At 66.9% G+C, this 56848-nt stretch carries 49 protein-coding genes (2 of these 49 only partly in view); 33 read left to right on the plus strand and 16 right to left on the minus strand.

The genetic code is table 11. The annotated features are described in order from the left end of the window. The 14 genes from hisC to cueR all read left to right on the plus strand — a co-directional run. Positions 1 to 309, plus strand: the final stretch of a protein-coding gene (gene hisC, locus AC5P5R_RS11450) for a histidinol-phosphate transaminase (RefSeq protein ID WP_005409427.1). 786 nt of this gene lie to the left of the window's left edge; only the last 309 of its 1095 coding nucleotides appear in the window; its start codon lies beyond the left edge, outside the window; it ends in the stop codon at positions 307 to 309. Then, positions 306 to 1379 carry a bifunctional histidinol-phosphatase/imidazoleglycerol-phosphate dehydratase HisB gene (gene hisB / locus AC5P5R_RS11455; RefSeq protein WP_099524025.1) on the plus strand — a complete coding sequence of 358 codons (1074 nt, stop codon included), beginning with the start codon at positions 306 to 308 and terminating at the stop codon, positions 1377 to 1379. The genes hisC and hisB overlap by 4 nt, the downstream gene beginning before the upstream one ends. Then, positions 1376 to 1978, plus strand: a complete 603-nt coding sequence (gene hisH, locus AC5P5R_RS11460; RefSeq protein WP_024956882.1) for an imidazole glycerol phosphate synthase subunit HisH — start codon at positions 1376 to 1378, stop codon at positions 1976 to 1978. Before hisB ends, hisH begins: the two co-directional genes overlap by 4 nt. Then, complete coding sequence (gene hisA, locus AC5P5R_RS11465; RefSeq protein WP_065183922.1) at positions 1975 to 2709, plus strand: 1-(5-phosphoribosyl)-5-[(5-phosphoribosylamino)methylideneamino]imidazole-4-carboxamide isomerase; 735 nt, start codon at positions 1975 to 1977, stop codon at positions 2707 to 2709. Before hisH ends, hisA begins: the two co-directional genes overlap by 4 nt. Next, positions 2703 to 3479 carry an imidazole glycerol phosphate synthase subunit HisF gene (hisF, locus tag AC5P5R_RS11470; RefSeq protein WP_005409431.1) on the plus strand — a complete coding sequence of 259 codons (777 nt, stop codon included), beginning with the start codon at positions 2703 to 2705 and terminating at the stop codon, positions 3477 to 3479. The genes hisA and hisF overlap by 7 nt, the downstream gene beginning before the upstream one ends. Beyond that, a complete protein-coding gene (gene hisIE, locus AC5P5R_RS11475) occupies positions 3469 to 4089 on the plus strand; it encodes a bifunctional phosphoribosyl-AMP cyclohydrolase/phosphoribosyl-ATP diphosphatase HisIE (protein WP_099485076.1) in 621 nt (206 codons plus the stop codon). Before hisF ends, hisIE begins: the two co-directional genes overlap by 11 nt. A 154-nt stretch (positions 4090 to 4243) precedes the next feature. Further along, complete coding sequence (locus AC5P5R_RS11480; protein WP_049461190.1) at positions 4244 to 5833, plus strand: calcineurin-like phosphoesterase C-terminal domain-containing protein; 1590 nt, start codon at positions 4244 to 4246, stop codon at positions 5831 to 5833. Between the two features lie 35 nt (positions 5834 to 5868). Then, the gene (locus AC5P5R_RS11485) at positions 5869 to 6153 is read left to right on the plus strand and encodes a hypothetical protein (RefSeq protein WP_012480039.1); all 285 of its coding nucleotides are present in this window, start codon (positions 5869 to 5871) and stop codon (positions 6151 to 6153) included. 84 nt (positions 6154 to 6237) lie between these two features. Beyond that, on the plus strand, positions 6238 to 7260 hold the full coding sequence (locus AC5P5R_RS11490; protein WP_024956876.1) for a glucokinase family protein: 1023 nt from the start codon (positions 6238 to 6240) through the stop codon (positions 7258 to 7260). Positions 7261 to 7311: 51 nt separating this feature from the next. Continuing rightward, on the plus strand, positions 7312 to 8310 hold the full coding sequence (locus AC5P5R_RS11495) for a glycosylasparaginase (protein ID WP_049461188.1): 999 nt from the start codon (positions 7312 to 7314) through the stop codon (positions 8308 to 8310). Beyond that, positions 8307 to 9038: a copper homeostasis protein CutC gene (locus AC5P5R_RS11500; protein ID WP_100438478.1), complete on the plus strand. Its 732-nt coding sequence runs from the start codon at positions 8307 to 8309 to the stop codon at positions 9036 to 9038. Before AC5P5R_RS11495 ends, AC5P5R_RS11500 begins: the two co-directional genes overlap by 4 nt. 401 nt (positions 9039 to 9439) lie before the next feature. Further along, entirely contained in the window at positions 9440 to 12397 is a 2958-nt protein-coding gene (locus tag AC5P5R_RS11505; RefSeq protein ID WP_049459273.1) for a TonB-dependent receptor plug domain-containing protein, read from the plus strand. A gap of 174 nt (positions 12398 to 12571) precedes the next feature. Then, a complete protein-coding gene (locus AC5P5R_RS11510) occupies positions 12572 to 15073 on the plus strand; it encodes a heavy metal translocating P-type ATPase (protein WP_111722977.1) in 2502 nt (833 codons plus the stop codon). 11 nt (positions 15074 to 15084) lie between these two features. Beyond that, a complete protein-coding gene (gene cueR / locus AC5P5R_RS11515; RefSeq protein WP_005409440.1) occupies positions 15085 to 15540 on the plus strand; it encodes a Cu(I)-responsive transcriptional regulator in 456 nt (151 codons plus the stop codon). Between the two features lie 79 nt (positions 15541 to 15619). Here cueR and AC5P5R_RS11520 read toward each other — a convergent pair whose 3' ends face one another. Together AC5P5R_RS11520 and AC5P5R_RS11525 are read right to left on the minus strand one after the other, a co-directional pair. Then, positions 15620 to 15814: a heavy-metal-associated domain-containing protein gene (locus tag AC5P5R_RS11520; protein WP_005409441.1), complete on the minus strand. Its 195-nt coding sequence runs from the start codon at positions 15812 to 15814 to the stop codon at positions 15620 to 15622. A gap of 203 nt (positions 15815 to 16017) precedes the next feature. Further along, positions 16018 to 19095: a TonB-dependent receptor gene (locus tag AC5P5R_RS11525; RefSeq protein ID WP_111722978.1), complete on the minus strand. Its 3078-nt coding sequence runs from the start codon at positions 19093 to 19095 to the stop codon at positions 16018 to 16020. A gap of 1036 nt (positions 19096 to 20131) precedes the next feature. Between AC5P5R_RS11525 and AC5P5R_RS11530 the strand changes: the two genes are divergently transcribed. The 6 genes from AC5P5R_RS11530 (at position 20132) to AC5P5R_RS11555 (ending at position 30052) form a co-directional block, all read left to right on the plus strand. Further along, positions 20132 to 22597, plus strand: a complete 2466-nt coding sequence (locus AC5P5R_RS11530) for a GH92 family glycosyl hydrolase (RefSeq protein WP_049459806.1) — start codon at positions 20132 to 20134, stop codon at positions 22595 to 22597. A gap of 96 nt (positions 22598 to 22693) precedes the next feature. Further along, positions 22694 to 23743: a LacI family DNA-binding transcriptional regulator gene (locus AC5P5R_RS11535; RefSeq protein ID WP_005413180.1), complete on the plus strand. Its 1050-nt coding sequence runs from the start codon at positions 22694 to 22696 to the stop codon at positions 23741 to 23743. Positions 23744 to 23803: 60 nt separating this feature from the next. After that, positions 23804 to 25117 carry an L-fucose:H+ symporter permease gene (gene fucP / locus AC5P5R_RS11540; RefSeq protein WP_005409446.1) on the plus strand — a complete coding sequence of 438 codons (1314 nt, stop codon included), beginning with the start codon at positions 23804 to 23806 and terminating at the stop codon, positions 25115 to 25117. A gap of 7 nt (positions 25118 to 25124) precedes the next feature. After that, a complete protein-coding gene (locus AC5P5R_RS11545) occupies positions 25125 to 26120 on the plus strand; it encodes a carbohydrate kinase family protein (protein ID WP_005409447.1) in 996 nt (331 codons plus the stop codon). Next, the gene (locus AC5P5R_RS11550; protein WP_099561859.1) at positions 26117 to 27343 is read left to right on the plus strand and encodes an AGE family epimerase/isomerase; all 1227 of its coding nucleotides are present in this window, start codon (positions 26117 to 26119) and stop codon (positions 27341 to 27343) included. The genes AC5P5R_RS11545 and AC5P5R_RS11550 overlap by 4 nt, the downstream gene beginning before the upstream one ends. Positions 27344 to 27433: 90 nt before the next feature. After that, complete coding sequence (locus AC5P5R_RS11555; RefSeq protein WP_100438481.1) at positions 27434 to 30052, plus strand: beta-mannosidase; 2619 nt, start codon at positions 27434 to 27436, stop codon at positions 30050 to 30052. A gap of 652 nt (positions 30053 to 30704) precedes the next feature. On the opposite strand, the gene mtnC is transcribed toward AC5P5R_RS11555, so the two are convergent. The 3 genes from mtnC to AC5P5R_RS11570 form a co-directional block, all read right to left on the minus strand. Next, a complete protein-coding gene (gene mtnC / locus AC5P5R_RS11560; protein ID WP_033833463.1) occupies positions 30705 to 31400 on the minus strand; it encodes an acireductone synthase in 696 nt (231 codons plus the stop codon). Positions 31401 to 31403: 3 nt separating this feature from the next. Further along, the gene (locus AC5P5R_RS11565) at positions 31404 to 31961 is read right to left on the minus strand and encodes a 1,2-dihydroxy-3-keto-5-methylthiopentene dioxygenase (RefSeq protein ID WP_005409451.1); all 558 of its coding nucleotides are present in this window, start codon (positions 31959 to 31961) and stop codon (positions 31404 to 31406) included. A gap of 92 nt (positions 31962 to 32053) precedes the next feature. Next, positions 32054 to 32695, minus strand: coding sequence for a methylthioribulose 1-phosphate dehydratase (locus AC5P5R_RS11570; protein WP_032967162.1), 642 nt, complete (start codon positions 32693 to 32695; stop codon positions 32054 to 32056). Between the two features lie 252 nt (positions 32696 to 32947). Here AC5P5R_RS11570 and AC5P5R_RS11575 point away from each other — a divergent pair, with 252 nt between their 5' ends. Together AC5P5R_RS11575 and AC5P5R_RS11580 are read left to right on the plus strand one after the other, a co-directional pair. Continuing rightward, positions 32948 to 33322, plus strand: a complete 375-nt coding sequence (locus AC5P5R_RS11575) for a hypothetical protein (RefSeq protein ID WP_032957971.1) — start codon at positions 32948 to 32950, stop codon at positions 33320 to 33322. A gap of 220 nt (positions 33323 to 33542) precedes the next feature. Next, entirely contained in the window at positions 33543 to 33902 is a 360-nt protein-coding gene (locus AC5P5R_RS11580; protein ID WP_099497671.1) for a hypothetical protein, read from the plus strand. A 269-nt stretch (positions 33903 to 34171) separates the two neighbouring features. Here the strand turns inward: AC5P5R_RS11580 and AC5P5R_RS11585 are convergent, their stop codons facing one another. Both AC5P5R_RS11585 and AC5P5R_RS11590 read right to left on the minus strand, forming a co-directional pair. After that, on the minus strand, positions 34172 to 35599 hold the full coding sequence (locus AC5P5R_RS11585) for an amino acid permease (protein ID WP_049407148.1): 1428 nt from the start codon (positions 35597 to 35599) through the stop codon (positions 34172 to 34174). Positions 35600 to 35681: 82 nt separating this feature from the next. Then, positions 35682 to 37157 (minus strand): amino acid permease, encoded by a 1476-nt coding sequence (locus tag AC5P5R_RS11590; protein WP_005409456.1) that lies wholly within the window; start codon positions 37155 to 37157, stop codon positions 35682 to 35684. A 133-nt stretch (positions 37158 to 37290) separates the two neighbouring features. On the opposite strand from AC5P5R_RS11590, the gene AC5P5R_RS11595 reads away from it, so the two are divergent. Continuing rightward, a complete protein-coding gene (locus AC5P5R_RS11595) occupies positions 37291 to 37905 on the plus strand; it encodes an NUDIX hydrolase (RefSeq protein WP_012480055.1) in 615 nt (204 codons plus the stop codon). A 79-nt stretch (positions 37906 to 37984) separates the two neighbouring features. On the opposite strand, the gene serA is transcribed toward AC5P5R_RS11595, so the two are convergent. Beyond that, positions 37985 to 39226 carry a phosphoglycerate dehydrogenase gene (gene serA / locus AC5P5R_RS11600; protein WP_033833465.1) on the minus strand — a complete coding sequence of 414 codons (1242 nt, stop codon included), beginning with the start codon at positions 39224 to 39226 and terminating at the stop codon, positions 37985 to 37987. 169 nt (positions 39227 to 39395) lie between these two features. Here serA and AC5P5R_RS11605 point away from each other — a divergent pair, with 169 nt between their 5' ends. The 3 genes from AC5P5R_RS11605 (at position 39396) to AC5P5R_RS11615 (ending at position 42977) form a co-directional block, all read left to right on the plus strand. Further along, complete coding sequence (locus tag AC5P5R_RS11605) at positions 39396 to 40784, plus strand: FAD-binding oxidoreductase (RefSeq protein WP_024958330.1); 1389 nt, start codon at positions 39396 to 39398, stop codon at positions 40782 to 40784. 62 nt (positions 40785 to 40846) lie between these two features. Next, positions 40847 to 41146, plus strand: a complete 300-nt coding sequence (locus AC5P5R_RS11610; protein ID WP_005409460.1) for a DUF2388 domain-containing protein — start codon at positions 40847 to 40849, stop codon at positions 41144 to 41146. A 34-nt stretch (positions 41147 to 41180) separates the two neighbouring features. Next, a complete protein-coding gene (locus tag AC5P5R_RS11615) occupies positions 41181 to 42977 on the plus strand; it encodes an Lnb N-terminal periplasmic domain-containing protein (RefSeq protein ID WP_062605893.1) in 1797 nt (598 codons plus the stop codon). On the opposite strand, the gene AC5P5R_RS11620 is transcribed toward AC5P5R_RS11615, so the two are convergent. Both AC5P5R_RS11620 and AC5P5R_RS11625 read right to left on the minus strand, forming a co-directional pair. Further along, positions 42955 to 44031: an ATP-binding protein gene (locus AC5P5R_RS11620; protein WP_005409462.1), complete on the minus strand. Its 1077-nt coding sequence runs from the start codon at positions 44029 to 44031 to the stop codon at positions 42955 to 42957. The genes AC5P5R_RS11615 and AC5P5R_RS11620 overlap by 23 nt on opposite strands. After that, on the minus strand, positions 44031 to 44747 hold the full coding sequence (locus AC5P5R_RS11625; RefSeq protein ID WP_005413196.1) for a response regulator: 717 nt from the start codon (positions 44745 to 44747) through the stop codon (positions 44031 to 44033). The genes AC5P5R_RS11620 and AC5P5R_RS11625 overlap by 1 nt, the downstream gene beginning before the upstream one ends. A gap of 129 nt (positions 44748 to 44876) precedes the next feature. On the opposite strand from AC5P5R_RS11625, the gene AC5P5R_RS11630 reads away from it, so the two are divergent. The 4 genes from AC5P5R_RS11630 to AC5P5R_RS11645 all read left to right on the plus strand — a co-directional run bounded on the left by AC5P5R_RS11630 (position 44877) and on the right by AC5P5R_RS11645 (position 50357). Beyond that, positions 44877 to 46022, plus strand: coding sequence for an efflux RND transporter periplasmic adaptor subunit (locus tag AC5P5R_RS11630; protein WP_099523812.1), 1146 nt, complete (start codon positions 44877 to 44879; stop codon positions 46020 to 46022). A gap of 36 nt (positions 46023 to 46058) precedes the next feature. Beyond that, positions 46059 to 49208: a multidrug efflux RND transporter permease subunit gene (locus AC5P5R_RS11635; protein WP_012480062.1), complete on the plus strand. Its 3150-nt coding sequence runs from the start codon at positions 46059 to 46061 to the stop codon at positions 49206 to 49208. Then, positions 49189 to 49581 (plus strand): nuclear transport factor 2 family protein, encoded by a 393-nt coding sequence (locus tag AC5P5R_RS11640; RefSeq protein WP_005413199.1) that lies wholly within the window; start codon positions 49189 to 49191, stop codon positions 49579 to 49581. Before AC5P5R_RS11635 ends, AC5P5R_RS11640 begins: the two co-directional genes overlap by 20 nt. Before the next feature lie 83 nt (positions 49582 to 49664). Continuing rightward, positions 49665 to 50357 carry a COG3650 family protein gene (locus AC5P5R_RS11645; RefSeq protein WP_024958335.1) on the plus strand — a complete coding sequence of 231 codons (693 nt, stop codon included), beginning with the start codon at positions 49665 to 49667 and terminating at the stop codon, positions 50355 to 50357. A gap of 154 nt (positions 50358 to 50511) precedes the next feature. Here the strand turns inward: AC5P5R_RS11645 and yeiP are convergent, their stop codons facing one another. From yeiP to AC5P5R_RS11670, 5 genes are all read right to left on the minus strand, one after another. Then, positions 50512 to 51078 carry an elongation factor P-like protein YeiP gene (yeiP, locus tag AC5P5R_RS11650; protein ID WP_005409468.1) on the minus strand — a complete coding sequence of 189 codons (567 nt, stop codon included), beginning with the start codon at positions 51076 to 51078 and terminating at the stop codon, positions 50512 to 50514. A gap of 50 nt (positions 51079 to 51128) precedes the next feature. Next, complete coding sequence (locus AC5P5R_RS11655; protein ID WP_005409469.1) at positions 51129 to 51899, minus strand: SDR family oxidoreductase; 771 nt, start codon at positions 51897 to 51899, stop codon at positions 51129 to 51131. A gap of 100 nt (positions 51900 to 51999) precedes the next feature. Beyond that, the gene (locus AC5P5R_RS11660) at positions 52000 to 52896 is read right to left on the minus strand and encodes a hydroxymethylglutaryl-CoA lyase (protein WP_099484312.1); all 897 of its coding nucleotides are present in this window, start codon (positions 52894 to 52896) and stop codon (positions 52000 to 52002) included. Then, positions 52893 to 53294: a VOC family protein gene (locus tag AC5P5R_RS11665; RefSeq protein WP_005409471.1), complete on the minus strand. Its 402-nt coding sequence runs from the start codon at positions 53292 to 53294 to the stop codon at positions 52893 to 52895. The genes AC5P5R_RS11660 and AC5P5R_RS11665 overlap by 4 nt, the downstream gene beginning before the upstream one ends. Before the next feature lie 2 nt (positions 53295 to 53296). Then, on the minus strand, positions 53297 to 54085 hold the full coding sequence (locus AC5P5R_RS11670; protein WP_005409472.1) for an enoyl-CoA hydratase/isomerase family protein: 789 nt from the start codon (positions 54083 to 54085) through the stop codon (positions 53297 to 53299). Between the two features lie 119 nt (positions 54086 to 54204). Between AC5P5R_RS11670 and AC5P5R_RS11675 the strand changes: the two genes are divergently transcribed. From AC5P5R_RS11675 to AC5P5R_RS11685, 3 genes are read left to right on the plus strand one after another with little or no spacing between them, the layout of a single operon-like run. Further along, the gene (locus AC5P5R_RS11675; RefSeq protein WP_005409473.1) at positions 54205 to 54459 is read left to right on the plus strand and encodes a FeoA family protein; all 255 of its coding nucleotides are present in this window, start codon (positions 54205 to 54207) and stop codon (positions 54457 to 54459) included. Then, positions 54456 to 56321 (plus strand): ferrous iron transport protein B, encoded by a 1866-nt coding sequence (feoB, locus tag AC5P5R_RS11680; protein ID WP_005409474.1) that lies wholly within the window; start codon positions 54456 to 54458, stop codon positions 56319 to 56321. The genes AC5P5R_RS11675 and feoB overlap by 4 nt, the downstream gene beginning before the upstream one ends. Next, positions 56321 to 56575 carry a DUF6587 family protein gene (locus tag AC5P5R_RS11685; protein ID WP_005409475.1) on the plus strand — a complete coding sequence of 85 codons (255 nt, stop codon included), beginning with the start codon at positions 56321 to 56323 and terminating at the stop codon, positions 56573 to 56575. Before feoB ends, AC5P5R_RS11685 begins: the two co-directional genes overlap by 1 nt. 54 nt (positions 56576 to 56629) lie before the next feature. On the opposite strand, the gene AC5P5R_RS11690 is transcribed toward AC5P5R_RS11685, so the two are convergent. After that, a protein-coding gene (locus tag AC5P5R_RS11690; RefSeq protein ID WP_012480065.1) for a DUF4304 domain-containing protein crosses the window boundary here: on the minus strand, positions 56630 to 56848 show its 3' portion. The gene runs 243 nt beyond the window's last position; 219 of the gene's 462 nt are visible here — the last part of the coding sequence; the start codon falls outside the window, past its right edge; its stop codon occupies positions 56630 to 56632.

The following is a 56848-nucleotide window of genomic DNA, read 5'->3' on the forward strand; positions in this document are numbered from 1 at the left end:
CTGCAGCCGGCCGCGCTGGCACGCACCGCCGAGCGCGTGGCCACGGTCATCGCCGAGCGCGAACGCCTGCGAACGGCACTGGCCAGCCTGCCCGGTGTACGCCGGGTGTACGCCTCGTCCGGCAACTACCTGCTGGTCCGCTTCGCCGATGCGCAGGCGGCGTTCGATACGCTGCTTGCTGCAGGGGTGGTGGTGCGCGACCAGCGCGCCGCGCCGCAGCTGGGCGATGCGCTTCGCATCAGCATCGGCAGCCCGGAAGAGAATGACCGCGTGCTCGCGGCCCTGTCGGCGCGGAGGGCCGCAGCATGACCCCGATCCTGTTCATCGACCGCGACGGCACCCTCATCGAGGAGCCGTCCGATTTCCAGATCGACGCCTACGAGAAGCTGCGCTTCGTGCCGCAGGTGATCCCGGCGCTGCTGAAGCTGCGGGATGCCGGCTACCAGTTCGTGATCGTCACCAACCAGGATGGCCTGGGCAGCGACAGCTACCCGCGTGCCAGCTTCGATGGCCCCAACGAGCTGATGCTGCAGATCTTCGAAAGCCAGGGCGTCACTTTCCGTGACGTGCTGATCGACTGCAGCTGGCCGCACGACAATGCGCCGACCCGCAAGCCGGGCATCGGACTGATGACGGCTTATCTGCAGGACCGCAGCATCGACTGGGCGCGTTCGGGCATGGTCGGCGATCGCATCACCGACCTGCAGTTTGCCGACAACCTCAACATCCGCGGTTTCCAGCTGCGCACCGCGCAGTTTGGTGGCGAGTGGGATTGGCCGGGCATTGCCCATGCGCTGGCCGATGCGCCGCGCACCGCCGTGGTCCAGCGCAACACGAAAGAAACGAAGATCCGCGTCGAACTGGACCTGGATTGCGCGGGTGATGCACGCATCTCCACCGGCCTGCCGTTCTTCGACCACATGCTGGAACAGATCGGCAAGCACGGTGGCTTCGCGCTGGACATCCAGGCCGAGGGTGACCTGCACATCGACGAACACCACACCATCGAGGATACGGGGCTGGCCCTGGGCCAGGCGCTGCGCGAGGCGCTGGGCGACAAGCGCGGCATCGGCCGCTACGGTTTCACCCTGCCGATGGACGAGACGCTGGCCAGCGCTGCGCTGGACTTCAGTGGCCGCCCGTACTTCGTGTTCGAGGGCGAGTTCAAGCGCGAACGCGTGGGCGACATGCCGACCGAGCTGGTGCCGCATTTCTTCCGCTCGCTGTGCGATGCCAGCGGCCTGAACCTCAACCTGCAGGTACGCGGCGACAACGATCACCACAAGGTGGAGGCGTGCTTCAAGGCCCTGGCCCGCGCGCTGCGTCCGGCGCTGGCCCGGCAGGGCACGGCACTGCCGAGCACCAAGGGGGCGCTGTGAGTGACGTTGCGCTGATCGATGCCGGCGGCGCCAACCTGGGCTCGGTGCGCTACGCACTGGAGCGCCTGGGTGCGACTGTGCGGCTGGTGCGCGATGCGGACGGTCTGGTCGGTGCGCAGCGGGTGATCTTGCCCGGCGTCGGCGCCGCCGGTCCCGGCATGCAACGCCTGCATGCGCAAGGCCTGGTGGAACCGCTGCAGCGACTGGAGGTGCCGCTGATGGGAATCTGCCTGGGCATGCAGCTGCTGTTCGAACGCTCCGAGGAGGCGGGTGTGGAGACACTGGGACTGATTCCCGGCGTGGTGCGCAAGCTGGTGCCGGCCTGCGGCATCCGGGTGCCGCACATGGGCTGGAACCGCCTGCTGCCGCTGCGCGAATCGCTGCTGCTGCGCGGCGTGCCGGAGCGTGCCAGCGCCTACTTCGTGCACAGCTACGCCGCGCCCCTCAATACCCACACCGTCGCTGCCTGCGACCACGGCGGCCTGTTCACTGCCGTGGTGGAGCAGGGGCGTTACTACGGCGCACAGTTCCACCCCGAGCGCTCCGGCGAGACCGGCTCGCTGATGCTGCGCAATTTTCTCGAGGGCACTGCTGCATGAGTTTCATCGTCTACCCCGCGCTGGATATCCGCGACGGCCGCGTGGTGCGGCTGCGCCAGGGCGACTACGCGCAGGAAACCTCGTATGGCGACGATCCGTTGCCACGCGCGCAGGCCTTCGCCGCGCAGGGTGCGCAGTGGATGCATCTGGTCGATCTGGACGCTGCGCGCGCCGGTGGCTATACGCTGGCGCCGCTACTGTCGTCGATCCGCGCGCAGACATCGCTGCAGGTGCAGACCGGCGGTGGCGTGCGCGGCCGCGACGATGTGGCGCGCATCCTCGATGCCGGCGCCGGTCGCGTGGTGGTCGGCTCGCTGGCGGTGCGTCGCCCCGATGAAGTGGTCGGCTGGCTGGAGGAATTCGGCGCCGATCGCATCACGGTTGCGCTGGACGCGCGCCAGGACGCACAGGGGCAGTGGCAATTGCCGGTGCACGGTTGGACCGAGAACGCCGGAGTGACCCTGGATGACCTGGCCCAGCGCTACGCGCGCGCCGGCATGCGCCACCTGCTGTGCACCGACATCGCCCGTGACGGCATGCTGGCCGGGCCCAATATCGACCTCTATTGGCACCTGTCCGGCTTGTTGCCGGGTGTGGCGGTGCAGGCGTCCGGTGGCATCCGTGACGTAGCCGATGTGGCCGAGGCCCGTGCCGCCGGCTGCGGCGGTGCGATTCTCGGCAAGGCACTGCTGGAGCAGCGCATGGACCTGGCGGAGGCACTGGCATGTTGAGCCGCCGCATCATTCCCTGCCTGGACGTGCGCGATGGCCGCGTGGTCAAGGGCGTGCGCTTCCGCGACCACGTCGACATGGGCGACATCGCCGAGCTGGCGCAGCGCTATCGCGACCAGGGGGCGGACGAGCTGGTGTTCTATGACATCGGCGCCAGCCCCGAGGCGCGTTCGGTCGACGTGGCGTGGATCGAGCGCATCGCACGATTGATCGACATTCCGTTCTGCGTGGCCGGTGGCATCGACAGTGTGGAAACCGCGCGCCGCGTGCTGTTTGCCGGTGCCGACAAGGTGTCGATCAACTCGCCGGCGCTGGGGCGCCCGGAGCTGATCACCGAGCTGGCGGACGAGTTCGGCGTGCAGTGCGTGGTGGTGGGCGTCGATTCGGTGCGCGAGGCCGACGGGCAATGGCGGGTGCGTCGTTTCAGCGGCGATCCGGATAAGACCCAGGCGGTGCCGCTGCGCACCCTGGACTGGATCGTCGAAGCACAACGGCGTGGCGCGGGCGAGATCGTACTGAACTGCATGGACAGCGATGGCGTGCGCCGTGGCTACGATGTCGTGCAGCTGCAACAGGCGCGGGCACTGTGCCAGGTACCGTTGATCGCCTCGGGCGGTGCCGGTGCGATGGAGCACTTCGCCGAAGCCTTCGACCAGGCCGACGTCGACGGCGCGCTGGCCGCCAGCGTGTTCCACAGCGGCGCCATCGCCATTCCAGAATTGAAGCGCTACCTGCGCGGACAGCAGATCGAGGTGCGGGATGTCTATTGAAGTCAGGCCGTCGTTGGACGCATTGCAGGCGCTGGACTGGGCCAAGGGTGACGGCCTGCTGCCGGCGGTGGTTCAGGATGCCGATACCCTGCAGGTACTGATGCTCGGTTATGTCAGCGCCGAATCGCTGGCGGCCACGCTGGCCATCGGCCACATGACCTTCTTCAGCCGCAGCAAGCAACGGTTGTGGACCAAGGGCGAGCAGTCCGGCAACGTGTTGGTGGTGCAGTCGATCAGCGTCGACTGCGATGCCGATACTTTGCTGGTGATGGCACGGCCGGCGGGGCCAACCTGCCACACCGGTGCAGAGAGCTGCTTTGACCAGGCGCCGAAGGATTTCCTGGGCGGGCTGGGCCAGCTGGTGGCGATGCGTGAGGCGCAACGCCCGCCGGGCAGCTACACCACCAGCCTGTTCGAGGGCGGCATCCGCCGTATCGCACAGAAGGTGGGCGAGGAGGGCGTGGAGACCGCCCTGGCGGCGGTGGCGCAGGATGATGAGGCGTTGCTGGGCGAGGCCTCGGACCTGCTGTACCACCTGCTGGTGCTGCTGCGCGCGCGCGGGCTGTCGCTGGTTGATGCGCGCGCGGTGCTGGAAAAACGCCATCGTTGACGTGTGGTAGTGCCGGCCGCTGGCCGGCAAGCCCCGGATGCACGACGTTCATGAGGCTGCCGGCCAGCGGCCGGCACTACCGGCATGCGTCATCGCGTGCGCGATGTCATCAACGGAATCTACAATAGGCGGTCTTTCTTTACCCGGACCGCCCATGAAACTGCCTGCCGCCTGGCTGTGCTGCCTGTTGCTGACCTCGCCGGCCTGGGCCGCGGATACCGTGGTCACCGGCAAGGTCTATCTGGAGCGCGACGGCAAACCCGGCCGCGGTGCGACCGATCCGGGCCTGGCCGGCGTGCAGGTCTCCAACGGCGAGGCCATCGTCAAGACGGCTGCAGACGGCAGCTACAGCCTGCCGGTGCGTGATGGCCAGACCGTGTTCGTGATCAAGCCCGATGCGTATTCCTTCCCGAAAGCGGCCGACGGCCTGCCTTCGTTCTGGCGCCACTATCGCCCGAACGGTTCGCCGGCGCTGAAGTACGGTGGCATCGCCGCCACCAGCGATGTCACCCGCAACTGGGATTTCGCCCTGCAGTCGGATCGCCATGACAGCCGCCGTGGTTTCCAGATGCTGGTATTCACCGACTCCCAGACCGCCAGCCTGAAGGATATCGGCTACTACCAGCAGTCGATCGTCGCGCCATTGGTGGGACAGACCAAGGCGCGCATGGGCACCACCCTGGGTGACATCGTCAACGACGACCTTACCCTGTATCCGGCGATCAACAAGGTCACCACCGGACTTGGCGTACCGTGGTTCCATGTGCCGGGCAACCACGATCTCGACTTCGACGCGGTCAGCGACGAACACTCGCTGGACAGCTGGCGCAACATCTACGGTCCGGACACCTACGCGGTGGAAGAGGGCGGCGCCAGTTTCGTGTTCCTGGACGACGTGGTGTACGACCCCAAGGCCAAGCCGAAGTACATCGGCGGCCTGCGCGAAGACCAGTTCGCCTTCCTCGCCAGCTACCTGAAGGGCCTGCACAAGGATCGCCTGCTGGTGCTGGGCATGCACATCCCGCTGTTCGACGCGGCGCCCGGACGCGAGACCTTCCGCCATGCCGACCGTCAGCGCCTGTTCGACCTGCTGAAGGACTTCCGCAACGTGCTGGTGCTCAGCGGCCACAGCCACACCCAGCAGCACGTCTACCATGGCAAGGCCGAGGGCTGGAACGGCGACAAGCCGCTGCACGAATACAACGTCGGCGCCAACTGCGGTGCGTTCTGGTCGGGCGTGAAGAATGCCGCCGGCGTGCCGGACAGCACCATGAGCGATGGCACGCCGAAGGGCTATGCGTTGCTCGACGTGGCCGGCAATGGCAGCTACAGACTGCAGTACCGCGTGGCCGGAAAACCGGCCAGCGAGCAGATCGGCCTGCATGCGCCGAAGGTGCTGCGCCAGGGCGCCTACCCGGCCTGGGGCATCTATGCCAACGTCTACATGGGTGAGGATGCCAGCGTGGTCGAGTACCGCGTCGATGGAGGCGCCTGGCAGCCGATGAAGCAGGTCAGCCAACCCGATCCGCGCCTGATGGTGGAGAACGTGGCCGACGATCTTGCAGACAGCCTGCGTGGCTACGACCGCTCGCCGGAGGCCACCGCATCGCCGCACCTGTGGCGTGGCGCGCTGCCGACCGATCTGGCCGTGGGCAGCCACAAGGTCGAGGTGCGCTCCACCCAGCCCGACGGCGCGGTGTTCACCGCCAGCACCAGCTACAGCCTGCAGACTGCCCAGCCCTGACCCCGCACACCACCGCTCCAGCGAAAGGACCCCGCATGGATATCCGCTTCATGGCCGGCACCACGCCGGTGACCCTCAGCCGCCACTGGTTCACCGGCGCGATGCAGTTGCAGAGCGCCACCGAGACGGTCTGGGTGCAGCACCCGCTGCATCCGGGCACCCACTTCTCGTTCTCGCTGGTACAGTCGTGGCTGCGCCACATCGCCGGCCATGAAGTGCTGGTCGAGCGCACCCGGCCGCTGCTGTTCGCCGGCTTCCGCCCGCAGCGGCTGCGAGTGCTGGTGGATGGTGTGCAGGTGGCCGAACAGGAAGGCATGTAGGCCAACCTGAACCATCGGCGCGCTAGGCAAAGCCGCCCCGATGCCTGAGAATCGGGGCGATTCAATCGATCCAAGCAGGCCAGCGTGACCATCGCAGCAGCGTCCCCGGTTTCCTCCGACTCCGCCCGCGGCGGTCTTCCACGCCGCCTGGTCGTTGCCGATGTCGGCGGCACCTTCGCCCGCCTTGCGCTGGCTGAAACCCAACCCGGCCAGGCGCCGCTGCTGGGCAACCATCGCACCTACGCCTGCGCCGAGCATCCCAGCCTGGCGGCGATCCTGGCCGATTTCACCGCAGGCCTTGGCCAGCCGGTGCAGACCGCGGTGGTGGCCATCGCCGGACTGCTTGATGGCGATGTGCTGATCAATTCCAACCTGCCGTGGACGGTCTTGCTGTCGACCACCCGCGCGCAGTCCGGGCTGCACGAGTTGCAGCTGATCAACGATTTCGAGGCGGTGGCGCTGGCCATCCCTTATCTGCAGCCGGACACGCTGGTGCCGCTGAACGGCGATGCTGATCCGGCGCAGGCATTCCCGGCGCTGGTGCTGGGTGCCGGTACCGGCCTGGGCGCCGCACTGCGCTTTGCCGACGGCGAGCGCCCGGTGCTGGCCAGCGAGATCGGCCATGCCGCGCTCGGCGCCGGCAACGCGCTGGAACTGCAGGTGCTGGGCAAGCTGCTGCAGCGTTGGGCGCACGTGGACAACGAACGCGTGCTGTCCGGCAGCGGCCTGATGAACCTGTATCCGTGCCTGTGCGAACTGCGCGGCGTCACCCCGGTGTGGACCAGCACCGAGGCACTGATCGGCGCCGCACGCAGCGGCGAGGATGCGCTGGCCGTGGAAACACTGCAGGTGTTCTGTGCGTGGCTGGGCAGCCTGGCCGGCGACGCAGCGATCGCCGTCGGTGCACGTTCGGTGTACCTGGCCGGAGGCATTTCCGCGCATGTGCAGGATTTCCTGGCCGATGGCCGCTTCCGTGAGCGCTTCCTCAACAAGGGCGTGCTGACCGAGGTGCTGCGCCAGGTGCCGGTATGGCGCGTGGAGCACGGCCAGTTGGGCGTGCTCGGCGCAGCGGTCTGGCACGCCGCACGGCAGCCCACGCACGACTGATCGGCAGGGTCGGCATCGGGCCGGCCGTGCATTGCAGACTGGGAGGGGAAGATGGTGGATCGCAGGCAGTTCCTGCAGGCCGGTGCACTGGCTGCAGGCATGGCGGCTTTGCCGGGCGTGCAGGCGCGCACGCAGGGTGGGGCCAAGGTGGTTTCGACCTGGGACTTCGGCGTACCGGCCAACCAGGCCGCGTGGAAGGTACTGGCGCAGGGCGGCAGCGCGCTGGATGCGGTGGAAGCAGGCGCACGCTGGGCCGAGAGCGAGCTCTGCAATCCCACCGTCGGCCATTGTGGCAACCCGGATCGCGACGGCGTGCTGAGCCTGGACGCGAGCATCATGGATGGCGATGGCCGTTGTGGCGCCGTGGCCGCGCTGGTCGACATCCTGCATCCGGTGTCGGTGGCCCGCAAAGTGATGGAGAACAGCCCACACGTGCTGCTGGTGGGCGAGGGCGCGCAGCAGTTCGCGGTGCAGCAGGGTTTCGAGCGCAAGCACCTGCTGACGCCGCAGGCCGAAGCGGCCTGGCGCGAGTGGCTGAAGACGGAGAAGTATCAGCCGCAGATCAACGCCGAGCGCCGTGGTATTCCCGGCAACAGCGACAACCACGACACCATTGGCATGCTGGCGCTGGATGCCAAGGGCCACCTTGCCGGTGCCTGCACCACCAGCGGCATGGCCTGGAAGCTGCACGGCCGGGTCGGCGACAGCCCGATCATCGGTGCCGGCCTGTATGTCGACAACGACGTGGGCGCGGCCACTGCTTCGGGCGTGGGTGAAGAGATGATCCGCAACGCCGCTTCGTTCCTGGTGGTCGAACTGATGCGCCAGGGGCGCTCGCCGGCACAGGCCTGCCGTGAAGCCATCGACCGCGTGGTGCGCAAGCGCCCCGAAGCGAGCAGGACACTGCAGGTCTGCTTCCTGGCCATGAACAAGCAGGGCGAGGTGGGCGCCTACGCGTTGCATCGCGGCTTCGTCTACGCCGTGTGCGATGCGCAGCGCCAGGATGACCTGCGCGACTCGCCGTCGATCTACACGAGCACCCAGGCGTGAGCACGCGGCTGACCCTGGAGATCGCCAGCAACTCGCTGGCCTCGGCGCTGGCCGCCCAGGCCGGCGGCGCCGACCGCATCGAGCTGTTCGACAACCTGGCCAAGGGTGGTACCACGCCGTCGTTCGCCAGCATCGCGATTGCGCGCGAACGCCTGTCGATTCCGCTGTTCGTGCTGGTGCGGCCCCGCCCGGGCGACTTCCACTACGACGCGCTGGAAATCGAACTGATGCTGCGTGACATCGCGCAGTGCCGCGCGCTCGGCTGCGATGGCGTGGTGATCGGTGCGCTGGATGTGCAGGGCGGTATCGACGTGGCGTTGTGCCGTGAACTGGTGCAGGCTGCCGGGCCGCTGCAGGTGACCTTCCACCGCGCCTTCGATGCCGCCCGCGATCTGCCGGCGGCACTGGAACAGGTGATCGAACTGGGTTGCCAGCGCGTGCTGACCTCGGGCGGCCAGGTCAGTGCCGAGGCCGGTGCCGATGTGCTGGCAGGCCTGGTCACCCAGGCGGCGGGACGTATCACGGTGATGGCCGGCGCCGGGCTGGGCCCGGCCAATGTCGCCGCCGTCGCACGACGCAGCGGCTGCACCGAACTGCACGCCTCGGCCAAAGGCCTGCGGCGCTCGGCCATGCAATTCCAGAACCCGGACCTGCGCGGGCTGGACCCGGACTGGAGCCAGACCGCCACCGCGACCGTGGCCGCACTACGGCAGGCGCTGGACGGCTGAGAGCTGCCCGGGGTCGGATCCCTTCGCAGAGGGGCTCTGACCCCACCCGACGCAATCGGGTCAGAGCCCCTCTGCGAGGGGATCCGACCCCGGACGCTGGCTTGCGCCGGACATATCCGTTCCGCGCGCGATTGTCGCGATCGTGTCATCGACGTGTGCGCTGTTCTCTCAGCGATGTTTCGCAACCCTTTGATTGTTCTGGATGCCGGCAGCCGATAGCGGCATTTCCTCGGGCATTGCTGCATCGCCGCATGCCCGGCGTGGTTCAGCTGTGCTTTAGTTTGGATCGATCCACAGGGGGGGGTGTCGGGACGGTCTTGAACCGATCCAGGTGCCCGGATCAGCCGTAGCGCCGCGCCACCACCCGTCCGTGCGTCCACACTTTCGAAGAGCAACCACCCATGGCTCAGATCGTCCGCAAGCGTCGTCACCTGCTGTCCCAGGCCCTGGTCCTGGCCCTGTTGCCCCTGGCTGCCAGCGCGCAGGAGGCTGCCAGTTCATCCACCAAGGATCTCGACGCGGTCACCGTCACCGGCTCGCGCATCAAGCGCGCCAGCGTCGAAGGCCCGGCACCGGTCAACGTGATCACCGCCGCGCAGATCCAGAAGGAAGGCTTCGTCAGCGTGTACGACGCGCTGAAGACCCTCACCGAAGCGACCGGCACTGTTGAAGCCGCCTCGCAGTGGGGCTCGCACACGCCCAATGCCAGTGGCCTGAACCTGCGCGGGATGGGCCCGAACCGCTCGCTGCTGCTGGTCAACGGCCGTCGCGTGGCCGACTACCCGCTGCCCTATGGCGGTGAAACCAACTTCTCCAACTACGGCAACATTCCGGCCGCGGCGGTGGAGCGCATCGAAGTGCTGACCGGTGGCGCCTCGGCCATCTATGGCTCGGATGCGATCGCCGGCGTGGTCAACGTCATTCTGAAGACCAACTACGACGGCGACGAAGTGCGCGTGCGTGGCGGCACCTCCACCGAGGGTGGGCGCGACACCTGGGACCTGTCCTGGGCCGGCGGCAAGACCGGTGACAACTGGAGCGTGACCTACGCGCTGCAGTACACCAAGCGCGATCCGTTGTTCGGCCGTGACCGCCCGCAGATGGACGACGCCGATGATGCGCCGTACCCGTCCTGGAACATGGAACAACGCAAGGTCGGCTTCCGTCCTACCGCCGGTCTGGCGCTGATCGATCCCACCACGGGCCAGCGCCTGGCGCCGCCCACCGGCACCTGCGAGAAGTTCGGCAGTGAGTACTACACCGCCGATCGACTGGTCTACAACTACGCCGCCAACACCATCACCAACACCGGCCGCCTGTGCGGCATGAGCGCCGACTACGCCAACTGGCTGCTCACCGGCGGCGCCGAGAACGTGTCCGGCAACCTGTATGCCACCTTCGATTTCAGCAATGACCTGCAGGCCTGGACCAATCTGGCGGTCTACCGTTCCGAAGCGATCTGGGGCACCAATCCGCCCGGCGTGTCGCTGGTCGACGATGACAACGGCTACTACTGGGACGCCAACCGCAACCGCCCGATCCTCGGCGTGCGCCAGTTCACTCCAAACGAGGTGGGTGGCCTGGATACGCTGCGTAACACCAACCGCGAACTGTCCTGGGACTGGAGCGCCGGCCTGCGTGGCCGCCTCGCCGACCGCTTCGACTGGAGCGCCACGGTGGGGCGCTCGTACTACCGCGTGGAAGAACGGCAGAACGTGGTCGACAAGCAGAAGTCGTACGACTACTTCCTCGGCCCGAAGCTGGGCACCACGGCCGATGGCGAGGCGATCTACGCCTTGAACGAATCGCGCTGGTGGAATCCGCTGACGCCGGACCAGTACTGGCAGATGGGTACGGTGGCGAAGAACCGGGCGGCGTCCTGGGTCAACCAGGCCTCGGCGGATATCACCGGCGAACTGTTCCAGGGCTGGGCCGGCCCGATCTCGTTCGCCGCAGTGGCTGAAGTCGCGCAGCAGGGTTATCACCTCAGCCCCGACCCACGCGCAGGCATCGACTTCGACCTGCAGAACGTCGATCGCGGTGGCGGCGAGCGCACCCGCTATTCGGCCGGCGTCGAATTCAAGATTCCGCTGCTGGACAGCGTGACCGCCACTGCGGCCGCGCGCTATGACCGCTATGGCAACTACAAGGCCGACGACAGCAGCGAAGCACTGGACATCGGCAGCCAGAAGGAAACCACCTGGAACGTCGGCCTGGAATGGCGCCCGGTTGAATCGTTGCTGGTGCGTGGCTCCTATGCCACCAGCTTCCATGCGCCGGACATGCATTACCTGCTGGGCCAGCCGAGCAGCTCCGAAGTGCAGACCTATGACCGCCTGCGCTGCATCCAGAGTGGCGCGTACCTGGTCAACAACTGCGGCGTGGGCAACACCGATGTCTGGTACACCTTCGACGTGAACCGGCGTGGCACGCCGCTGCTGCGCTCGGAAACCGGTGATTCGTGGACGGTCGGTTTCGTCTGGGACGTGATGCCGAACCTGTCGGTCAGTGCCGACTACTGGGCGATCAAGCTGGAAGACATGATCGTCGACGTCGGCGCCGATGAGGTGCTGGCCAGCGAGGCCGGCTGCCTGACCGGCAAGAACATCGATGGCACGCCATGGGCCAATCCGGCCGGTGGCGAATACTGCGCCGGCATCCTGGCCCGTGTGAACCGTGACAGCAGCGGCCGCCTGGTGTCGATCGAGCGCGGCCCGTTCAACCTGGCCAGCCGCGAAGTGCGTGGTGTCGACCTGACCGCACGCTATCGCCTGGAAACCGCGCAGTGGGGCAGCTTCCAGCTGGGCCTGAACTACACCAACCAGATCTCGACCAAGGAACAGCGCTACGCCAACGATCCGAATCCGGAACGCCGCGACCGCGACCTGCGCAGCAAGCTGCGCGCGAGCCTGGCCTGGCAGCGCGGCAACTGGAATGCCAATGTCTATGCCGACCGCGTGGGCTCGGTGCCGGGCGTGCGCTACCACTGGGGCACCGACCGCCTGGACAACCCCGGCGGCTGCCTGCCGTTCGCCGACGGCTACGTGCCCAGCGACAGCCCGTCGCTGAACTGCCTGGAGCCGGCGACACGTCCGGACGGCTCGCCGAACCCGAACCCCAATGCCGGGCAGCAGACGGCGCGCTACTACGGTCGAGTGGGGCCGTTCATCACCTGGAACTTCAACGTGGGCTACCAGGTGACCGAACACGCGAAGGTAAACGTGTACGTCAACAACGCCTTCAACGCAGCCAGCTGGAACCACAAGGACCCGTACAAGCTGGATTACGACTTCGCCCCGACCCGCCTGCTGGGGGCGGTCGGCCGCGAGTTCGCGTTGGAGTACGTGTTCACCTTCTGAGCAGACCCGCAGGGGGCGCCGGGCCTGATCCGCCTGGCGCCTCCGTCCGCTCAGCAGTTCCACGCCATGCGTGGATGAACCCCATCATGAACCCCCGGGGTGGCTGGATTTGACCTTCCCACGATGGCAAGGTTTAGCCTGTCCGCATCCAGAAGGAACCCCGGGAATCCGATCATGAGCATGCCCCGCGCCACTGCAGCCCCCGCAAGCCCTGCCACCATCAGCCTGCCCATCGAGGGAATGACCTGCGCCAGCTGTGTCGGCCGGGTCGAGGCGGCGCTGTCCAGGGTCGAAGGCGTGGGCAGTGTTTCGGTCAATCTGGCCACCGAGCGCGCGGATATCCGCCCGTCCGGTCCGGTCGATCGTGCCGCGTTGATCCAAGCGGTGGAGCGGGTGGGCTACGACGTGTCCCCCGCCACCGTTGAACTGGCCGTGGAAGGCATGACCTGCGCCTCCTGCGTGGGCCGCGTGGAGCGCGCGCTGCTGGCGTTGCCAGGCGTGAGCCAGGCCAGCGTGAACCTGGCCACGGAGCGTGCGACCGTGCGCGGCGTGGCTGATACGGCCGCCTTGGTTGCGGCCATCGACAAGGTCGGCTACGCCGCCCGCCCGATCGAGGCCGGTGTGCAGTCCGATGATGAAGCCGCTGAAAAGAAGGATGCCGAGCGCGCCGAACTGAAGCGCGACCTGATCGTGGCGACCGCGCTGGCGCTGCCGGTGTTCGTGCTGGAGATGGGCTCGCACCTGATTCCCGGCATGCACGAATGGGTGATGGCCACCATCGGCATGCAGGCCAGCTGGTACCTGCAGTTCGTACTGACCCTGCTGGTGCTGGCCATTCCCGGCCGCCGTTTCTACCAGAAGGGGTTCCCGGCACTGCTGCGGCTGGCGCCGGACATGAATTCACTGGTGGCGGTGGGCACCGCCGCGGCGTTTGGCTACTCGGTGGTGGCGACCTTTGCACCGCGGCTGCTGCCGCCGGGCACGGTGAACGTCTACTACGAAGCGGCCGCGGTCATCGTTGCGCTGATCCTGCTCGGCCGCTTCCTCGAGGCCCGCGCCAAGGGCCGTACCTCCGAAGCGATCAAGCGTCTGGTCAACCTGCAGGCCAAGGTCGCCCATGTGTTCCGTGACGGCCGCACCGTCGACATCCCGGTCAATGAAGTGCAGAGCGGCGACATGGTGGAAGTGCGGCCGGGCGAGCGCGTGCCGGTCGATGGCGAGGTGGTTGAAGGCCGCAGCTACATCGACGAATCGATGATCAGCGGCGAGCCGATCGCGGTCGAGAAGCAGCCGGGCAGCAGCGTGGTGGGCGGTACGGTCAACCAGAAGGGCGCACTGACGGTACGTGCCACGGCGGTGGGCGCGCAGACCATGCTGGCGCAGATCATCCGCATGGTCGAACAGGCGCAGGGCTCGAAGCTGCCGATCCAGGCGGTGGTCGACAAGGTCACGCTGTGGTTCGTGCCGGCGGTGATGCTGGCCGCGCTGGCGACCTTCCTGGTCTGGTTGATCTTTGGTCCGTCACCGGCGCTGAGCTTCGCGCTGGTCAACGCGGTAGCGGTGCTGATCATTGCCTGCCCGTGCGCGATGGGGCTGGCCACGCCGACCTCGATCATGGTCGGTACCGGCCGCGGCGCCGAAATGGGCGTGCTGTTCCGCAAGGGCGAAGCACTGCAGCTGCTGAAGGACGCGAAGGTGGTGGCGGTGGACAAGACCGGCACGCTGACCGAAGGCCGCCCGCGCCTGACCGACTTCGAGATCACGGACGGTTTCAATCGCAGCACCGTGCTGGCGGCGGTTGCCGCAGTGGAATCGCGCTCTGAGCATCCGATTGCCCGCGCCATCGTCGATGCAGCCACCGAGCAGGGCATCGCGCTGCCGTCGATGGTCGATTTCGAATCGGTCACCGGCATGGGCGTGCGTGCCAACGTTGATGGTGCGCGGGTGGAGGTCGGTGCCGATCGCTTCATGCGCGACCTGGGCGTGGACATCACTTTGTTCGCGACGCTGGCGGCAGAGCTGGGCACCCAGGGCAAGTCGCCGCTGTATGCCGCCATCGACGGCCGCCTGGCCGCAATCATCGCGGTATCCGATCCGATCAAGCCGAGCACGCCGGCCGCAATCGCGGCACTGCATCAGCTTGGCCTGAAGGTGGCGATGATCACCGGTGACAACGCTGGTACCGCGCAGGCGATCGCGCGCCAGCTCGACATCGACGAAGTGGTGGCCGAGGTGCTGCCGGAAGGCAAGGTCGAGGCGGTGCGCCGGCTGAAGGCCGCGCATGGTCATGTTGCGTTCGTCGGCGATGGCATCAACGATGCACCGGCGTTGGCCGAGGCCGATATTGGTCTGGCCATCGGCACCGGTACCGATATCGCGGTGGAATCGGCCGACGTGGTGCTGATGTCCGGCAACCTGCAGGGCGTGCCGAATGCCATCGCGCTGTCGAAGGCGACGCTGGGCAACATCCGGCAGAACCTGTTCTGGGCCTTCGCCTACAACACCGGGTTGATTCCGGTAGCGGCCGGCGTGCTGTACCCGGTCTGGGGCGTGCTGCTGTCGCCGGTGTTCGCGGCCGGTGCGATGGCCCTGTCCAGCGTGTTCGTGCTGGGCAACGCGCTGCGCCTGCGCCGCTACCAGCCGCCGATGGCGGATGCCGCCGCTGCCACCCACTGAAGGAGATCCGCATGAACATCGGTGAAGCTGCCAAGGCCTCCAGCGTGTCGGCGAAGATGATCCGCTACTACGAACAGATCGGCCTGATTCCCGCAGCTGATAGAACCGAGTCGGGCTACCGGGCGTATTCGCAGGCGGACATCCACCGCCTGCGTTTCATCCGCCGCGCGCGCGATCTTGGCTTCCAGGTGGCCGAGATCACTGATCTTCTGGGCCTCTGGAATGACACCTCGCGGCACAGTGCCGACGTGAAGCACCTGGCCGAACAGCACATTGCCGATCTTGAACAGCGCATCGAGCACATGCGGCAGATGGCCGACACGCTGAAATCGCTGATCAGTTGTTGTGCCGGCGACGAGCGGCCGGAGTGCCCGATCCTGCAGCGGCTGGGTGAGGACGATCAGACGCCGGTGCCGGTCGATACCGCGAAGACCGGTGCGGTGCGGCGGCGTACGCACAAGCATTGACTCGATATCGCATGCATGAAAAAGCCCGCCGGGTGCAGCGGCACCGGGCGGGCTTTCCTGTGTGAGACGGGGTAGGGGATCAGGCAGTACGCGGCGGGAAGCCTGCGTCGTTCACTGCGGCGAAGACGTCTTCCTGCGATGCGGTGGTCTGCACCTTGACCAGGCCGGTCGGCGGGTCGGCGACCACGCTGGCGTTGGGATCGATCTGCTGGATCGCACGGGTCACGCTGCGCGCGCAGCCGCCGCAGGTCATGCCATCGACATGGAATTCCATCTGTAGCTCCTTCGGTGCTCTTGGGGTGGAGTCAGTGTGCACCTTCCAACGATGTCAGGGTCAAGCGCCGGGCTGAACGAAAGGCAAGGCGCCGACAAAAAAAACGGCAGCCACCTGTACCAGCGCGGCTGCCGTGGAGGAACGTCCCCGCCAGGGCGGGGCGTGAGTTGCACCGGGGCGCGCCCGGGCAACCCGGTGTTGCCTTAGAACTTCCAGGTAGCGCCGAAGTACAGCTGGCGGCCTGCATAGGTATTGGAGACCAGGCGTGCCTTGGTGTCGCTTCCCAGGTGCACGCGCTGCTCGGACTTGGTGGCATTGATCACCGAGGCGGTCAGGGTCCAGTCCGGAGTCAGGTTGTAGGCCACGTTCAGGTCCAGCTGGTCATACGGCTCGGTGTAGACGGTGAGGCCATTGTTGAGCCCACCGACCACCTGGCCGCGACGGTTGAACGAGGCGCGCGCGAGGAACTTCTCGTTCTCGTAGAAGACCGTCACGTTGGCCTGGTTCTTGGCGCTGCCGACCAGCGGCGAGGAGCCGATTTCCTGCCCGTCCAGAACAATGGAAGCCAGGTTGGTGTCGTTGTAGGTGTAGTTGGCCTGCACGCCGAAGCCGAAATCGAAGGTGTACTGGCCATACAGCTCGACGCCCTGCGACACACCATCGCGGCCATTGGCCTGGGTCTCGTAGCGCTGCACGTTCACCGCTTCACCGTTGATGACCATGGGCGTGTCGCGCACCACCGGCAGGGTGAAGTTGTCCACGTTCTTGCGGAACAGGCTGACGCCGGCGACCGCGCCAGGCTGGAAGTACCACTCCAGGCCCAGGTCGAACTGGGTGGCCTTGAACGGCTCCAGCTGCTTGTTGCTGCCCTGGCCGACCCAGCCTGCGGTCGATGCGCCACCGGCAACGCGGCGATCATTGACGTACTCCTCGCTGTAGTAGCTCAGCGCGCCCGGTGCTGCGATATCGGTGTAGCCAGGGCGGGCGATCACCTTCGATGCGGCACCACGCAGCACCAGCGTGTCGGTGATGTCCCATGCAATGTTGAAACTCGGCAGCACGTCGGTGTAGGTGCGGTCCACGCCGATCAGGCTGTAGGTCTTGCTCTGCGCCAGGTCATGCGGCAGGCGCACGAAGCCGCTCTCGCAGCTGTAGGTCGGGTAGGCCGCAGCGGCGGGATCGGTGCACGCCATCGGCGCGCCGGACGCGTTGTCCAGGAAGTAGTCGTTGAACTTCTCGATCGAGTCGGAAGACTGCGCGAACTGCTTGGTGCGCACCACACGCACGCCGACATTGCCGCGCAGGCGCTCGGTGCGGAAGTTGGCCTGGAAGTAGCTGGAGTAGATCTTCTCGTTGACGTTGTAGACGAAGTCTTCCTCGGTACGGTTGTGCGAACCACCGTAGGTCTTGTTCAGATAGTCGATGTACGCCGGGTAGTTGATGCCCGGGAACACGTTGGCATTGAAGCCACCGGCAATGTTGCTGATCGGGTTCGACAGGAAGAAGCCGGGCTGCGCATCGCCGGCAGTCGGATCGCAGCCACTCTGGTAGCGGCTGTTGTCATAGTCGGCCGGGTCACGGCCCGGGCATACCCAGTAGGTGTTGCCGGTGTTGCGGTGGACCTTGCCATCACGGTACTTGGCACCGAACTGGATCGAATCCAGCCAACCGGACTCGAACAGCTTGGTCACGTCGGCCTGGAAGTAGTTCTGCTTGACCTCGGTGCGCTTCCACGACGAATCGGTCGAGCCGGTGTCGACTTCGGCGATGCCGTTCATCAGCTGCTGCTGCAGGTCGGGCGAGAAGGTGGCAGACGGCGTGCCGGTCAGGTCCCATGCGCTGTACTGGTTACCGGACAGGTAGTCGTTGCCGACCTTGCGGCGCGGCTTGGCCGACATGCGGAAGTTCATCGACGGACCACCTTCAGACCAGGTGCGGCCACCGGTGAACGAGGCCTTCCACAGCGGGCTGATGTCCCAGTCGATGGTCAGGTCGGCGGTCTGCGACAGCGCCTTTTCCTTGCTGTAGCCACCGGTCAGCTGCGGTGTCGGAATCGTGCAGTCGTCCGGGCCCCAGCCGCCGGGCTTGAGGCCGGCGGCCTTGGCCTGGTCTTCGCTGCAGTAGTAGGTCTTTCCGGCCAGCTTTTCGAACTGGGCACCGGTGACGGTGTTGCCGCTGGGGTCGAAATCCAGGCCGTTGAGCAGGCGGCCGCCGGCCCAGTTTCCATCGCCGTTGAAGCGGGCCATGCTCCATTCCGGAATCTTCAGCATGTTCTGGGTGTAGTCACCCTGCAGCTCGAAGCGGAAGTAGTTGGCGGTCATCGTGACGTTGTCGACCGGCTTGAACTGGAAGGTCAGCTGGCCGCCCTTGCGCTCGCGCTTTTCTTCCTTCACGGCGAAGTTGACCGAGGTCGGCATGAAGAAATCGCTGTAGTTGCCGCCGGTCTGGTTGTTGAAGCCGGACTTGCCCCACCAGTAGTGGATGCCATCCTGCTGCTGCACGTTGCCATAGGCGTCGCGTGCCTTGCCGGCGCCGTACCACTGGTAGTCCTCGGTGCTGGCTTCCATGGTACGGGTCGTGCGCTTCTGCTGCGTCACGCCGACCAGCACGCCGAAACGCTCATCCTTGCTGTGCCACGAATACAGGGCCGAGGCCTGCGGGTCGATATCGTGGTGGGTATCGGAGGAGGTGCCCTCAAGCGTGACGAAGCCCGAGTTGGACTCCATGTCCAGCGGACGGCGGGTGTGCAGGATGACCGTACCGCCGATGCCGCCTTCGTCGATGCGTGCTTCCGGCGACTTGAACAGCTCGGCGCTGGACAGCATGTTCGACGGCAGCAGGGTGTAGTTGAACGAGCGGGTGGCTTCGTCGTTGGTTTCCGACGTGGCCACGTAGTTGCCATTCAACTGGGTCAGGGTCAGGTCCGGCGCAAGGCCGCGCACGCTGACACTCTTGCCTTCACCACCGCTGCGGGTGATGATCACGCCGGGCACGCGCTGCAGTGCGTCGGCCACGTTCTTGTCGGGGAACTTGCCGACGTCCTCGGCGGTGATCACTTCGACCACGGCGTTGGCGTCGCGCTTCTGCTCAAGGCTCTTTTCGATGGCGTAGCGGTAGCCGGTGACCTGGACGCTGTCCAGGTTGGTCGCTTCCTGCGAGCCGCTGGTGGTTGCCTGCTGCGCGGCGGCGCCGGCCGGAACGACGGCGGCGGCCAAGGCCAGCGCGACGGCCAGCGACAATGCGTCCTGGCCATGCGTACGTGTTGAATGCTTCATTCCCATCTCTCCCTCTCTCCTGGATTGATCCGGTGACGTGGCACGGACAACTTGAATCGATCTAATTTGAAGTGACATTGTCGCTATCGCCATGCAGTGGCAGTTGCACCGTACGCGTGGCCTGGTACGTCCTGTTGCCGCTCCCCCAACTCCCGGCCATCGCAATGTCGTCTTGGATCGATCTAAGCGATGGGCGGGCGTTTTTTAGCATGGGTCGCCCGTGGGCGCATGCTGCTCCGCAATATGGTACTGGCGTGGCGAAGGGATGACGGTTTGCTGAAACCAGTGAAATCGTTTTCGTGCGCAGGGGAGGGTGGGTCGGCAGGGCTGCGCCCTGCACCTGCTCGACGCCAAGGCCAAAGCCAAAGCCAGAACGGCTCCGGTTTTCTGTGGGTTAGGCGGGGCGGTGTCGGATTGCGGGGACGCCGTAAACCCGTCCATGGGGGCTTGGCCGCGGCATCCATGCCGCGGACACCCCGCAATCCGACACCGCCCCGCCTTCGACAGTTTCCCGGTGACGGTTGGATTGATCCTGGAACGACATGGGGTGCTGGGGTCAGATCCGTTTTCCTTTGGAAAACGGATCTGACCCCAATCGATTTCGTTATCCGACAGAGATTCATCCACGCATGGCGTGGATCCACAGATCGCGGAAATCTGTCGAAGGCGGGGTGGGTCCGGTTGCGGGGGTGTCCGCGGCATGGATGCCGCGGCCAAGCCCCCAGGGACGGGTTTACGGCGTCCCCCGCAACCGGACCCACCCCGCCATCCCACGGATAGTCGGCTTTTGCTGTTGCTTCGGCTTCGGCTTCGGCTTCGGCAGGTGCAGGGCGCAGCCCTGCCGAACACCCCCTCTCATGCTGCGCCGCAGAATGCATTCGGCTGAAGCCGCATGCTCTACTTGAATCGATCTAAATCCACGGTCTGGTGGGTCGGGCGTCATTCCAGGGGGAGCTCTCTGCGGGTCAGGGCAGGGCTCAGCGGAACGGTGCCGGACGGCCCCGGCCGTCTGCCTCCGCGTCATCGACTACAGGAACCCGACATGCGTCCAGTGCCGTCCGCTCCCGCCGTCCCATTGTCCTCCCGCCCGCTGGCGCGCCTGGCCTGTCTGCTGGCGCTTTCGGCCATGCCGATGCTGCTGCAGGCCGCACCGGCGGCGCTGGAACGCGAGGTCAACACCTTCATCGGCAGCAAGGACGACGGCAATACCTTCCCCGGCGCATCGGCACCGTTCGGCCTGATCCAGGTCAGCCCGATCGGCAGCCACTATTCGGGCTGGCGCTACGACGACGAGAAGATCCGCGGTTTCGGCCACTCCTTCATCTCTGGCGCCGGTTGCTGGGAGCAGGGCGGGCAGGTGTCGATCCTGCCGGTCACCGGCAGCATCGGTCCGGGCGGCGATTTCGATACTGCTGACGCCAAGAACTTCAACCACAAGACCTATGCCGCTTCGTACACGCATGACGGCGAGATCGGCCAGGCCGGCTATTACAAGGTGCGCCTGACCAGCTACGGCGGCATCGATGCCGAGGCCACCGCGCGTACACGTGCCGCGGCCGAGCGCTACACCTTCAGCCAGCGCCAGGGCGAGGGCCACGTGCTGGTCAATGTTGGCCAAGCCAATGAGCGCCATTCGGTGATCGGCAGCGTGGTCGATGTGGTCGGCGACCGCGTGGTCGAGGGCAAGCTGGTGACCAAGAGTTTCTGCGGCGGCCATCAGTACACCACCTGGTTCCGCATCGAGTTCGACCGCCCGTTCAAGGCGCATGGCACCTGGGGCGAGGGCGGCGGCCTGCCGGGTGCGCGCCACAGCATGGAAGGCGAACAGAAGCCGAATGGTGCCTGGCTCAGCTTCGACCTCGCCAAGGGCCAGTCGGTAACGGCGATCAGCGCGATATCGCATGTGGATGCCGAAGGCGCGCGTACCAACCTGCGCGCGGAAGGCATGCAGGGCGGCGCGCTGCTCGGTTTCGATCGGATGCGGGCGCTGTCCCAGCAGTCGTGGCGCGAGCAGCTGGGCCGGGTGCGCGTGCAGGGCGGCACCGCCGACGACCGCGCCGTGTTCTACAGCGCGGTCTACCACGCGCTGCTGCAGCCGATGACCGGCAACGACGCCGACGGCCGCTACCGCGGCTATGACGATGGCATCCACCGTGCCGATGGCTGGACCTACTACGAGTACTTCTCGCTGTGGGATACCTACCGCGCGCAGAACCAGTGGTTGGCGCTGACCCGCCCGGACGTGGCGCGCGACATCGGCCGTACCCTGCTGGCGATCGACGAGCAGGGCGGCTGGCTGCCGCGCTGGGGCTATGCCAACTTCGAGACCAACATCATGACCGGCGATCCGGTCACCCCGTTCATGGTCGACCTGTGGCGCTTCGGTGCGCTCAAGGGCCGTGAATCGCAGGCCTGGGATGCGCTGCGCCGCAATGCCTTCGGCACGCCGCCGCTGAACTCACGCATGGCCGGCCGTTCCGGCAACCCTACCTACCTGGACAAGGGCTATGTGGTCTACGACCGCGCGTTCCCGTCCAAGGGCATGGACGTCGATCCGCACCACGGCGGTTCGGCTACCTTGGAATACGCACTGGCCGACTGTGCGCTTTCGCAGATGGCCGATGGCCTCGGCCATGCGCAGGACGCGGCGACGCTGCGTGAGCGCGGCCGCAACTGGCGCAAGGTGTGGGACCCGCAGGTGCGCGACGCCGAGACCGGCTTTACCGGTTTCCCGCGCCCGCGCACCGAGGACGGCCAGTGGTACACCCCGGCCGATGGCCACTACAGCCCGCGCTCGCACCACGGTTTCCATGAGGGCACGGCGTGGCAGTACCAGTGGCTGGCGCAGCAGGACGTGCCGGGGCTGGTCGAAGCGATGCAGGGCCGCGAACAGGCCGGCCGCCGCCTCGACGCGTTCTTCGCCATGGACGCGCTGCAGGCCGATCCGCTCAATGCCGCCCGCAAGGAGTGGGTGGTCGGGCCGTACAGCTACTACAACCAGTTCCGCTACAACCCGAACAACGAGCCTGACCTGCACTCGCCGTGGCTGTACACGCTGATCGGCCAGCCGTGGAAGACCGCGGCCGTGGTGCGTGCCGCGCAGCAGTTGTTCACCAATGCGCCCAATGGCGTGACCGGCAACGACGACCTCGGCACGATGTCGGCCTGGTATCTCTTCAGCGCCATCGGCGTGTATCCGGCGGTGCCGGGCAGCGGCCAGTTCCTGCTGCACACCCCGCGCTTCAGCAAGGTGGAACTGGACATGGGCAATGGCCGGACGCTGCGCATCGACGCGCCGGGTGCCGATGGCCGCCGCCTGCAGTACGTTCAGGGCGTGCAGGTCGATGGCCAGGCGCATGCGCCGGTCTGGCTGGACTGGAACCAGCTGCAGCAGGGCCCGCGCCTGCAGTTCGCGCTTGACGCGAAGGCCCCGGAGCAGGGCTGGGGTACGGCGGTGAAGGACCTGCCGGTGTCCTGGTGCGCGGCACCGGGTAGCCAGCTGCGCTGAGCCGGACTGTGCCGTTCGCGGTGACCCAGCGAACGGCACGGCACGACACGGCCCTGATCCATTAGGCTTGAGCCTCCAGCGGAGTCCGGGAAGACGATGAACGACAACGGCAGCAGTCCCAGCAAGCGCGCCGGCAAGGCAGTGACGGTGACCGACATCGCGCGTGCCATTGGCGTGTCACGGGCGACCGTGTCGCTGGTGTTGCGCGGCAGCCCGCTGGTCAACGTCGATACCCGTGCCAAGGTCGAGGCCGAGCTGCGCCGGCAGCGCTATGTCTACAACCGCGCTGCCGCCAACCTGCGCCGACGTACCTCGTCGAGCATCGCGCTGGTGATCAACGATCTTTCCAACCCGTTCTTCGCCGAATTCGCGTCCGGCGTGGACGAGGCGCTGGGCGGACGCGGTTACGTGACCCTGCTCGGCAGCACTGGCGAATCGCCGGAGCGCCAGCAGGCGGTGCTGTCCACGTTGATGGAGCACACCCCGGCCGGCCTGATCCTGTCGCCGGCCGAGGGCAGCGATACCGTGCAGTTGCGACAGGCACTGGGTGCCAATGCCAACGTGCTGCTGTTCAACCGCGAACTGGAAGGGGCCGACTGGGACTTCCTGACCCTGGACAACCAGCACGGCGCCTATCTGGCCACGCGTCACCTGATCGAGCGCGGCCATCGCCAGATCGCCTTCTTCGGCGGCCACGCCGCATCCAGTTCCTGCCACCAGCGCCGCGCCGGGTTCCAGCAGGCGCTGGCCGAGGCCGGGCTGTCGCTGCCGCCGGGTTGGATGATCGAGTCGGCGCCGAACCGCCTGGAAGCGGCAGCGCGCACCGATGAGCTGTTTGCCGATGGCCATCGGCCGAGTGCGGCGGTCTGCTACAACGACACCGTCGCGCTGGGCCTGATGCTGGGCTTGAATTCACGGGGCATCCGTCCGGGCGGTGACTTTGCCGTTACCGGCTTCGACGATATTTCCGAGGCTGCGGTGGCGGTGCCGCCGTTGACCACGCTCACCGCCGATCCGCGCGAGCGGGGCCGGCAAGCTGCGGCGCTGCTGCTGCAACGACTGGACGAACCGGACGCGCCGCCACGGCGCACGGTCGCGCCGGTGCAGTTGCGCATCCGCGAAAGCAGTGCCGCACGACCGAACTGATTTATTCCATACACCCCTTCCACGCAACAACGACCTTCCGCGCATCGAGGCGCGTACCGCATGCCGATCTCCGCAACGCCCCGTCCAACGGGATCTTCGGGCAACGCACCTGCCGTCACCAACGGCAAGGCGCTGGCCGTGGTCACCACGATCTTCTTCATGTGGGGCTTCCTGACCTGCCTCAATGACATCCTGATCCCGCACCTGAAGGCGGTGTTCGAGCTGAACTACGCCAAGGCGATGCTGGTGCAGTTCACCTTCTTCGGCACCTATTTCCTGATGTCGCTGCCGGCGGGTCGGCTGGTGGCGGCGCTGGGCTACAAGAAGGGCATCGTGGCCGGCCTGGTGATTGCCGGTATCGGTGCGCTGGGCTTCTGGCCGGCGGCCGAGCTGCGCGTGTATGGCGCCTTCCTGGGCGCACTGTTCGTTCTGGCCACCGGCATCACCGTGCTGCAGGTTGCTGCGAACCCCTACGTCGCGCTGCTGGGCCCGGAGCAGACCAGCTCCAGTCGCCTGACCCTGGCGCAGGCACTGAACTCGCTGGGCACGGCCATCGCCCCGATCTTCGGCGGCATGCTGATCCTGTCCAACACGGTGAAGAGTGCCGATGACATCGCGGCACTGCCGGCCGCCGAACAGCTGGCCTACCGTGCCGCCGAGGCGCAGGCCGTGCAGGGCCCGTACGTGGGGCTGGCCGTTGCGCTGGTGCTGCTGGCGCTGTTCGTATACCTGTTCCGCCTGCCGGCACTGAGCGACGCCACCGAGCAGGCCGACCAGGGCCACCACCACAGCTACCTGGATGCGCTGCGCAAGCGCCACCTGCTGCTGGGTGTGCTGGGCATCTTCTTCTACGTCGGTGCCGAAGTTTCGATCGGCAGCTTCCTGGTCAACTACCTGTCGATGCCCAACATCGGCGGCTTCAGCGAGCAGGAAGCCACGCATTACGTGTCGGCCTACTGGACGATGGCGATGATCGGCCGCTTCGCCGGCTCGGCGCTGCTGGCGCGCTTCTCGCCCAGCCGCCTGCTGGCGATCTTCGCGCTGGTCAACGTGGGGCTGCTGGTCACGACCATGCTGACCTCCGGCAACATCGCGCTGTACTCGGTGGTGGCGATCGGCCTGTTCAATTCGATCATGTTCCCGACCATCTTCGCGCTGAGCATCGAGCGCCTGGGCCCGCTGACCAACAAGGGTTCCAGCCTGCTGATCATGGCCATCGTCGGCGGTGCGGTGGTGCCGTACCTGCAGGGCGTGCTGGCCGACCACATCGGTGTGCAGGCCAGCTTCATCCTGCCGCTGCTGTGCTACGGCTACATCATTTTCTACGGACTGGTCGGCGCACGTACGCCGGCTTCCGCAACGCAGGGAGGCTGAGTCCGGAATGGGTTCCATCGTTTGCTTCGGCGAAATTTTGATCGATCTACTAGCGCAGCCGCCGGCCTCGGCCGATACGCCGCGGGCGTTCCTGCAGTACGCCGGCGGGGCGCCGGCCAACGTTGCCGTGGCCGCTGCGCGGCTGGGCGCGAAGACGCAGTTCGTCGGCATGCTCGGCCGTGACATGTTCGGTGACTTCCTGGCCGACAGCCTGGTCGAGCACGGCGTGGGCACGGATTACATCGTGCGTACCGATGCGGCGAAGACCGCGCTGGCCTTCGTCGCCCTCGACGCCAGTGGCGAGCGCAGCTTCAGCTTCTACCGCCCGCCAGCGGCAGACCTGCTGTTCCGTGACAGCGATTTCCAGGCCGCCTGCCTCGACAGCGCGCAGTGCTTCCACGTCTGCTCCAACAGCCTGACCGAGCCGGGCATCGCCGAGGCGACCTTTGCCGGCATGGACCGTGCACGTGCGGCCGGCGCGGTGGTCAGCCTCGATCTGAACCTGCGTCCCGCGCTGTGGCCGGCGAACGAGGATCCGACGCCGCGCCTGTGGCAGGCGCTGGAACGCGCCGATCTGGTGAAGCTGTCGCGCGAGGAACTGGACTACCTGGCCGCGCCGCTGGGCAGTGACGGCGAGGCGACGGTGCTGCGGCGCCTGCTGGCCGCGCAGGCGCGCTGGGTCATCGTCACCGACGGTGCTGCCACGCTGCACTGGTACACCCGCGACAACCACGGCACGGTCACCAGTTTCCGCGTGGCCACGGTCGACACCACGGCTGCTGGCGATGCCTTCGTCGGCGGCGTGCTGGTCGGCCTGCTGGAGCGCGGTGGGGCGGGCGCTGGTTTCGCTGCGTTCTGCCAGGACCCGGAGGCGATCACCGCCACGCTGCGTTTCGGCGCCGCCGTGGGGGCGCTGGCTGTTACCCGCAAGGGCGCGTTCGCCGCAATGCCCTCGCTCGATGAAGTGCAGCAGCTGCTGCAGGCACAGGACATTACCGCATGAGCACCTCGCCCGATTTCCGTTCGCCCGCGTTCCTGCGCGCGCACATCGCCGATACCATGGCGTTCTACCATCCGCGCTGCATCGATCCGGACGGCGGCTTCTTTCACTACTTCCGGGATGACGGCAGCGTCTACGATGCCAGCCACCGCCACCTGGTGAGCAGCACGCGCTTCGTCTTCAACTACGCGATGGCCTACCGCGAATTCGGCAATGCCGAGTACCGCGAGGCGGTCGAGCACGGCGTGCGCTACCTGCGCGAGGTGCACCGCAACCCGGCCACCGGTGGCTACGCCTGGACCCTGCGTGATGGCAAGGTCGAGGACGACATGAACCACTGCTACGGCGTGGCGTTCGTGCTGCTGGCCTACAGTTGCGCGCTGAAGGCCGGTGTCGAGCAGGCCCGCGAGTGGATGGACGAAACCTGGCAGCTGCTGGAAGCGCGCTTCTGGGAGCCACAGCACGGCCTGTACAAGGACGAGGCCGATGGCCAGTGGAACTTCACCGGCTATCGCGGCCAGAACGCCAACATGCACATGTGCGAGGCGATGCTGGCGGCGTTCGAGGCCAGTGGTGAGCAGCGCTATGTCGAGCGTGCGCTGCAGCTGGCCGACAACATGACCCGCCGCCAGGCGGCCAAGGCCGGCGGGCTGGTCTGGGAGCACTACGATGAGAACTGGGAGATCGACTGGGACTACAACCTGGACGACCCCAAGCACCTGTTCCGCCCGTGGGGCTTCCAGCCCGGCCACCAGACCGAATGGGCCAAGCTGTTGCTGATCCTCGATCGCCACGTGCAGGCCGACTGGCTGGTGCCGACCGCGCAGCACCTGTTCGATGTGGCTGTGGCGCGCAGCTGGGACGAGGCGCGCGGTGGCTTGTACTACGGTTTCGCACCGGAAACGCGCCGACAGGCGGGCATGGACGGTGCCCCGATCGGCGGCGACAGCTTCGTCTGCGACGACGACAAGTATTTCTGGGTGCAGGCCGAAACGCTGGCCACCGCCGCACTGATGGCCAAGTGCACCGGTGATGACCGCTACTGGCAGTGGTACGAGCGCATCTGGGCGTACTCGTGGGAGCACTTCGTCGACCATCAGTACGGCGCCTGGTTCCGCATCCTCGATGCCGACAACCGCAAGTACAGCGACGAGAAGAGCCCGGCCGGCAAGGTGGATTACCACACCATGGGTGCGTGCTACGAAGTGTTGAACGTGGTGCGTTGAAGATCGTTTGAATGCAGTAGTGCCAGGCCATGCCTGGCAATCCGGAATCGGTAGCGCCGGGCGACGCCCGGCGGAAAACAGGAGCTCCGCGTGCATCGTCTTTCCCTCGTTGTCCGTCTGCTCCTGCTGCTGATCGCAGTCTCCGCCTTCCCGGCAACTGCAGCCCCGCTGCAGGCGCGATGGGAATTCCGCATGCTGCCCGGCGATGCGCAGGGCGCCGCCCACCCGGGCCTGCAGCAGTGGCGTGCGGCGAAGGTGCCGGGCAGCGTGCACACCGACCTGCTCGCCCACGCGCTGATCCGCGATCCGTACGTCGGTGCGCCTGAGGCAGAGCTGCAATGGATCGGGCTGGCTGCCTGGGAGTACCGCGCCCGCTTCGACGTGGATGCGGCGACACTGGCCAAGCCCAATGCCGAGCTGCGCTTCGATGGGCTGGATACCTATGCCGAAGTCAGCCTCAACGGCAGGCCGCTGCTGCGCGCGGACAATGCGCACCGCACCTGGCGTGCGCGCGTGGAAGGGCGCCTGCGCGCGAGCGGCAATGAACTGCAGATCGTGTTCCGCTCACCGATCCGCACGCTGTTGCCGGGTGTGCAGGCGATGCCGCACAAGATCGCTGGCAATTACCCGTCGCCGTATGGCGATGAGCCGAAGGAAGCGATGGTCGGCAACTTCGCGCGCAAGCCGGCCTACCATTTCGGCTGGGACTGGGGCCCGCGCTATGTCACCGCCGGCCTGTGGCGCGGGGTCGACCTGCAGGCCTGGGATGCGCACCGCCTGACCGATCTTGCCGTGCGTACCGATGCGTTGAGCGCGGAGCAGGCGAGGCTGGCGGTATTGCTGCAGGTGGAGCAGGGTAACGCTGCCGGTTCTGCGGTGGTCCATGTCGATGTGCGCGATCCGCAGGGTCGCAGCGTGGCCCAGGTGCAGCGCACGGTGCTGCTGAAGCCCGGCCAGAACGCTGTCGAAGTACCGGTCGAACTGGCCAAGCCGCAGCGCTGGTGGCCGGTCGGCCACGGTGCACAGGACCGCTACACCGTGCAGGCCCGCCTGGACGGTGGCGCCGATGCAGCGCTGGTGCGCGAGCAGCGTATCGGCCTGCGCACGGTTGAACTGCGCCGCGAGGAAGACGGTAAGGGCGGGCAGGGCTTCGCTTTCGTCATCAACGGCGTGGAGATCTTCGCAAAGGGCGCCAACGTCATTCCGTTCGATGCCTTCCCCGCACGCGTCGATGCCGCGCGCCTGCGCCAGGTGCTGACCGCCGCACGCGACGCCAACATGAACATGCTGCGCAACTGGGGTGGCGGCTACTACGAGGACGATGCCTTCTTCGACATCGCCGACGAACTGGGCCTGCTGGTCTGGCAGGACTTCATGTTCGGTGGTGGCATGCAGCCGGGCTACGATCCGGCCTTCCGTGCCAGCGTGGTGGCCGAGGCACGCGACAATGTGCGCCGGCTGCGCCATCACCCCAGCATCGTGCTGTGGTGTGGCAACAACGAGGAAGAAACCGCCTGGAAGGACTGGGGCCACGGCCGCGACCTGAAGGCGGCCGACCCGGCGTTTGCCGAGAAGGTCTGGCAGGGCTATGTCGACCTGTTCGGCAATGATCTGCGTCAGGTAGTGAGTGAGGAGGGCCTGGGCGTGCCGTACTGGTCCAGCTCGCCCAGCAACGACCTTGACGAAAAGGCGAACGACTCGACCCGTGGCGACAAGCACTACTGGCAGGTCTGGGGCAATCCGGCGCTGCCGGTGCAGGCTTACCTGCGCGAGACGCCGCGCTTCATGTCCGAGTACGGCCTGCAGGCATGGCCGCCGTTGGCCACCGTGGACCAGATCGCCACCCGCGCCGAGCAGCGCATCGACAGCCCGGTGATCCGCGCGCACCAGAAATTCATGGCCGGCGAGGGCAACAGCCGCCTGCTGCACTACATCGAACTGGGCTACGGCACGCCGAAGGACTTCGAGGACTTCGTCTACCTCAGCCAGGTGATGCAGGCCGATGGCATCGCGCTGGCCGCGTTGCACCATCGCGCTTCGCGGCCGTACACCATGGGCTCGCTGTACTGGCAGCTCAACGACGTCTGGCCGGGTGCTTCATGGTCCAGCGTGGACTACTTCGGTCGCTGGAAGGCATTGCATTTTGCCGCGCGGCGCTTCTTCGCGCCGGTCACGCTGGCGGCATTGCGTGATGAGGGTAGTACGCGGGTGCGCCTGATCAATGATGGCGCTGCCGCAGATGCACGCTGGCGGCTGCGGGTGATGGATGTGGATGGCAAGGTGCTGCGTCGTCGCGAGGACGCGGTGACGTTGACGGCGGCGGGCGTCACCTCGATTGGTGATTTCCGCGATGCCGAGCTGCTGGCCAGTGCCGATCCGAAGCGCACGGTGGCCGTGTTCGAGCTGCTGCAGAACGGGGCGGTCAGTGCCCGCCAGATCGTCGGATTCGTCGAAGCCAAGGACCAGGTGTTGCCGCGGCAGAAGCTGAAGGCCACCTTGTCCATCGAAGGCGATCACTACCGTCTGCGCCTGGAAAGCGCGACTTACGTGCGCGCGACGTGGATCGATTTCGGCGCGCTGGATGTGCAGATCGAAGACAACCTGCTGGACCTGCTGCCGGGCGAGACCCGGGACATTGCGGTGCGCGGCCCGGTGGACCTGACTGCCCTGCGCGAAGCAATGAAGCTGAAGACCCTCAACGATCGTTGAGGGCGGCGTATCCCGCATTGGCAGGTGCCAACCTTGGTTGGCACACCCCGAACATGCCAACCAAGGCAGGCATCTACCAGAAGCGGAGACGGGTAGGTGCGGACCGTTGGTCCGCCCACCTCGATCGTTGAGGGCGGCACATCCTGTTTTGGTAGGTGCCAACCTTGGTTGGCACACCCCGAACATGCCAACCAAAGTTGGCATCTACCAGAAGCGGAGACGGGTAGGTGCGGACCGTTGGTCCGCACACCTCGATCGTTGAGGGCGGCACATCCTGTTTTGGTAGGTGCCAACCTTGGTTGGCACACACCGAACATGCCAACCAAGGTTGGCATCTACCAGAAGCGGAGACGGGCAGCTGCGGACCGTTGGTCCGCACACCTTGATCGTTGAGGGCGGCACATCCTGTTTTGGTAGGTGCCAACCTTGGTTGGCACACCCCGAACATGCCAACCAAGGTTGGCATCTACCAGACGCGGAGACGGGTAGGTGCGGACCGTTGGTCCGCACACCTCGATCGTTGAGGGCGGCGTATCCCGCATTGGCAGGTGCCAACCTTGGTTGGCACACACCGAACATGCCAACCAAGGTTGGCATCCACCAGACGCGGAGACGGGTAGGTGCGGACCGTTGGTCCGCACACATCTCTTCTTTACAGCTGGATCTGCTGGAAGTTCTCGACCCGCTCGTGGCCGTTGGCGGCCTGGCCGATGCGCGGCATCGGGTAATCATCCAGGCGATCGATCAGGCGGGTCTGCAGGCCGGCTTCGCGGGCGGCGTCCAATTCCTCCACCACATCGGACAGGAACAGGATCTCGCCGGCCGGCACGCCGATCGCCTGCACGATGCGGCGGTAGCTGTCGGCCTCGCGCTTGCCACCGATCTCGGTATCGAACCAGCCCGACACCAGCGGGCTGAGGTCACCGGCATCGCTGAAACCGAAGAACAGCTTCTGCGCCGGCACCGAGCCGGAGGAGTACACGTACAGCGGTAGGCCGGCGGCATGCCAGCCTTTCAGCACCGGCGCCACTTCCGGGTAGAAGTGCGCGGTGTAGTCGCCGCGGCGGTAGCCTTCATCCCAGATCAGGCCCTGCAGCGCCTTCAGCGCGGTGTGCTTGCGGTCCTGGTCGATCCAGCCCTGCAGCGTCTCGGCCACCAGGCTGTCCTGGCAGGCGCCGCCGATCTCGGTAGCCACCGCGTCCAGCCAGCGGCGGACCTCCGGCTGCTGGCCATGTTCGGCGACGAACGCCGGCAAGGCCTTGCGGGCATAGGGGAACAGCACGTTCTTGACGAACGAGATGCTGCTGGTAGTGCCTTCGATGTCGGTCAGGATGACGCGGGGCTGCATGGATCAGGACGCCTGGGTAGGTACGTAACGGGGGAACTTCTGCGCGATGTCGGTGCCGGTGAAATGACCCACCCAGCCGTCCGGCTCGGTGAAGAAGCGGATCGCCACGAAGCTCGGTTCATCGCCCATGTCGAACCAGTGGGTGGTGCCATCGGGCACGGCGATCAGGTCGTCCTTCACGCACTCGATCTCATAGACCTTGTCACCCACGTGCAGGGTGAACAGGCCGGAGCCTGCGACGAAGAAGCGCACCTCGTCTTCCTTGTGGAAGTGTTCGTCGAGGAACTTCTTCCGCAGCTCGGCGCGGTTCGGGTTGTCCGGGGCGATCGAGGCCACGTCCACGCTCTTGAAGCCGCGCTCGGCGACCAGGCGGTCGATGTCCGCGCGGTAGGCGGCGAACACTTCCTCCTGGCTGGCGCCGGGCGCAACCGGTGCGGTGGCCTGCCAGCGCTCGAAGGTGACGCCGATCTTCTGCAGTTCGGCAGCGATGACCGCGCCGTCCTGGGTGTCCAGCAGCGGCGATTCGGGGCGGGTGTCGTCGTAGATGCGCAGTCGGCTCATGGCGGCAGCTTGAACGTCTCGGGGGGAAGACAGGGTATCAGGGTGGGGGCGAGGTGCAGATTCCGGATCGGCATCTGCACCTGCGCGCGGGTTCAGCCGCGCAGCCTGCGCAGTTCCAGTTCGCAGTGGAACAGGAATTCGAAGGCTTCCAGATGACGGCGCGCCTCGGCCATGTCACGGCCCCAGGCGTACAGGCCGTGGCCGTCGATCAGGTAGCCCCACAGGTTCTGGCGGTCGAGCAGATCATCGACCTGCTTCGAAAGCACGTTCATGTCCTGGGTGTTGGCGAACACCGGTACGTTGATGGCCATCTCGTGGGTGCTGTTGCCGGCGAAGGCCTTCAGCAGTTCGTAGCCTTCCAGGTGCACATGACCCTGCGGCGCGTACAGGCGCGAGGCAATGGTCTGCACCGGCGAATGGGTGTGCAGTACGCAGCCGATTTCCGGGAAGCGGCGGTACAGCTGGGTGTGCAGCAGGGTCTCGGCGGAGGGGCGCAGCGGGCGGCCCACGGCCTTGCCATCGAAGTCCACCACCATGATGTCGTCCTCGATCAGGCGGCCCTTGTCCTTGCCCGAGACGGTGATCGCGGCGTGGCGGTCATCCAGGCGGTGGGAGAAGTTGCTGCTGGTGGCCGGGGTCCAGCCGGCCTGGGCCAGTTCGCGGACGTTGTCGATCAGCAGCTGGGCCAGTTCGCCCAGGCGGGCGGTGTCGTAGGGGAAGGTGGTGGTGTCCATGGACGGCATTTTACGTGATCCGGCCCGATGCTGGGCCCGCGCGGCGACCGCCTGCCTGCTGCGTGGGCAACGCGAAGCGGCGTGCTGGCAGGCGGCGCGCAGGGGGTGGATCGAGGCAAGCACAGCGCTGGCTGAATGGGGAGGGCAGCGCTCCCGCTGGAAGCGATTCCGGTCGTGGACAGCCCTCTTGCCGCGAAACATCATCGGATTGCCGCAGAAGTTCCGGCGAGCGCCAAGGAAAGGAGTACTTCGATGATCGCGCGCGCGATGGGGATGATGGGGGCGATTGGCATCATGCTTGCCAGCAGTGGCTGCACGATGGAATGGGTGAAGATGGATGCGGGTGCGCGGTCATTCGGCCCCGCCCATTCGAGTTGCAGGGCGCAGGCCGACGATCACTGGCCGGTCAGGAATGAAGTGGCCACGCGCACCGTCTACGAAGACCGCAAGGTGCCCTGCAGGCTTGATGAAGTCTGCGCCATTGACGGCAAGTACAACATGGTACCCATGCCGAAAGAGGAGAGTTACATCGTGGACGTCAACGCGTCCGACCGCAGCAGCGAGTTCAATGCCTGCATGGCCGGTGCCGGCTGGCAGCAGCAGCTCATCTGGTTCAATCGCCGCTAGGCGGGGCCGGCGCAGCGGACGACAGCGGCTCGACCGGTTGCTGCTCAACGGACTCGAGGCAACAGTGGCCAGCGGAGAATGACCTAGCTATGCGAACCGTTCAGGGGTTGAGGCTGGAGACGAGCAGGGGGGCAGGACAAGAACACGTACGACGTGGACGGAAAGTACGAGCGCGTGCTGCGACCGGAAATCGAGAAGGATGATGGAGATGGCTACGTGTATGCGACTGGCCGTGGCTGCGGGGCTTGCGCTGTTGACCAGAGGTTGTGCGACCGAATGGGCACGCTTCAGTGATCATGCTGATCCGCTGGAAGAGTCGCGGTGGCGCTGCAGGGCAGAGGCCAACGAGAAGTGGCCGGATAAGATGGACGTTGTCGAGCGCACCGAGGAGATCGAGGTGCTGACGGTCTGCAAGGAAGGCGAGACATGCGACGTGGATGGCAAATACAAGAAGATGCTGATGCCAAAGACCGAGCGCTACACCGTGGACGTCAACTCCAACGGTAACCATGAGTACTTCATGGGTTGCATGGGCGGCGCCGGTTGGATACAGAAGACCATCTGGTTTGGTCGCAGGTGATTCTCATCCGATCGCCGGCACAATCACGGTACAGATGATATCCACGCATGGCGTGGATCCACCGGACGCGCCGGGAGAGTGTCGAAGGTGGGGAGGGGTGAGGTTGCGGGGGCGTGAGCCGCATGGATGCGGCGACCGAGCTTACAGGGATGTACTTGCAGCGCCCCCCGCAATCTCGCCCCTCCCCGCCAAACCCTCAGACCCGCTGTTGCCGTTGCCGTTGCTCCGGCTTCAAAGGCGGGTGCAGGGCCGCAGGCCCTGCAATCCCTTTACTTCACCCGCAGGCGGCTGTGCCGGAACCCGTAGCAGAAATAGATCACGAAACCGACGAACGTCCACACCCCCATCAGCATCCAGTTGTGCATCGTCATCGCCGACAGCAGGGCAAGGCAACTCAGCACGCCCAGGCTGCAGATCAGCCACGCCATCGGCATGCGGAACGGGCGAGGCAGGTCCGGCTGGGTACGGCGCAGGATCAGCACGCCGGCGCAGACTGCGGCGAACGCGATCAGCGTGCCCATCGAGGTCAGCTCGCCGAGGATGTCCAGCGGGAACAGCGCCGCCAGCAGCGCGATGCCGATGCCGGTGATCACGGTGTTGATGTGCGGAGTGCGGTACTTCGGGTGGATCCTGGTGAACACCGGCGGCAGCAGGCCGTCGCGGCCCATGATCATGAAGATGCGCGGCTGGCCGATGATCATCACCAGCACCACCGAGGACAGGCCGACCAGCGCGCCGACCTCGACCACCCAGCGCAGCCAGCCCAGCTGCGGATGCGCGGCCACGGCAGTCACCACCGGCTCGTCGGTGCCGAGCAGCTGGAACGGCACCAGGCCGGTCATCACCGCAGCCATCGCGATGTAGAGCACGGTGCAGATCACCAGCGACAGCATCATGCCGAACGGCATGTCACGCTGCGGATTCTTCGATTCCTGCGCCGCCACCGACACCGCTTCGAAACCGATGTAGGCGAAGAACACCATCGCCGCGCCACGCAGCACGCCTTCCATGCCGTACTTGCCGGGGCCTTCGTTGGCCGGGATGAAGGGCGTCCAGTTGCTGGTGTCCACGTACTTCCAGCCGACCACGATGACCAGCAGGATCAGGCCGGTCTTCAGCACGACCATTGCCATGTTCATCGCCGAGGACTTGCTGATGCCGACGTAGCACAGCCAGGTCAGCAGCAGTACCAGCGCGGCGGCCGGCAGGTTGGCGATCGCGCCGGTGGGGCGCAGCTGTGCATCGAGCGGGGCGCTGACCAGCGCCGCCGGTAGATGGATGTCGAACTGGCTGAGCAGGCTGAGGAAATAGCCGGTCCAGCTGACTGCGACCGCCGAGGCGGACACGCCGTACTCGAGCACCAGCATCCAGCCGATGAACCAGGCCGAGAGCTCGCCGAAGGTGGCGTAGGTGTAGGTGTAGGCGCTGCCGGAGACCGGCACCATCGAGGCGAATTCGGCATAGGCCAGCGCGCAGAAGGCGCAGCAGATGGCGGCCAGTACGAAGGACAGCATGATGGCCGGGCCGGCGTGGTTGGCGGCGGCCTGGCCGGTGATGACGAAGATGCCGCCGCCGATCACCGCGCCGATACCGAGGGCGGTCAGGCCCCAGGGGCCGAGGTGGCGGCGCAGGCTCAGGCCGTTGGCGTCTTCATGGGCGGCATGCGGGTGCTTGGTGGCCCACAGTTGCTTGAACATGTGTGGTGGTCTTGTCGAAGCGCGCCACGGGCGGCGCGCGGGGAAAACGGACGGGCCGGCGCGAGGCCGGCCCGTAGGCGGATCAGGGCGACTTGGCCAGCTTGCTGTTGCGGATGCCGTAGCCCAGGTAGATCAGCAGGCCGAGCAGGGTCCAGCCAACGAACAGGTGCCAATGCACCACGAACGCCTGCCAGAACAGGAACAGGCAGGTGGCCGCGCCGAGCGGGCAGATGATCCACACCATCGGCACGCGGAACGGGCGGTGCAGGTCCGGCTTGGTATAGCGCAGCACCAGCACGCCGACGCAGACGGTGGCGAAGGCCAGCAGGGTGCCCATCGAGACGAGTTCGCCGAGCACGTTCAGCGGCACCAGGCCGGCCAGCGCGGCAGCGATCACGCCGACCACGATGGTGGCGACGTACGGGGTGCGGAAGCGGGCGTGGACCTTGCCGAAGAACTTCGGCAGCAGGCCGTCGCGGGAGATGGTGTAGGCGATGCGGGTCTGGCCCATCATCATCACCAGCACCACCGAGGACAGGCCGGCGATGGCGCCGATTTCCACGAACGTCTTCAGCCAGGACAGGGTCGGGTAGGGCTCCAGCGCGGTGGCCACCGGCTTGTCGGTGCCCAGCAGGTGGTACGGCATCATGCCGGTCAGTACCGCGCAGACGATGATGTAGACGATCGTGCACACCGCCAGCGAGCCGAGCAGGCCGATCGGCATGTTGCGCTGTGGGTCCTTGGTTTCACCGGCGGCGGTGGAGACCGCGTCGAAGCCGATGTAGGCGAAGAACACGATGGTGGCGGCGCGGAAGATGCCGCTCCAGCCGAACTCACCCGGCACGCCGGTGTTTTCCGGGATGAACGGCTGCCAGTTGGCCGGGTCGATATGGGCCGCGCCGATGCCGATGAACAGGCAGATGACGGTGACCTTGATTGCCACGATGATGGCGTTGACGAAGGCCGACTGGGTCACGCCCACGTACAGCAGGCCGGACACCGCCGCCACGATCAGCACCGCCGGCAGGTTGAACAGCTTGCCGGAGGAGACGAACTCGCTGCCGGTCCAGGCGATGGGCGCGGCGCTGAGCAGGTCCGGGAACGGCATGTGCAGGGTGGTGGTGATGAAGCTGATCAGGTACGCCGACCAGCCCACCGCGACCGAGGCCGAGGCGAACAGGTACTCCAGCACCAGGCACCAGCCGATGAACCAGGCCATGCCTTCGCCCAGGGTGGCGTAGGAGTACGAATAGGCACTGCCGGAGACCGGCATCATCGCCGCGAACTCGGCATAGCACAGGCCCGCCAGGGCACAGGCGAAACCGGCCAGCACGAACGAAAGCATCACCGCCGGGCCGGCATGGTTGGCCGCGGCCTGGCCGGTCAGCACGAAGATACCAGCGCCGATCACCGCACCCACGCCAAGCAGGATGAGGTGTTTAGCCGTGAGGGTCCGTTTCAGCGTGGCTTCGCCGTCCAGGCTGCCTTCGATGGGTTCGCCGGCATCGACGTGCCCGGCCGGTTCAACCGGCTTGACCCTCAACAGAGCTTTCAGCATGCAGTACTTCCTAGTGATCGGATGGGGTGGGCCGCCGATACGTTGCCGGCAACCCTGGAATGGTGAAGGCCGCGCGAACGGCCCGCTGTACCTTAGCCAAAGCTGAAGCCAACGCACAAGCGCAATCGCAACAATGAACGGCGATAATGAGCAGTATTTTTCCAGACCGCCCCCATTCATGCGCCAGACCGCCGAAACCCTTGCCGTGCTTGACGATCGCTTGCGTGGCCTGCTGCGGGACTATGCCCGCCGTGAGCCTGCCCACGACGCACTGGCTGCCGAATTCGGCACATTGCTGGACGATCCGGAAGATCCGTTCCGCCGCGAGCGCCTGGCCGGCCACTTCACCGCCAGCTGCTGGCTGGTCAGTGCCGATGGCCAGCGCCTGCTGCTGACCCACCACCGCAAGCTGCAACGCTGGCTGCAGCTGGGCGGCCACGCCGACGGCGACCGTGACCTGGCCCAGGTGGCGCTGAAGGAGGCCGAAGAGGAGTCGGGCCTGAGCGGCCTGGTGCTGGAAGACCCGGCGATCTTCGATCTGGACAAGCACTGGATCCCGGAGCGCAAGGACGTGCCGGGGCACTGGCACTACGACGTGCGTTTCGTAATCCGCGCGCTGGGTGGCGAAGCCTTCGTGCTCAGCGAGGAGTCACTTGACCTGGCATGGCGGCCGGTGACCGAAGTCGTGTCCGATCCGGAATCGGACGAGTCCATGCAGCGCATGGCGCGCCGGTGGCTGGCACGTTGAGGTAAAAAGGGGACGGAGGGGATTAAGTCGTTTATAGCGCATGTGCCGCAAACGACTTAATCCCCTCCGTCCCCTTTTTTCAATACAGGATGCGTGTCCGCAGCGTGCCCGGAATCGCGGCCAGCTCGTCGCGCACGGCGGCGGCCTGTTCCTCGCTGGCGGTGATGTCGATCACCACGTAGCCCACCTTCGGGTCGGTGCGCAGGAACTGGCCGTCGATGTTGACGTTGTGGCGCGAGAAGATCTCGTTGACCTTGGACAGCACGCCCGGCACGTTCTGGTGGATGTGCAGCAGGCGCAGGCTGTCTTCGTGTTCGGGCAGGGTCACTTCCGGGAAGTTGACCGCCGACAGGGTGCTGCCGTTGTCGCTGTAGCGCACCAGCTTGGCCGCCACCTCCACGCCGATGTTGTCCTGCGCCTCCAGCGTGCTGCCGCCCACGTGCGGGGTCAGGATCACATTGTCGTGGCGGGTCAGCGGCGATTCGAAGATATCGCCATTGCCCTTCGGCTCGACCGGGAACACGTCCAGCGCGGCGCCACCGACGTGGCCGCTGGCCAGCGCCGCGTCCAGCGCATCGATGTCGACCACGGTGCCGCGCGCGGCGTTGATCAGGTGCGCGCCCTTGCGCATCTTCGCCAGCTCGGTGCTGCCGATCATCCACTGCGTGGCCGGGGTCTCCGGCACATGCAGGGTGACGATGTCGGCGCGGGCCAGCAGGTCGTCCAGGCTGGCCGCAGCACGCGCATTGCCCAGCGCCAGCTTGGTTTCCACGTCGTGGAAGATCACCTGCATGCCCAGCGATTCGGCCAGCACGCCGACCTGGGTGCCGATGTGGCCATAGCCGATGATGCCCAGGGTCTTGCCACGCACCTCATGGCTGCCGCTGGCCGACTTCGACCAGCCGCCGCGATGGCACTCGGCATTCTTCTGCGGAATGCCACGGGTCAGCATGATCGCCTCGGCAATCACCAGCTCGGCCACGCTGCGGGTGTTCGAATAGGGCGCGTTGAACACCGGGATGCCGGCCAGCTCGGCCGCGTCCAGGTCGACCTGGTTGGTGCCGATGCAGAAGCAGCCCACCGCGATCAGGCGCTTGGCCTCGGCCAGCACCTCGGCGCTGAGCTGGGTGCGCGAGCGGATGCCGACGATGTGCGCCTCGGCGATGCGCGCCTTCAGTTCGTCCTCGGGCAGCGCCTTGGTGTGCGCCTCGATCTGGCTGTAGCCGGCGGCGCTGAACACCTCCACGGCGGTCTGGCTGACCCCCTCCAGCAACAGCACGCGGATATCCTGCTTGGGGAACGAGGTCTTCTTCGGCGACATGGGGCGACACGGCCAGTGGGACAGGGGCTGACCACTATGCCAGATCGAAGCGCCCATGGTGCAGTGCGCAATTGGTTGCATCCGTAGCTATCTGCAGCGCGGCAGGGCTGGACGCTGGCGCGTGCCGCTGGCACGCTTGCCCGTTCTTCACGCCCCGCGCTGGACCGTCATGACCGATTCCCGCATTGCCTCGCTGCAGCAGGCCTGTCCCGGCCTGAAGCTGAAGACCGACCCGGCCGACCTGGAGCATTACGGGCGCGACTGGACCCGGCGCTGGACGCCGGCGCCGTTGGCGATCGCACTGCCGGCCACGGTCGAGGAAGTGCAGGCGGTGATGCGCTGGAGTGCGGGCGAGGGCGTGGCCGTGGTGCCGTCCGGCGGCCGTACCGGCCTTTCCGGTGGCGCGGTGGCTGCCAACGGCGAGCTGGTGCTCAGCCTGGAACGGATGAACAAGGCGCTGGCCTACGACGCGGTCGATCGCACCCTGGTGGTGCAGGCCGGCATGCCGCTGGAAGCCGTGCACAACGCCGCGCTGGACCACGGCCTGATCTACCCGGTGGATTTCGCCGCGCGTGGTTCCTGCACGATCGGCGGCAACATCGCCACCAATGCCGGTGGCATCCGCGTGATCCGTTACGGCAACACCCGCGAGTGGATCGCCGGGCTGAAGGTGGTCACCGCCAGTGGCGAGTTGCTGGAGCTCAACAAGGGCCTGATCAAGAACTCCAGCGGCTATGACTTCCGCCAGCTGCTGATCGGTTCGGAAGGCACGCTGGGCGTGATCGTCGAAGCGACGGTGAAGCTGACCGATCCGCCGCCGGCCAGCAACGTGATGCTGCTGGCGCTGCCCAGCTTCGAAGTGCTGATGCAGGTATTCGCCGCGTTCCGCGCACGGCTGCAGCTGCAGGCCTTCGAATTCTTCACTGATCGCGCGCTGGAGCACGTGCTGGCGCATGGTGCGCAGGCACCGTTCGACGAGGTGCACCCGTATTACGTGGTCACCGAGTTCGCCGCCAACGACGAAGCGCAGGAAGCGGCGGCGATGGCGGCCTTCGAGGACTGCATGGGCAACGGCTGGGTCAGCGACGGCGTGATCAGTGCCAGCGATGCCCAGGCCGCCCAGTTGTGGCGCCTGCGCGAAGGCATCACCGAATCGCTGGCGCGCTACAAGCCCTACAAGAACGACGTCTCGGTGCGGATCTCGGCGATGCCGGCGTTCCTGGCCGAGACCCAGGCATTGATCGGGCAGGCCTACCCGCACTTCGATGTGGTGTGGTTCGGTCATATCGGTGACGGCAACCTGCACATCAACGTGCTCAAGCCCGATGACACCAGCGACGCCGATTTCGTGGCGCAGTGCGAGCATGTGACCAAGCTGCTGGCGCAGGTGCTGGCCCGGTTCGATGGCAGCATCTCGGCTGAACACGGCATCGGCCTGGTCAAGAAGGGCTACCTGGACAGCACCCGCGGCCCGGCCGAGATCGCCCTGATGAAGGCGGTCAAACGTGCGTTCGATCCCCAAGCGCGGCTGAATCCCGGCAAGCTGTTCGACGTTTGAGCCGGGCAAATCCTTCACGCACCCGTTACGCTCCACGCATCCTCACAACCGGCTTCGAACCGATGACCCGTCCGCTTCTGCTGCTCGCCCTGCTGTCCCTGCCGCTGGCCGGCTTCGCTTCCAGCTTCGCCGGCACCTCGGCCGGTTCCGCCACCGGTGCATCGTCGGGCTCTTCGGCCAGCAGCTCGGGCGACGACAAGGTGGTGCAGGCCGCACGCGACGATGCCGCCGCGTTCATCGCCAGCGACGGCCAGATCCGTGGCGCCCGCCTGCAGGCCGCGCTGGTCCACCTGCGTGAGCAGAGCGCTGCCGCACAGCAGCAGAGCGACCTGGAACTGGCCCGCGCGCTGCTGGCGCGTTGATCCCGGGTAGTGCCGGCCGCTGGCTGGCAACGCCATGACATCTGCACGGAACGCAGCCAGGCATGGCCTGGCTCTACTGCTGGCCGTTCCGGCCGCACATGCCAGCAGCGACCTGCGCCTGGATCCGGAAGGGCTGAGCCCTGCACAGCAGCAGGTGGCGATGCAGACCCTGGCCGACGTGCAGTCCCTGCTGCCAGATGGCCTGCTGCGCTCACTGCCAGCACACGTGCAGGTGCGCTGGAGCGACCACCTGCCGGCCGATGTGCACGGTCGCGCTTTCGCCGGCCGCATCGACCTGCGTCGCGAGCTGCTGGATGATGCCGTGCCCGGCGCACGCCGTGCACGACGCAGCGCGCTGGTGCATGAACTGACCCATGTTGCAGACCGTAGCGGCGCGAACTGGTCGCGCAGTGCGCGCTGGCGCGACCTGGCCGGATGGCAGCGCAAGCCCTGGCATCTCGGCCGTGGTGGCAACGACTTCCGTGACCGTAGTCCGGATGCCTATGAACTGAAGGATCCGGCCGAGTACCTGGCAGTGAACGCCGAGCATTTCGTGCTCGACAGCGAGTTTGCCTGCCGGCGCCCGGCGCTGGCGCAGTGGTACCAGGCCCATTTCGGAACCCCGCCATCGCTGCCGCAGTCGCACTGCGCGGCCACGTTGCCATTGCTGCAGGCCGAATCGGAAGAGGGTGCGGCATCGCTGCTGCAGCTCGATCCTTCGCGCGTCTACGCCGTGGACTACCTGTTCGCCGAAGGCAGTGCGCAGCCGATGAGCCGCTGGGGGCACAGCATGCTGCGGCTGGTGATCTGCCGGCCGGGCCGTGCGCCGGGGCCGGACTGCCGCCTGGACCTGGAGCACCACCGCGTGCTGTCGTTCCGCGCATTCGTGGGTGATGTGCAGATTTCCAACTGGCGTGGCCTGACCGGCGGCTATCCCTCGCGGCTGTTCGTGCTGCCGCTGCAGCAGGTGGTGGACGAGTACACCAAGGTGGAACTGCGTGGGTTGCAGTCGCTGCCGTTGCAGTTGTCGCCCGGCGAGATCGCCGGCCTGCTCGAGCGCACTGCACAGGTGCACTGGAGCTACGACGGGCGCTATTACTTCGTCAGCAACAACTGCGCGGTGGAAACCGCAAAGCTGCTGCAGGCGGGCGTGCCGCGCCTGGGGGAGGCCGGGCTGGCCCAGCTGAGTCCGCGCGGGTTGAAGCGTCGGCTGGCGCGATTGCAGGTACTGGATGAGCAGGTGCTGGCTGATCGGGATTCCGCGCAGGCGCAGGGCTACTACTTCGCCTCGGCACGCGACCATTACCAGCAGTTGTTCGATGTGGCGGCTTCGCAGCTGGATCTGCCGGTGCGCGATGTGCGCGCCTGGCTGAAGCTGCCCGCACAGCAGCGTGCGCCCTGGCTGCTGCAGGGTGACCTGCGTGCCAGCGCCGGGCTGCTGCTGCTGGAACAGGCTGCGCAACGCCGCGCCGAACTGCGCGCGCGCGATGTGCTGAAACGGCGCCTGCTGGCGGCACCGGACAGTGCCGAGACGCGCGGCCTGCGCCAGCTGCTGGAGCAGGGTGGGCAATGGCTGCGCCCGGGTACGCTGCTGGTCGACGATGGCTACGGGTTGCCGCTTGCCGATGAGCAGGCGCTGTTGTCCGAGGTCGTGGCCACCGCCAGTGCGCAGGCGGTGCCGGCGTGGCAGGCGCTGCGCGTACAGCTGCGCCAGACGCTGCCGGCGCCGCAGCGCGACGAAATGGATGCGATCGACGCCAATCTGACCACACTCGGCGCGCACCTGCGCGAACAGGCCAGGCTGCCGGCTACTGGCGCGGAAGCTCGATGACGAAGCGGCTGCCGCCGGCGCTGCCGGGCGTGCAGTAGACGCGCCCGCCATGTGCATCGGCGATGGCCTTGACCACCGCCAGGCCCAGCCCGCTGCCGCCGCCCTGGCGCGAGCGCGAGCCGTCGGCGCGCATGAACGGAGTGAAGATGTCGGTGTGAAGTTCCGGGTCGATGCCCGGGCCTTCGTCCTCGATCGCCACCTGCACGTGTCCGGGCGTGTCGTGCACGGCAATCCGCACCTTGCCCGGGCTGGCGTAGCGACGCGCATTCTCCAGCAGTGCCAGCAGGGCCTGGCGCAAGCGTGTCGGGTCACAGTGCGCGTTGTGTTCCTCGCGGCTGGTTTCCAGCTCCAGCACGAAGCCGGCGGCGCGGAACTGCGGGTCGACCAGGGTCATCACCGAATGCACTTCGGCCACCACGTCGGTGCGCGCGCGGCGTACGTCCAACCGCGCGTTGTCGGACAGGCTCAACACGCGCAGATCCTCGATCAGGCGTGAGAGGCCTTCGACCTGTGCCAGCAGGCTGCGGAACTGGGATTCGTCTGGCTGGAACACGCCCTCGGCCAGCCCCTGCAGGCGACCACGCAGGATCGTCACCGGAGTCCTTAGTTCATGGGCAATGGCCGCATGCCACATCGCGCGCTCGCTCTCCATGTGCTGCAGGCGGCGCGCCATCGCATTGAAATCCTCGACCAGGGTGGCCACTTCGCCGGGCGAGTTTTCCTGGGCGCTGGCGCGCGCACCGAGGTCGCCGCCGGCAAGCGCGCGCACGCTGTCGACCAGCGAATTCAACGGCGACAGGATGCGGTGGGCAAGGCGGAACGAGGCGGCGATGGCCAGTGCCAGGCCGGTCAGGATCACCCCGACCATCCATGCCAGCTCCGGCCCGGTCGGCAGCCAGCTTTCCGGCTCTTCGGCACTGCCGGGGAAGAACTCGACCAGCACCGCGTACAGCAGCCACGATGACAGGATCATCATCACGATGACGCCGATCACCATCAGCGACATCGAGACGATGATGTGGCGACTGAGCCCGGAGCGGCGCAGGCGGGCCATCAGCGGTCGGCCATCAACCGGTAGCCGACACCGCGCACGCTGGCCGGAACATTGACCATGCCCACTTCATCCAGCTTGCGGCGCAGCTTGCTGACATGGCTGTCGACCGTGCGCTCCAGCGCCTCGCTTTCCGGCAGGCATTCGTGCATCAGTTCGCTGCGGCTGAAGATGCGGGTCGGCGCCAGCGCCATGCAGTGCAGCAGCTTGAACTCGGTGAGGGTGAGCAGCACTTCGTGGCTGTAGCCGTCGCCTTCCACATGCACGGCATGGGTGGCCGAGTCGATCAGCAACGGGCCCGCGCGCAGTGCGGTCGGTGCGTCCACGCGCGAGCCACGCAGCGTACGCCGCAGCACGGCGCGCACGCGCGCTGCCACTTCGGCTGGATTGAACGGCTTGACCACGTAGTCGTCGGCGCCCATGCGCAGCGCAGTCAGCTTGTCCAGGTCCTGGTCCAGCGCGGTCAGCATGATCACCGGCGTTTCGCCGCGCTGGCGCAGCTGGGTCAGTACGCTCCAGCCATCCAGCCGCGGCAGTTGTACGTCGAGCAGGACCAGGTCGGGGCGGGCGCTGCGGTGCAGGTCCAGTGCACTGTGGCCATCGGCGGCACGCAGGGTGCGTAGTCCTTCGCGTTCCAGGTAGGCGGTAAGAATATCGGCGATCTCGGCCTCATCCTCGACGATCAGGACGAGGGCGGCGAGGGCAGGGGAGGCATGCATGCAGGGGCGGGGCCTTAAGGTGCTTGCCTCCATCGTATCTCCACAGTTCCTCCATCGAAACCCCATCATCGCCCCGCAGACTGCACGCTTCAGAACCTATCAGCCGCCCGCGCGGCATTGTGCACAGCAATGAGAACCTTCAGGACTCCGGTCGCGTTGATCGCGGCCCTCGCCCTGGCCATGACGGCCTGCTCCGCCCCCGAAGCCACGCCCGAAGCGACACCGCGCGTCAGCGTGGTCACGGTCGGCCCGCAGGTCGTACAGCGCGATGACGAACTGCCCGGCCGCGTGGCCGCCGTACGCACCGCACAGATCCGTGCCCAGGTGGGCGGCATCGTGCAGCGCCGGCTGTTTGAGCAGGGTGCGGAAGTGCGCGCCGGCCAGGCCCTGTTCCAGATCGATCCGGCGGCGTTCCGTGCCGATGTCGACTCGGCACTGGCCGCGCTGCAGCGCAGTGAGGCCGCCTTGGGCCGCAGCCGCGTGCAGTCGCAGCGCCTGCATGCGCTGGCGGCCGCGCAGGCGGTCAGCCAGCAGCACCGCGACGATGCCAGTGCCGAGTACGAACAGGCCCGTGCCGCGGTGAACGAGGCGCGCGCGATCCTGGCCCGCCGCCAGCTCGACCTGCGCTATGCCACGGTCAGTGCACCGATTGCCGGTCGCATCGACCAGGCGCTGGTGACCGAAGGTGCACTGGTCGGCGTGGCCGATGCCGAGCCGATGGCGGTGGTGCAGCAGATCGACCAGGTCTACGTCGATGTGCGCCAGCCAGCGGCGCAGCTCGAGTCGCTGCAACGCAGTGCCGGTGGCGGCGAGCTGCCGGTGACGATCATCGGTGCGGCCGGCAAGCCGCTGCCCGAACGTGGCCAGATGCTGTTCTCCGGTATCAATGTCGATGCGCGCACCGGTGATGTGATCCTGCGCATCCTGGTCGACAACCCGCAGCGCCAGCTGCTGCCCGGCATGTACGTGCGCGCGAAGGTGCCGCGGGGTGCGCCGGCCAGCGCACTGACCGTGCCGCAGCAGGCCGTGCTGCGCAGTGCCGGTGGCCAGGCCTATGCCTGGGTGATCGGTGGCGATGGCAAGGCGGTGATCCGCACGCTGGAAGTGGACGGTAGTGTCGATCGCCAATGGCTGGTGCGCACCGGCCTGAAGGCGGGCGAAAAGGTGGTGGTCGAAGGCCAGGAACGCCTGCAGGAAGGCGTGGTGGTCGATGCGCGCGATTGGCAGATGCCGGTCGCCAGCGCCGGCGCGGTGCAGGCCGGCAGCAAGGGCTGAGCCTCTACCGGGCCGGTCCCTCCAGGAAAATCCAACATGGCACGTTTCTTCATCGATCGCCCGGTGTTCGCCTGGGTGCTGGCGATCTTCATCATCCTGGCCGGTGTGCTGGCGATCCCGCGGCTGGCGGTGGAGCGCTATCCGGCGGTTGCCCCGCCCAGCGTCAGCATCTATGCCAGTTACCCGGGTGCGAGCCCGCAGACGCTGAATGACGCGGTGGTCGGCCTGATCGAGCGCGAGCTGTCCAGCGTCAAGCACCTGCTGTACTTCGAGTCGTCGGTGGACACGTCCGGCGAAGCCTCGATCACCGCCACCTTCAAGCCGGGCACCAACCCGGAGCTGGCGCAGGTGGACGTGCAGAACCGGATCAAGGCGATCGAGCCGCGCCTGCCGCGCAGCGTGCGCCAGAACGGCCTGTTCGTGGAGGCCGCCGATTCCGGCTTCCTGATGCTGGTCGGCCTGCGTTCGCCGGATGCCAGCGTCAGCGAGGCCGCACTGGGCGACTTCATGGCGCGCAACATCATCGAGGAGCTGCGCCGCATCGATGGCGTCGGCCGCGTGCAGCTGTTCGGTGCCGAGCAGGCGATGCGCGTGTGGCTGGACCCGACCCGGCTGACCGGCTATGGGCTGACCATGGGTGACGTGGCCGCTGCCATCGAGCAGCAGAACCTGGAGATCTCGCCGGGGCGCATCGGCGATTCTCCGGGTGTTCCGGGCCAGCGCATCACCGTGCCGCTGAGTGCCGATGGCCAGCTGTCCACGCCGGAGCAGTTCGCTGCCATCGTGCTGCGCGCCGGGGCCGACGGCTCGCGGGTGGTGCTGGGCGATGTCGCCCGCGTCGAGCTGGGCGCGCAGAGCTATGCCTGGGGCACCCGCGAGGATGGCCATCCGGCCACCGCCGCCGGCGTGCAGCTGCGTCCTGGCGCGAACGCGGTTCGCACCGCGTCGGCGGTGCGCGAGCGCATGGCCGAGCTGGCGCCGCTGCTGCCGCGCGGCGTGGAATCGAGCATTCCGTTCGACACCGCACCGTTCGTCAAGATCTCGATCCAGAAGGTGGTGCAGACGCTGCTGGAGGCGATGCTGCTGGTGTTCGCAGTGATGTACCTGTTTCTGCAGAACTGGCGCTACACGCTGATTCCGGCACTGGTCGCACCGATCGCGCTGCTGGGCACCTTCGCGGTGATGCTGGCGCTGGGCTTCTCGATCAACGTGCTGACCATGTTCGGCATGGTGCTGGCAATCGGCATCATCGTCGACGACGCCATCGTGGTGGTCGAGGGCGTGGAACGGATCATGGCCGAGGAAGGCCTGCCGCCGCGCGAGGCCACCATCAAGGCGATGCGCGAACTGACCGGTGCGGTGATCGGCATCACCCTGGTGCTGACCGCGGTGTTCATCCCGATGGCGCTGGCCAGCGGCTCGGTGGGTGCGATCTACCGACAGTTCACCGTGGCGATGGCGGTGTCGATCCTGTTCTCGGCGCTGCTGGCATTGAGCCTGACGCCGGCGCTGTGCGCGACGCTGCTGCGTCCGAACACCCATGGCCATCATGGTCGTGGTGGGCTGTTCGGCGCATTCAACCGCGGCTTCGAGCGGATGACCGGGCGTTACCAGCGTGGTGTGGCGTCGGTGCTGCAGCGGAGCGGGCGGGTGATGGGCGTGTTCGCCGCGCTGGTGGCGGCGCTGCTGCTGGGCCTGCACTGGCTGCCGGGCGCCTTCCTGCCGGAAGAGGACCAGGGCTACTTCATGACCTCGATCCAGCTGCCGGCCGAAGCCACCGCCGAACGCACGCTGGCCGTGGTCGAAGCCTACGAACGGCATGTGGCGTCACGCCCGGGCATCGGCTCCAACCAGTCGATCCTCGGCTACAGCTTCTCCGGTTCCGGCCCGAGCGCGGCGCTGACCTACACGATGCTGAAGGATTGGGGCGAGCGTGCAGGGGCTACCGCGGCCGGCGAAGTGGAGGCCGCGCAGAAGGCGATGGCGACGATTGCCGAGGGCGAGGTGATGAGCGTGATGCCGCCGGCGATCGACAGCCTGGGCCGTTCGTCCGGCTTCTCGCTCGCCCTGCAGGCGCGTACCGGGCAGAGCCAGGCAGAGCTGCGTGCCGCCCTGCAGCAGCTGCTGAAGCTGGCCGAGGCCAGCCCGCTGCTGTCGGAGGTGCATGCCGATGGCCTGCCAGCAGGTACCAGCGTGCGGCTGGACATCGACCGCGCCAAGGCCGAGGCGATGGGCGTGGGGTTCGAGCAGATCAGCAGCACGCTGTCGGCGGCGATGGGCTCGCAGTACGTCAACGACTTCCCCAACAAGGGGCGGCTGCAGCAGGTGATCCTGCAGGCCGATGCACCCCACCGGATGGAGCTGGAGGATGTGCTGAAGCTGTACGTGCGCAACAGCGAAGGCGGCATGGTGGCGTTGTCGGAACTGGTGACGCCGCACTGGACCGAGGCGCCGCTGCAGCTGCAGCGCTATCTCGGCTTCCCGGCGCTGAACCTGTCCGGCGCACCGGCCTCCGGCGTGTCGACCGGCCAGGCCATGGCGGAGATGGAGCGGTTGGCGGAGAAGCTGCCGTCCGGTTTTGCCCTGCAGTGGACCAGCCAGTCGCTGCAGGAGCGGGAGTCCGGTGCGCAGGCGCCGTGGTTGCTGCTGTTGTCGATGCTGGTGGTGTTCCTGGTGCTGGCGGCGCTGTACGAGAGCTGGTCGATCCCGCTGGCGGTGATGCTGGTGGTGCCGCTGGGCCTGCTCGGTGCGGTTGCTGCGGTGCTGTTGCGGGGCATGCCCAACGACGTGTTCTTCAAGGTCGGCATGATCACCGTGATCGGGCTGTCGGCGAAGAACGCGATCCTCATCGTCGAGTTCGCGCGCCAGCTGCAGCAGCAGGGTCGCGGCCTGGTTGAAGCGGCGCTGGAGGCGGCGCGGCTGCGCCTGCGGCCGATCGTGATGACCTCGTTGGCATTCGCGCTGGGCGTGGTGCCGCTGATGCTGGCGCAGGGCGCGTCGAAGGAAACCCAGCAGGCGATTGGAACCGGTGTGTTCGGCGGCATGGTCAGTGCGACGGTGCTGGCGGTGTTCTTCGTGCCGGTCTTCTATGTAGTGGTGCAGGGCGCGCGGCAGTGGATCGCGCAACGCCTGCGCAGGCGCCGGCCGATGCCGGAAGGATCCGTGGATGGAACGGGACATCGTTGAAGACCTGCATGAGCGGCAGTTGGCAGCGCTGGAACAGCGCCTGCGGCAGGCATTGCTGGATGACGACCACGATGCGCTGACCGCGCTGGTATCGCCGGCATTGTTCATGATGGACGGGCAGGGCGGACGCTTGCTCGACCTGCCGTGGCTGGGCGACTGGCTGGCCGGAAACCTGCACGTGCGCAGCCTGCAGTCGTACGCGGTGGAAACGCTGCTGTGCGGACGCCTGGCATTGTTGTCCAGCGACGTGCGCTTGTCGGTGCGCGGGCAGGGCCAGGAGCGCGAGCTGAAACTGCGCCTGCTGCGGGTGTGGACCTGCAGTTCCGGCGAAAGCGGCGCGCAGCTGTTGTCGATGGCGGTACTGGCCGCATGAGTGCGGTCAGGCCGCTTTCAGGCCCCGCTCACCGACAGGTGGTAGGGTCGAGCCTCTCTGTAGTGTCGACAAGGAGTCGAGCCATGCGTGTAGTTCCCAGTCTGTTGGCAGCCTCCCTCGGGTTGGTGCTGGCCGCGTGCCAGCCGGCCCAGCCGCCCGCTGCGAGCGGCAATGATGCCGCGCCTGCCGCGCCGCAGCCGAGCGCCAGCACCGAAGGTGGCAGCGAGACCACCTACCAGTGTGGTGATCTGAGCGTGCGCGCGACCTTCAATGGCGAGGATGCGGCCACGGTGGTGATCGGCGAACGCACCTTCGCCATGAGCTCCGAGCGTGCGGCGTCGGGTGCCAAGTACGGCGATGGCAAGGGCAACAGCTTCTGGACCAAGGGCAGCGATGACGGCCTGTTGAGCCTGAAGGGCGAAGCCGATCGCGAGTGCCATGCAGTCGAAGCCACTGAAGGCGATGGCAGCGCCGGCAATGCCGCGTTCCGTGCCACCGGCAATGAGCCGGGCTGGCTGGCGGTTGTCGACGGCGACACGCCGGGCCTGCAGGTGGAAGTAGATTACGGTGAGCGTCGTTTCGATGTCGCCAAGCCCACCGCAGGTGCTGACGGCTGGAGTGGCAAGGCGTCTGATGGCACCGACGTCAAGCTCAGCTTCCAGCGCACGATCTGCCAGGACGACATGAGTGGCGAGGCGTTCGAGGCCAAGGTGAACCTGACCATCGGCACCCGCCAGTACCACGGCTGCGGCAATTTCGGCGCGAAGCAGCCGTAAGCTACCTGTAGAGCCGAGCCACGCTCGGCTGCAGTCCCTGTCCAACGCACAGCAGCCGTGCGTGGGCTCGTTGCTACACGACTGCAACATCCGATGGCCTGCCTGCGGCGAACACGCCGCAGGCAGGGACAGGCAGCCGATCAGCGCGAGGCGCTTAGTCGGCACGGCCCGCGAATTCGCCGGTGGCGGTGTTCACCAGCACGCGTTCGCCGTTGACGATGTACTCCGGCACCATGATCTCGATGCCGGTGTTGAGCTTGGCCGGCTTCGGGCGCTTGGTGGCGGTGCCACCCTTCAGTTCCGGCGGCGTCTCGATCACTTCCAGCACCACCGAGGCCGGCAGCTGGATCGCCACCGGCTGCTCGTCGATGACCTGCACGTAGATGCCGGTCAGGCCGTCGGTGATGTAGCCGGCGTCGTCGCCGATCACGTCCGCATCCAGGGTGTAGGGGGTGTAGTCCTCGTCATCGAGGAAGACGAAGGCGTCGCCGTCCTTGTACGAATAGGTGGACTGGCGGCGCAGCAGTTCGACCTCGACCAGGTTGTCGTCGGCATCGAAGCTGGCGTCGAGCTTGTTGCCGCCCGGCACGCTGTACATGATGAAGCGGAAGCGGACGTTGCCGCCGCGACCCTGCGGCGAGCTGCGCTCGATGTCGCGGATCTGGTACACGCCGTTGTTGTACTCGACGACGTTGCCCTTCTTGATGTCGTTGGCTTTCATGGTGATCTAGGTCGTTGGGGGAGGGCGCCGTCCCGGCGCCCGGGGGGGAATCACTTCGGAGCGAGGCGGGTAGCGCCGTCCAGGCGGATGGTCTCGCCGTTGAGGTAGGTGTTGCCGAGGATGAAGCCGACCAGGCTGGCGAAGTCTTCCGGCTTGCCCAGGCGCGACGGGAACGGAATCGAGGCGGCCAGCGACTGCTGCACGGCCTCAGGCATGCCGTCGACCATCGGTGTCCAGAACACGCCCGGGGCGATGGTGTTGACGCGGATGCCGAAGCGCGACAGTTCGCGCGCCATCGGCAGCGTCATCGAGACCACGCCGCCCTTGCTGGCGGCATACGCGGCCTGGCCGATCTGGCCTTCATAGGCGGCGATGCTGGCGGTGTTGATGATCACGCCGCGCTCGCCGTCGGTGCCGGCCTCGTTGTGCTGCATGCGGTTGGCAGCGGCCTTGGCCACGTTGAAGCTGCCGACCAGGTTCACCATCACCGTGCCCTGGAAGCCGGCCAGCGGCATCGGGCCTTCCTTGCCCAGCACGCGGCCGGCGCCCAGGATGCCGGCGCAGTTCATCGCCACGTTCAGGCCGCCGAGGAAATCGTGGGCCTGGTCGATGGCCGCGGTCACCGCCGCCTCATCGCTGACGTTGACGTTGAAATAGCGGGCCTTGTCGGCACCCAGCCCAGCAATGGCGGCAGCGCCCTTGTCGTCGTTGAGGTCGAACAGGGCCACCTTGCCGCCCTGGGCGACGAGGTGCTGGGCCACGGCCAGGCCGAGGCCGGAGACGCCGCCAGTGATCACGGCACGTACGGAAGACAGCTGCATTGAACGGTCCTGCAGGTTCGAGAACCGCCGATTCTAACGGAAGCCGCGACCGCCGCTGTTGTGCACTGCGCCGCCTTTGCGGGGCGGCGCAGTGCGGCGGTCAACCGGCGGCGGCCAGCGCTTGCCCGGTGCGGCTGGCGGTGGCGCGGCCGAGCAGGCCGGCCAGCCAGCGGCCGGTCTCGGCCAGTGCCGGCAGGTCCACGCCGCTGTCCAGGCCGAGGCCCTGCAGCAGGTAGACCACGTCTTCGCTGGCGACGTTGCCGCTGGCGCCCTTGGCATACGGGCAGCCGCCGGCACCCGACACCGCACTGTCGACCACGCGCACGCCTGCTTCCAGGCAGGTGGCGATGTTGGCGATGGCCTGGCCGTAGGTGTCGTGGAAGTGCACGGCCAGTGCTTCCATCGGAATCTCGGCAGCGACCGCCTTCAGCATCGCCCGTGCCTTGCGTGGGGTGCCGACGCCGATGGTGTCGCCCAGCGAGATTTCGTAACAGCCCATCTGGTGCAGGGCGCGTGCAACGCGCACCACATCAGCCAGCGGCACTTCGCCCTGGTAGGGGCAGCCGAGCACGGTGGAGACGTAGCCGCGCACGCGCACGCCATCGGCGGAAGCACGGCGCAGGATCGGTTCAAAGCGGGCCAGCGACTCGTCGATGCCGGCATTGGTATTGGTGCGGTTGAACGCCTCGGAGGCGGCGGTGAACACCGCCACTTCCTCCACGCCCACCGCACGGGCGCGGTCGTAGCCTTGTTCGTTCGGCACCAGTACCGGGTAGTGGATGCCGGGCCGGCGCTGGATGCCGGCGTAGACCTCGGCGGCATCGGCCAGCTGCGGGATCCACTTCGGGCTGACGAAGCTGGTCGCCTCGATGCTGCGCAGGCCGGTGGCCGACAGGCGGTTGATCAGTTCGATCTTGTCGCCGGTGGAGACCGACTGCTTTTCGTTCTGCAGGCCGTCACGCGGCCCGACCTCGACGATGCGGACGTAGTCGCTCATGCGGTTGCCCCATTGGCAGGGCGGTGGCAGACCGCCTCGATGTTGTTGCCATCCGGGTCCAGCACGAAGGCGCCGTAGTAGTCCGGGTGATACCACGGGCGCAGGCCCGGGGCGCCGTTGTCGCGGCCACCGGCGGCGAGGGCGGCGGCATGGAAGGCGTCCACCTGGTCGCGGCTGGCGCAGGCGAAGGCCACATGCACGCCATGGCTGGCGGTGCCGCCATTGCCAAGCCAGAAGAACGGCTTGCCGTCGCTGCCGAAGCCGATGTGGTCGTGCGCGCCGGTCTGTTCGGCGGTCACTTCCATCACCACGCCGATCTGCAGTGGCGCCAGTGCCTGCAGGAAGAAGGCCTTGCTGCGCGCCAGGTCGGCGCTGGTCAAACCAAGATGATCGAGCATGTTCAGGCTTCCGTGACCCAATGGGGGGCGCGCTTGTCGAGGAAGGCGCCCAGGCCTTCCTGGCCCTCTGCCGACACCCGCAGGCGCGCGATCAGGGCGGCATTATCGCGATCCAGGGTGTCGCGGTCATGGCTGTCGCGGACCTGGCGGACCAGTTGCTTGGCGGTGGACGAGGCGATCGGGCCGGCCTTGTCGAGCAGGGCCAGCTGGCGTTGCACGGCCTCGTCCAGGCGTTCGGGCTCGACCAGCTGGTGGACCAGGCCGATGCGCAGCGCGGTGTCGGCGTCGAAATGCTCGCCGGTGGCGAACCAGCGACGGGCCTGGCGCGGGCCGATGGCTTCGATCACATAGGGCGAGATCACCGCCGGCAGCAGGCCCAGGCGGCTTTCGGTCAGGCCGAAACGGGCCGAGGTGCTGGCGATGGCGATGTCGCAGCAGGCGACCAGGCCGACGCCGCCACCGAAGGCCGCGCCGTGGACCCGGGCCAGGGTCGGCTTGGGAAGCTCGTCCAGGGTGCGCATCAGCCGGGCCAGGGCCAGCGAGTCCTCGCGGTTATCGGCTTCGCTGGCTGCCGCCATGCCGCGCATCCACTGCATGTCGGCACCGGCCGAGAAGGAGGCGCCGTGGCCGGCCAGCACCACCGCGCGCACCGAAGCATCGTGGCCGGCGGCCTCCAGTGCGGCGGTCAGCCGGGCGATCAGCCCGGCGTCAAAGGCGTTGTGCAGCTCCGGCCGGTTCAGCCAGAGGGTGAGGACGGCGCCGCTGCGCTCGATCTGCAAAGCATCGTTCATGGGATTCCAGGGTCACTCCATACCTGTATGGATCATAGCGGGCCATTGGTCATGGGCCATGACGCGACGCGGGAATGTTAGAATCGAGAACCATTTACATCCAGCAGAGAACACGCTAGATGACGCTGTCCGAACTGCCGCTGCACACCTCGGCCGTGGTCGAGTCCGTGCAGGACCTGCATGCCAACGATGCCATCGCCCGTCGCCTGCGCGAGCTGGGTTTCGTGAAGGGCGAGGAAGTGCGCCTGGTGGCCAAGGGTCCGGTTGGGGGAGAGCCGCTGCTGGTGCAGGTCGGGTTCACCCGTTTCGCGCTGCGGATCAGTGAAGCCAAGCGGGTCGTGGTCGACGCCGCCAGCCAGGAACGACGCGCATGACTGCTACTGCCACTACCGCCCCCCTGCGCGTTGCGCTGGTCGGTAACCCCAACAGCGGCAAGACCGCACTGTTCAACCAGCTGACCGGCAGCCGGCAGAAGGTTGCCAACTACACCGGCGTCACCGTCGAGCGCAAGGAAGGCCGTCTGCGTGCGCCGTCCGGCCGCGAGTTCGCGGTACTCGACCTTCCGGGCGCCTACAGCCTGCATCCGGCCAGCCTGGACGAGGCGATCACCCGTGACCTGTGCCGGGGCTTCTACCCGGGCGAAGCCGCGCCGGATGTGCTGCTGTGCGTGATCGACGCCACCAACCTGCGCCTGCACCTGCGCTTCGCGCTGGAACTGCGCGAGCTGGGCAAGCCGATGGTGGTGGCGCTGAACATGGTTGATGCGGCCCAGCGCCGTGGCATCCAGGTGGACGTGGCCGCGCTGGAGCGCGAGCTGGGCGTGCCGGTAGTGGAGACCGTGGCGGTGCGCAAGCAGGGCGCCAGGGCCCTGGTCGAACGCCTGGATGCGATGGTCCCGCACCTGGATGCACCGGTGCCGGGCCCGGAAGGTGGCATCGATTACCACGCCAAGGTGCGCGAGATCCTGTCGGTGGCCGTGCGCATGCCGGCGCGGACCGCGAAGATCGACGACGCGCTGGACCGCTGGCTGCTGCACCCGGTGTTCGGCCTGGTCAGCCTGGCGGTGGTGATGTTCCTGATCTTCCAGGCCGTGTACGCCTGGGCGACGCCGCTGATGGACGCCATCGAGGCCGGTTTCGCCTGGCTCGGCGCCTTCGTCGGCAGCGTGCTGCCGGAAGGCCCGCTGGCCAGCCTGCTGACCGACGGCATCATCGCCGGTGTCGGTGGCGTGGTGGTGTTCCTGCCGCAGATCCTGATCCTGTTCTTCTTCATCCTGGTGCTGGAGGAATCCGGCTACCTGCCGCGTGCGGCGTTCCTGCTCGACCGCATGATGGCCGCTGCCGGCCTGTCCGGTCGCTCGTTCATCCCGCTGCTGTCCAGCTTCGCCTGCGCAGTGCCGGGCATCATGTCCACGCGCAGCATCCAGGACCCGCGTGACCGCCTGGCCACGATCCTGGTGGCGCCGCTGATGACCTGTTCCGCACGCCTGCCGGTGTACGCGCTGCTGATCGGTGCGTTCATTCCGCAGAAGACGGTATGGGGCGTGTTCAACCAGCAGGGCCTGGTGCTGTTCGGCCTGTACGCGGCCGGCATCCTCAGCGCGCTGGCGATGTCGTGGATCATGAAGAAGTGGCGCCGCGACAAGAGCGAGCATCCGCTGATGCTGGAATTGCCGTCGTACCGCCTGCCGCACGTGCGTGACCTGGCGGTCGGCCTGTACGAGCGCGGCATGATCTTCCTCAAGCGCGTTGGCGGCATCATCCTGGCGCTGACCATCCTGCTCTGGGTGCTGTTGTCGTTCCCGGCAGCGCCGGCGGGGGCCACCATGCCCGCGATCGATTACAGCTACGCCGGCCAGATCGGCCATGCGATGGCGGCATTCTTCGCGCCGCTGGGCTTCAACTGGCAGATCTGCATCGCGCTGATCCCGGGCCTGGCCGCGCGTGAAGTGGCGGTGTCTTCACTGGCCACCGTGTATGCGCTGTCGGCAGCCGATGACGATGCCGCCAGCCAAGCACTGACCCCGCTGATCAGCGATGGCTGGTCGCTGGCCACCGCACTGTCGCTGCTGGTCTGGTACATCTACGCCCCGATGTGCATCTCGACGCTGGCCACCATCAAGCGCGAGACCAACTCGTGGAAGCAGATGGGCTTCGCTGCGTTCTACCTGTTCGCGGCGGCCTACGTGGCCGCCCTGATCACCTACCAGGTGACCAGGGCGCTGGGAGGCGGCTGATGGATGCCGGCCTGCTGATCCAGTACCTGATCATCGCGGTGGCCGTGCTGGTCAGTGCCTGGGTGGTGCTGAAGAAGCAGTTCCCCGGTACCGTGCGCAAGCTGCGCGGTGCGTTGGCGCTGGCCCTGCTGAAGCCGGGCCGTGCTGCCTGGCTGCAGGCGCTGGGGCGGAAGGTCGCGCCGCCGGCGAGCGGGAGTGGTGGCGCCTGTGGCGGTTGCGACAGCTGCGGGCCGACTCCGCCGAAGCGGCACTGACGCTGCTTCTCCTGCGCTGGTGGGTGCGAACCTTGGTTCGCACGCTTCCGGGGTTCAGACCTCTCTGCGGATGATCGCCCGGAAGCGTCCATCCCGATTCAATCGCCGCACCGATTCCCGGTTCCCATGGGTTGCCGCGAAGCCGGCCACGTCGGCAAGGGCATCGAGCAGCAGGCCTTTCAGTCCGTCGCGGTTACCAGCCTGCAGCAGGTCTTCAAGATCCTGCTGGATGAAGGCCCGGCGCAGGCCTGGTGTCTCTTCGATCCGCCAGTC

This window comes from Stenotrophomonas sp. YJH_SMC_19 (assembly GCF_059367915.1).

Bases quoted from the DNA above. Each gene is read 5' to 3' on its own strand.
- hisB (WP_099524025.1), top strand. From the start codon at position 306: ATGACCCCGATCCTGTTCATCGACCGCGACGGCACCCTCATCGAGGAG.
- hisA (WP_065183922.1), top strand. From the start codon at position 1,975: ATGAGTTTCATCGTCTACCCCGCGCTGGATATCCGCGACGGCCGCGTG.
- hisF (WP_005409431.1), top strand. From the start codon at position 2,703: ATGTTGAGCCGCCGCATCATTCCCTGCCTGGACGTGCGCGATGGCCGC.
- hisIE (WP_099485076.1), top strand. From the start codon at position 3,469: ATGTCTATTGAAGTCAGGCCGTCGTTGGACGCATTGCAGGCGCTGGAC.
- AC5P5R_RS11480 (WP_049461190.1), top strand. From the start codon at position 4,244: ATGAAACTGCCTGCCGCCTGGCTGTGCTGCCTGTTGCTGACCTCGCCG.
- AC5P5R_RS11485 (WP_012480039.1), top strand. From the start codon at position 5,869: ATGGATATCCGCTTCATGGCCGGCACCACGCCGGTGACCCTCAGCCGC.
- AC5P5R_RS11495 (WP_049461188.1), top strand. From the start codon at position 7,312: ATGGTGGATCGCAGGCAGTTCCTGCAGGCCGGTGCACTGGCTGCAGGC.
- AC5P5R_RS11505 (WP_049459273.1), top strand. From the start codon at position 9,440: ATGGCTCAGATCGTCCGCAAGCGTCGTCACCTGCTGTCCCAGGCCCTG.
- AC5P5R_RS11510 (WP_111722977.1), top strand. From the start codon at position 12,572: ATGAGCATGCCCCGCGCCACTGCAGCCCCCGCAAGCCCTGCCACCATC.
- cueR (WP_005409440.1), top strand. From the start codon at position 15,085: ATGAACATCGGTGAAGCTGCCAAGGCCTCCAGCGTGTCGGCGAAGATG.
- AC5P5R_RS11520 (WP_005409441.1), bottom strand. From the start codon at position 15,814: ATGGAATTCCATGTCGATGGCATGACCTGCGGCGGCTGCGCGCGCAGC.
- AC5P5R_RS11525 (WP_111722978.1), bottom strand. From the start codon at position 19,095: ATGGGAATGAAGCATTCAACACGTACGCATGGCCAGGACGCATTGTCG.
- AC5P5R_RS11530 (WP_049459806.1), top strand. From the start codon at position 20,132: ATGCGTCCAGTGCCGTCCGCTCCCGCCGTCCCATTGTCCTCCCGCCCG.
- AC5P5R_RS11535 (WP_005413180.1), top strand. From the start codon at position 22,694: ATGAACGACAACGGCAGCAGTCCCAGCAAGCGCGCCGGCAAGGCAGTG.
- fucP (WP_005409446.1), top strand. From the start codon at position 23,804: ATGCCGATCTCCGCAACGCCCCGTCCAACGGGATCTTCGGGCAACGCA.
- AC5P5R_RS11545 (WP_005409447.1), top strand. From the start codon at position 25,125: ATGGGTTCCATCGTTTGCTTCGGCGAAATTTTGATCGATCTACTAGCG.
- AC5P5R_RS11550 (WP_099561859.1), top strand. From the start codon at position 26,117: ATGAGCACCTCGCCCGATTTCCGTTCGCCCGCGTTCCTGCGCGCGCAC.
- mtnC (WP_033833463.1), bottom strand. From the start codon at position 31,400: ATGCAGCCCCGCGTCATCCTGACCGACATCGAAGGCACTACCAGCAGC.
- AC5P5R_RS11565 (WP_005409451.1), bottom strand. From the start codon at position 31,961: ATGAGCCGACTGCGCATCTACGACGACACCCGCCCCGAATCGCCGCTG.
- AC5P5R_RS11570 (WP_032967162.1), bottom strand. From the start codon at position 32,695: ATGGACACCACCACCTTCCCCTACGACACCGCCCGCCTGGGCGAACTG.
- AC5P5R_RS11575 (WP_032957971.1), top strand. From the start codon at position 32,948: ATGATCGCGCGCGCGATGGGGATGATGGGGGCGATTGGCATCATGCTT.
- AC5P5R_RS11580 (WP_099497671.1), top strand. From the start codon at position 33,543: ATGCGACTGGCCGTGGCTGCGGGGCTTGCGCTGTTGACCAGAGGTTGT.
- AC5P5R_RS11585 (WP_049407148.1), bottom strand. From the start codon at position 35,599: ATGTTCAAGCAACTGTGGGCCACCAAGCACCCGCATGCCGCCCATGAA.
- AC5P5R_RS11590 (WP_005409456.1), bottom strand. From the start codon at position 37,157: ATGCTGAAAGCTCTGTTGAGGGTCAAGCCGGTTGAACCGGCCGGGCAC.
- AC5P5R_RS11595 (WP_012480055.1), top strand. From the start codon at position 37,291: ATGAACGGCGATAATGAGCAGTATTTTTCCAGACCGCCCCCATTCATG.
- serA (WP_033833465.1), bottom strand. From the start codon at position 39,226: ATGTCGCCGAAGAAGACCTCGTTCCCCAAGCAGGATATCCGCGTGCTG.
- AC5P5R_RS11605 (WP_024958330.1), top strand. From the start codon at position 39,396: ATGACCGATTCCCGCATTGCCTCGCTGCAGCAGGCCTGTCCCGGCCTG.
- AC5P5R_RS11610 (WP_005409460.1), top strand. From the start codon at position 40,847: ATGACCCGTCCGCTTCTGCTGCTCGCCCTGCTGTCCCTGCCGCTGGCC.
- AC5P5R_RS11615 (WP_062605893.1), top strand. From the start codon at position 41,181: ATGACATCTGCACGGAACGCAGCCAGGCATGGCCTGGCTCTACTGCTG.
- AC5P5R_RS11620 (WP_005409462.1), bottom strand. From the start codon at position 44,031: ATGGCCCGCCTGCGCCGCTCCGGGCTCAGTCGCCACATCATCGTCTCG.
- AC5P5R_RS11625 (WP_005413196.1), bottom strand. From the start codon at position 44,747: ATGCATGCCTCCCCTGCCCTCGCCGCCCTCGTCCTGATCGTCGAGGAT.
- AC5P5R_RS11630 (WP_099523812.1), top strand. From the start codon at position 44,877: ATGAGAACCTTCAGGACTCCGGTCGCGTTGATCGCGGCCCTCGCCCTG.
- AC5P5R_RS11635 (WP_012480062.1), top strand. From the start codon at position 46,059: ATGGCACGTTTCTTCATCGATCGCCCGGTGTTCGCCTGGGTGCTGGCG.
- AC5P5R_RS11640 (WP_005413199.1), top strand. From the start codon at position 49,189: ATGGAACGGGACATCGTTGAAGACCTGCATGAGCGGCAGTTGGCAGCG.
- AC5P5R_RS11645 (WP_024958335.1), top strand. From the start codon at position 49,665: ATGCGTGTAGTTCCCAGTCTGTTGGCAGCCTCCCTCGGGTTGGTGCTG.
- yeiP (WP_005409468.1), bottom strand. From the start codon at position 51,078: ATGAAAGCCAACGACATCAAGAAGGGCAACGTCGTCGAGTACAACAAC.
- AC5P5R_RS11655 (WP_005409469.1), bottom strand. From the start codon at position 51,899: ATGCAGCTGTCTTCCGTACGTGCCGTGATCACTGGCGGCGTCTCCGGC.
- AC5P5R_RS11660 (WP_099484312.1), bottom strand. From the start codon at position 52,896: ATGAGCGACTACGTCCGCATCGTCGAGGTCGGGCCGCGTGACGGCCTG.
- AC5P5R_RS11665 (WP_005409471.1), bottom strand. From the start codon at position 53,294: ATGCTCGATCATCTTGGTTTGACCAGCGCCGACCTGGCGCGCAGCAAG.
- AC5P5R_RS11670 (WP_005409472.1), bottom strand. From the start codon at position 54,085: ATGAACGATGCTTTGCAGATCGAGCGCAGCGGCGCCGTCCTCACCCTC.
- AC5P5R_RS11675 (WP_005409473.1), top strand. From the start codon at position 54,205: ATGACGCTGTCCGAACTGCCGCTGCACACCTCGGCCGTGGTCGAGTCC.
- feoB (WP_005409474.1), top strand. From the start codon at position 54,456: ATGACTGCTACTGCCACTACCGCCCCCCTGCGCGTTGCGCTGGTCGGT.
- AC5P5R_RS11685 (WP_005409475.1), top strand. From the start codon at position 56,321: ATGGATGCCGGCCTGCTGATCCAGTACCTGATCATCGCGGTGGCCGTG.